Below are 56137 nucleotides of genomic sequence, written 5' to 3'. Positions count from 1 at the left end.
ACCTCAGCCTCGATCTGAACATTCCCACACTGGCGGCCCAGGCGGGTATGAGCGAACGCAGTTTTGTACGCCACTATCGCGCTGAAACCGGGCAAACCCCGGCGCGTGCGGTCGAGTTGATACGCGTTGACGCCGCGCGCCGGCAGTTGGCCGACAGCACAGCCTCGATCAAACGCATCGCCGTGCAGTGTGGTTTCGGTTGCGAGGAGACCCTGCGACGCAGTTTTCTGCGGGCCCTGGACGTCACACCCCAGGCCTATCGCGAGCGCTTCTGCCAACCGGCCTGAATGAAAACGTACCGGTTTGAACCCAGGTGATGTGTTATTGCACCGCCTTCAGCGCCGGCGCTTTCAGAAGATGAAATGATTCGTTTCGCCCAGGCGGGCAGGGCAGGGTAACGTCTTCAGTGTCAGGGTCGCGGCTGCAAGCTGACGTCACGTCCGATCAAGTAATTCGCAAATCGCTGCAAGGGTCGCCTGCGGTGCTTCCTGAGGAATATTGTGACCGACGCCGGGCAAGACTTCGCGCCGATAAACGCCGGTGAAATGTTCCACATCTTCATCCTCTACCGGGGCCGGGCCCACGCCATCATCGGCGCCGCACAACGAAATGCTCGGTACCGAAATCGGCGGCTGCAGCGCCAGGGCCCGCTCGATGAGCTCCAGCGTCGGGTCGCCGGGGACGTACATGAAACGATGGCGGTAGGAGTGAATCACCACCTCGACAAAATCCGGGTTATCAAACGACGGCGCGGTCTGGCCATATAGAGCCGGACCTTCGGCCCAGGTCGGTGACCACAGCTGCCACAATAACTCACAGAGCTCACGACGATTGGCGGTCAGACCGTCTACGCCGCGCGGGGTGTGAAAGTAGAACTGGTACCACAGCCTATGCTCAGTCTGCGGTGTGCTCGGCGTGTGCGACTGGGCGATATCCTGAATGTTATAGCCATCCCCGGTCACCAACCCACGCACCCGCTCCGGCCACAGCGCCGCGACGATACAGGCGGCGCGCCCACCCCAGTCATAGCCCGCCAGGGTCGCGCGCTGGATAGACAGCGCATCCATGAAATCCAGCAGGTCCTTGGCCAACGCCGCCTGTTGGCCGGAACGCATCACCTGCTCATCGATAAACCGAGTCGGGCCATAGCCACGCAGGTAGGGCACTAACACCCGGCATCCGCGCTCGGCCAGGGCCGGCGCAATGTCATCGTAGCCGCGTGGGTCGTAGGGGAAACCATGCAACAGGATAACCGGCTCACCGTCGTCGGGGCCGTGGGCTTCATAGGCCACATCGAGCATGGAAGTGCGCACGTAAAGTAGCGGGGCGGATGTGTTCATGATGCGCTCGAACGAGGTGGCCGAAGGTGCTGGAACTCTAGCCGATACCGAATGACGATGCGGCATGTACTTGAGGGCAATAGTCTTGCTCGCCGGGATGGGTAGCCAGCAGGCCGGCGTTTTTCAGCACCGGCTGGGGTTCCCTGGCGGCGTCCCGGTCAGGGTTGCCAGACGGTCTTCTCCCCGCTGAGTTTGCGGTCCAGAAAGGTCGCTGCGCTGATCAGCGCCAAGTGGCTCAGCGCCTGGGGCGTATTGCCCAGATGCCGGGCCTGGCTGTCGAACTCCTCGGCGTACAAACCCAGGGGGTTGGCGTAGCGCAGCAGTTGTTCGAATTCCAGGTGGGCTTTTTCGACTTGACCGGCCCGCGCCAGGCACTCGACGTACCAGAACGAGCAGGCGGCGAACGCGCCTTCGGTGCCTTGCAAACCGTCGATCTGGCTGTCGTCGTTGCGGTAGCGATAAACCATGCCGTCGCGCACCAGGCTTTTCTGGATCGCCTCCAGTGTCGACAGCCAGCGGGGGTCAGTGGCCGCGACGAAGCGCACCAGCGGCATCAGCAACATCGAGCCATCGAGGGCGGTGCTGCCGATATGTTGCACGAAGTGCCCGCGCTCTTCATTCCAGAAGTTGCTCCAGATATCGGCATAAATCGCTTGCCGTGTCTGGTCCCAGCGTGCGAACGGGGCGGGCAGCGAGCGCTTGGAGGCCAGGCGGATTGCGCGGTCCAGCGCCACCCAGCACATCAGGCGTGAGTGCAGGAAGTGATGCTGCTCGCCGCGCATTTCCCAGATGCCGACGTCCTTCTGATTCCAGATTTCGCAAACCTGGTCGGCGACTTCCACCGTGTGTTTCCAGCCTTCGTGGGAGATGGCTTCACCGTATTTGTTAACCAGGTACACCGCGTCCATCAGCTCGCCGTAGATATCCAGCTGGATCTGGTCGAAGGCCTCATTGCCGACGCGCACAGGCTTGGCGCCGCCATGCCCGCTGAAGTGGTCCAGCTCGGTTTCCGGCAGTTCCTGGCGACCGTCAATGCCATAGAGGATGTTGATTTTGGTCGGCTGGCCGCAGCAGTCACTGACCCGGCCTTTGAGCCAGCGCATGTAGCTGTTGGCTTCCTCGATAAAGCCCAGGCGCATGAACGCGTAGACGGTGAACGAGGCGTCGCGGATCCACGTGTAGCGGTAGTCCCAGTTGCGTTCGCCGCCGGGTGTTTCCGGCAGGCCGAAAGTGGCGGCGGCGATGATGGCGCCGTGTTTGCGTGAGGTCAGCAGCTTGAGGGCCAGGGCCGAGCGATTGACCATTTCGCGCCAGCGCCCGCGGTAATTCGACTGCGCGATCCAGCCGCGCCAGAACTTCAAAGTGCGCTCCAGGTAGAGGTCGGTACAGTGGTTGGTCACGCGCGGATCGTCCTCGCCGCCCAATACAAATTCGGCGCCTTCTTCCTGGGTCAGGGTAAAGCTGGCGACTGCCGAATGATCGTCGAGGCTTAACGGGTGGCTGCCGACCAGGCGCAGGCCAGGCTGGCCGTCGGCAGTGAACAGCACGCCGCCCTTGTCGGCCGCGGCGTGCGTTGCCGAGCGGGCATAGTCATGACGCACGGTGCAGCGCAGATGGATCGTGGCCTTGCCGCTGACAACACGCACCCGGCGGATCAACAGTGGCAGGTCGTCGATTTCTTCGGTGACCGCCAGCAGGTCGGTGATTTCCACCACCGCTTCATCACTCAGCCACCGGGTTTGCAGCACGTTGGTGTCGGGCAGGTAGATTTGCTCGCGGCGGGCGTTGGGCAGGTCGGGAGTGAGCTGGAAAGCCCCGGCCTCAGGTGTGTCCAGCAGCGAGCAAAAGATCGACGGGCTGTCGAATTCCGGCCAGCAGAAAAAGTCGATACTGCCGGTGTCATTGACCAGCGCTGCACTGCGCATATCACCGATGATGCCGTGGGCATCAATCGCGCTTTGGGGTTCGTTCTTGAAATCAACCATTGCCACGAAACTCCGGATAAAGGCTCATGCCGCCATCGATGAACAGGGTGCTGCCGACCACGTAATCGGAGGCGTCACTCGCCAGCCAGACCACCGCATTGGCCACGTCCTCCACGTCGCCGACCCGGCCATAAGGAATCAGCTTCAATAACTCCTTTTGCGCCGCGCCTTCCGTGGCCGCACGGTTGATCGCCGTACGAATCGCACCCGGTGCAATGCCATTGATCCGTATGCGCTGCTCGCTGACTTCCTGGGCAAGGGTACGCATCAGCATCTCGACCCCGCCTTTAGAGGCCGCGTAATTCACGTGCCCGGCCCACGGGATGATTTGATGCACCGAACTCATGTGAATGATCTTGCCGGCCGCTCGCGACACGCCTTCGCGCACGCCTTGGCGATTGAAGATACGCACGGCGGCGCGGGCGCACAGGAACTGGCCGGTGAGGTTCACGCCGATCACGGTGTTCCAGTCGTCGAGGGTCATGTCCACCAGATTGGCGTCTTTTTGCAAACCGGAGTTGGCGACCAGAATGTCCAGGTGGCCGAAGGCGTCGAGGGTCTGGGCGAACAGGCGTTCCACGTCGGCCTCTTTTGACACATCACCACCGATGGCCACCGCTCGGCCGCCGTCGGCGTTGATCTGAGCGGCGAGGGCTTCGGCGGGTGCCGCCTGGGAATTGTAATTGAGCACCACGGCCGCCCCGGCTTCAGCCAGGGCCTTGGCGGCGCCAGCACCAATGCCGGAACTGGCGCCGGTGACCAGGGCCACTTGTTGTTGCAATGAAATCTGCATCGCCCACCCACCGTTTTATGAGAGTCCTTTCTGCTGACTGACGCGACGGGGCACAAGTTCACCCGGCACCTGCACGCCGGGAATCAATTGCCCCACTTAATAGGAAGCATTACTATTCACGCCCCGCCTCCCCAGTGCTCTCGCGATGATTCCTCAGCCGCCCCGCAGAACAGGCTTTTTCGAGCATTACGAAGAGTTGATCGGAACCTGGACACGTCGCCTGAAAAACCGTCAGCAGGCCGAAGATCTGGCCCACGACACTTTCGTGCGGGTGCTCGAGTCGCGTTCGACCGAGGTTGAGCAACCGCGCGCTTATCTGCATCAAACAGCGCGCAATATCGCCGTAGACGCTTACCGCCGCGAAGACCGCCGTGAAGCGCTGGCGCTGGAAACCTTTGATCAGCGTTCGCCTCACAGCGGCGACCCGGAGCATTTCATGCACGCGATCCAGTTGGCGGACTCCATCGAGCGGGCCTTGGCCGAGTTGCCCGTCAACTGCCGCAGGATTTTCATCTGGCAGAAGATCGAGGGTCTCACCCAGCAGGAAATCGCCGTACGCCTGGGGCTTTCAAAAAACATGGTGGAAAAGTATATGATCCGCACCCTGCGGCATCTGCGTGACCGCCTGGATGCGATGGCCCCATGACCCGCCTTGAAACAGGATCTTCCATGATGGATAACCGTTCTCGCGACGAAGCCGCGCAATGGTTTGTACGCCTGCAAGACGCCGAGTTGAGCGTCGAAGAGCGCCAACGTTTCGACGCCTGGCGCAATGAGTGCCCGGAGCACCAATACGAATTTGACCTGCTGCAAGGCGTGTGGAGCGCCACCGACCTGTTGCCCAAGGCCCGTTTGCAGGCCCTGTGCGATGAGCCGGTCGAGCGCCCCGAGCGCCGGGCAATCTTGCGTTATGGTATCGCCGCCAGCGTGGTCGCCGCTGCCTTGGGGTTGGGACTATTCAGCGCGCTTGATCACACCAAACCCTACAGCGCCGAGTTCAGCACTCGCCTGGGCGAGCATCGCCAGGTGGCCTTGCCCGACGGTTCGATGATGGACCTCAACAGCCGAAGCGTCGTCGCGGTGTACTACGAAAAGGGCCGGCGCGGTGTCGAACTGAAACAGGGCGAAGCCATGTTCAGCGTCGAACATGACACCCGCCGTCCCTTTATTGTCGCTGCCGGGGCCGGGCGGGTGACGGTCACCGGCACGCGTTTTGATGTGCGCCGCGATGACGACCAGACCCGCGTGGTGGTCGAGGCCGGTACGGTCAAGGTACAGGGGCGCTCGTCGGATCAAATCGTCACGCTTACGGCGGGGCGGGGCACGCATGTTGATCCTCGAGGGCAAGTTGCAGCGGCGTATGCGGTGAATGCCGATGAGCTGACGGCCTGGCGCACCGGCAAGTTGGTGTTCAACAACGCCACCCTCGGCGAAGTGGTGCGGGAGGTATCGCGCTACCGCGAGCAACCGTTGCGGGTCAATACCGCTGCGGTCAGCAACCTGCGCCTGACCAGCGTGTTCAAGTCCAGCGACACCGACGCCTTGCTCAAAGCCTTGCCGCACATCCTGCCCGTCGCGGTGCGCGCCTTGCCGGATGGCAGTCAGGAAATTATTTCACGCTGAGATTCAGGTTTTTTTCGAGTTCTACGTCTTCTTCTGCAACTGCAACTGGTTTGCATTAACAGTCGCGCACTCTTGCGATCACAGGACTAGGTTCGACGTGAAAAAACTCGCCGTGTACAACAATAAAGTGAGCAACACTAAAATCGCCTGCTGGGCTCCACTCGCCCTGGCACTGGCTGTCAGCGCCGCGTTGCCTGCAGCCTACGCTGCCGATGGCATCCATATTCGGGCCCAGCCGTTGGGCGCAGCCTTGAGCCAGCTGGGCCAGCAAACGTCCCTGCAAGTGTTTTTCAGCCCCGAGATGGTTGCGGGCAAACAAGCCCCTGCGGTAGATGGCAATGTCTCGCCCGAACAAGCACTGGGCCAATTGCTGCACGGCAGCGGCCTGGATTATCAGATGGACGCGGGCTCCGTGACCCTGCGCCCGCAGAGCAACGGCACCGGGGAAGCCGGCTCGCCGCTGGAGTTGGGCGTCACCGACATCAAGGTGGTCGGCGACTGGTTGGGCGACGCCAATGCCGAAGTGGTGCAGAACCACCCCGGCGCGCGGACGGTCATCCGCCGCGAAGCAATGGTGGAGCAGGGCGCGATGAACGTCGGTGACGTATTGCGCCGCGTGCCTGGCGTACAGGTGCAGGAAGCCAACGGCACCGGCGGCAGCGACATTTCCCTGAACGTAGGCGTTCGCGGCCTGACCTCGCGCCTGTCGCCACGCTCCACCGTACTGATCGATGGCGTGCCGGCGGCATTCGCCCCGTATGGCCAGCCACAACTGTCGATGGCACCGATTTCCGCCGGCAACCTGGACAGCATCGACGTGGTGCGCGGGGCCGGCTCCGTGCGTTATGGGCCACAGAACGTCGGCGGTGTGATCAACTTCGTGACCCGCGCCATCCCGGAAAAATTCTCCGGCGACGTCGGCACCACCCTGGAAACTTCGGCCCACGGCGGTTGGAAACACATTGAAAACGCCTTCGTCGGCGGCACCGCGGACAACGGTATCGGCGCAGCGCTGCTGTATTCCGGGGTCAAGGGTGATGGCTATCGCAGCAGTAACAACAGCAACGACATCGACGATGTGATCTTCAAGACCCACTGGGCACCGACCGATCAAGACGATTTCTCGCTGAACTTCCACTACTACGACGCCAGCGCCGATATGCCCGGTGGCCTGACCCAGCAGCAGTTCCGCGCCAACCCGTACCAGTCGGTGCGTGACTGGGACAGCTTCAGCGGCCGGCGCAAGGACGTGTCCTTCAAGTACATCCGTCAGATCGACGACCGTACCCAGGCCGAAGTGCTGACTTACTATTCCGACAGTTTCCGCGGCAGCAACATCGCCAACCGCGACCTGAAGACCATCAGCTCCTACCCGCGCACCTACTACACCTTCGGCATCGAGCCACGGGTGTCCCACGTGTTCGACGTGGGGCCGAGCACCCAGGAAGTCAGTCTGGGTTATCGCTACCTCAAGGAAGGCATGCACGAGCAGGCCAGCAGCCTCAACCTGGTCAACAACGTACCGACGCCGGGCGGCCAGAACGACGGGCACGTCTACCAGGACCGCACCGGCGGCACCGAGGCCAACGCCTTCTATATCGATAACAAAATCGATATCGGCAAGTGGACCATTACCCCGGGCATTCGCTTCGAATACATCAAGACCACTTGGCACGACCGCCCGGTAGTCGCCTTGAACGGTGTGCGCACCCAGGAGAAAAATCGCGAGGTCAGCAACAACGAGCCGCTGCCGGCCCTGAGCGTGATGTACCACGTCTCCGACGCCTGGAAACTGTTCGCCAACTACGAAACGTCCTTCGGTAGCCTGCAATACTTCCAACTCGGGCAGGGCGGTAACGGTGACCAGACCGCCAACGGCCTGAACCCGGAAAAAGCCAAGACCTACGAAATCGGTACGCGCTACAACGACAGCGTCTGGGGCGGCGAAGTGACGCTGTTCTACATCGACTTCTCGGATGAGCTGCAATACGTCAGCAATGACGTGGGCTGGACCAATCTGGGTGCCACCAAACACCAGGGTATCGAAACCTCGGCCCACTATGACCTGTCGCACCTGGACCCACGCCTCGACGGCCTGACCGCCAGCGCCGGTTTCACCTACACCAAGGCCACCTCCGAAGGCGATGTACCGTTCAAGGGCCGCGACCTGCCGCTGTACTCTCGTGAAGTGGCGACACTGGGCCTGCGTTACGACATCAACCACTGGACCCATAACCTGGACGTCTATGCCCAGTCCGGTCAACGCGCGCCAGGCACCGGCACCACTTACATTACCCAAGGCACCGCCGATGGCCAATACGGGGATATCGCGGGTTATGTGTCGGTTAACGTGCGCAGCGGGTATGACTTCGGTGCGCAACTGTCGAACCTTAAACTGGGTGTGGGTGTGAAAAACGTCTTCGACCAGCAGCACTACACACGCTCCAGTGACAACAATTCCGGCTTGTACCTTGGCGAGCCGCGTACGTTCTTCGTACAGGCAAGCGTCGGGTTCTGACCGGCCGTTGAAATGAAACATCGCAGCTCACGGGCTGCGATTTTTTTGCCTGTTTACCCAGCGGCTACCCACTTGCGTACGGCCTGCGCAGGAACTGTTTTCGCGCGTTTGCCACACAGCCTATAACCAGAGGATTTGATCGTACTGGTCGCTTTTCAGACGCTGAGCCAGGGCCCAGACATGACTTCAACTTTGTTTCAATCCGGCCAATCCGCTGGCCGTGGCGCCTTCCACTGCCGGCATATCCTTGCTCGCTCAACATCGGTAAACGTGGACGGGGCATCAGCAGCGCTGCGCAAGGTGCACGCCACCGAAGCGCTGCGAGTGAAAGCCTTTGTGGGCCAGCGCAAATTCCAGGCCCCAGTCGCCGATGATTTTATCCGTGGCCTGCTTGCGCCGGGGCATGCAAGCCAGCCGGATGCCAAGGGGTTGAGGCAAGCCCATTGCATGTGGGCCGCGCTGACCAATGGCCTCGCCGCCTGGTGGCGTGGGCAAAGGCCAGCTTTAACCGGCGTCTCAGGGTCTTTTTACATGCTGTTATGGGTATTCGCCCGTTGACCGGAACTATTGCACGCCACTAACCACATATCCGCTGCTTGCTGCCCAGGCATCAATTCGATGATTGGGGGCACCTTGATGGTGACTTTCAGGCAAGTACAGATCTGCAACAGGTGGGAGATGACGTATGAAGATTGATGGTGCAATACCGTGCGGGCAGCCAACGACGATGGGCGGGCCAGAGGCCCGTTGGGTTTCGCCGCCACCCGTTTTTCATCCACCTTGCGGGGCGCAATACGCAACGCCGGATTTGCCGGTACGACGGCCTGCGTTGTTGCGCGCAGGCCTGTCTTCGCTGCGCCACCAGACGCTGCAGAATGCACCCACTGCTCGCGCGAACACCACACCTCCCGGTCCGACCTCGACGGATAGCCAATTGGCGGGCGAGTTGGAGAGACACTTTGGCGACCTGCATGCGTTCTTGAAAGAAGGTCGCTTGACGCAGTCGTCGCTGCGCCAGATCGCAGCGCAAGCGTTGACGGGAGAGTAATGTGCGGGACCGTATGATTCTGGTGATCAGGGAAATTCTCAATCGCCCGTCGCTGAACGACGCGATCATCGATTGCACGGGGTATATCACCCGCGACAGCTTGAACGCCGCCGCCGCCGCATTACGGGGCAACAGCTCCTCCAGCGCCTTCAGCCAGGACCCTTTTCATGGCCAGGGCAACACCGAGGTCGTGCAGGCTTTACAAGGCTATTTCAAACCATTGAGGGACACGTCCAAAGACCGCACGGTGTTTTTTGAAACCGTTGAATATTTGGACATTGCACTGCTTGAAACCGTGATGAATGACCCCGACGACACCGATTCACGGGGCATGCCCATTCTGGAGGCCGCCACTGGGTTACCCAGGAAGAAGTACAGCGAACACTGCGTGTACACGGCAAAAAACATCATTGAGCGCCCGGGTTTACTGCGCTCATTGGAGCGCGCCAATAACACGCGTATGTTTGGTCGCCCCAGGCACGAGGGATGGCTTTGCAACAAAAGCCTGGAGCGCTGGCTGGAGCAGTACGCGACACACAAAGCCAGGTAACCCCCTGGCCTTGTGCGGTGAGCGGTTTACACCTTGAGAATTTTGCCGCTGATAGCCACGCCGGCCAGCAGCATTGCAATCAGCACAAAGGCGGTGCTCAAGCTGCTGCCGTGAGCGATAAAGCCGATGACTGCAGGGCCGGCGAGAATGCCGGCATACCCCAGGGTGGTGATGGCCGGCACCGCGATATGTTCCGGCATGACCTTCTGTTTACCGACGGCGGTGTACAGCACCGGCACGATATTCGAACAACCAGCACCTACCAACGCATATCCCAGCAATGCAGTTTCCCAGGCCGGGAATAACGTAGCGAGCAACATGCCGGCAGTGGCCAGCGTGCCGCCAATCACGATCACCCGGGTGGCGCCCAGACGTCGAACGATGGCATCACCAGTCAGGCGCCCCGCAGTCATGGTCAAGGCGAACGCCGCATAACCCAGGCCGGCATAAGCCTCATCAAGGCCGCGCTCGGCGCTGAGGAACACTGCGCTCCAATCCAGCACCGCACCTTCGGCCAGAAATACGATGAAACACAGGCAGCCGATAAACAGCACCACACCGTGCGGCACAGCAAACGCCGGGCCCGAGCTTTCACTGCCGTAGGGCAACAGGTGTGGTCCGGCTTTGAGCAGTGCCGCCGCCATGATGACGATCACCACCAGTGTTGCCTGCAGCGGCGACAGGCCCAGCCCCAGCAACCCGGCCACTCCCGCCGCGCCGACAATGCCGCCCAGGCTGAACAAACCGTGGAAGCCCGACATCATGGTTTTGCCACTGGCGCGCTCAACGATTACCGCTTGCAGGTTGACCGTCGAATCCACGCTGCCCAGGCCTGCGCCAAACAGGAACAGCGCGGCCATCAGCAATGGAATCGAACTGACTGTGGCGAGCATTGGCAGCGCGAGGCAGATCATGAGGGTGCCGGCCGTCAGTACGCGTCGGCAGCCATAGCGTGAGGCCAGGGCGCCCGCGACGGGCATGGCGATAATCGACCCAACCCCCAGGCACAACAGCAACAGGCCCAGTGTGCCCTCATTGAGATTTGCGCGCGCTTTGGCATACGGCACCAGCGGCGCCCAGGCCGCGATGCCGAAACCGGCGATGAAAAAGGCGATACGGGTCGACATTTGCTCCAGCCGCCCGGGAACCACGGGCGCTGGGGTGGGGATGGCAGTCATGAAAAATCCTTGGTTTTGCGTTCAACGAACGATGTCCGGCGCGACATCCTTGCACATCAGGCCCTGTCGAGCGAGCCGGGTTCCCTTGGCGATGGGGATTGGCGCGCAGGCGGGGAATTTATTTTTATAGCCTTGGAACGCACTCAAGGGCCGCGACCACACAAAGGCTATCGAGCCTTCAGGCGGTGGTCTGGAAGGTGCGTAATCTGCGCGAGAATGGACGAACCCCAGCTATCTTGCGTTGGATTACCACCTTCCAGCTCACTTCCCACGGGACGACCGTTCTGTAATACGCTGCCGCCAAATGTGAATGCAATTGGACGGATGAGCCGATGAAGATTTTCAGTCAGGTAGCGATATGACCCTGTTCTACGACGCACGGGGCAATATCTATGGCGTGGTCAGTCCGGGCTATTTGCGCAACCGAGGCATTGACGTGCCCGAGCGCGCCGACCTGGCCGCGAACACACGCAAGGATTGGGCTTCGTCGGCTATCGCGTCCGAATGTGGATGGGGCGCGTTGCCGCGTGCAGCGGATGCCAAGGCACACCGCTGCGATGGTTTATTGGTCGGGCCCTTCCAGTCGGCGCCGCCGTTTGACGTACTGATCGTCAATACGGACGGCTCACTTGCCGAGCGCAGTGGTAATGGACTGACGATTTTTTCTCAGTCGCTCACTGATCAAGGCTTGATGACTCAAGGCTGTGAGTTGCGGGTGCATCACGACAACGCGGATACCGCGTCACCCCTTGCGACCTATGTGGAACCTGCGGTCTACGAACAGCTTGCAGGATTCTGGCTGGCCCTGGGACAGCCGGAGTTTGGGCCAGCAGCGGTGGGTGCTTGCGGTATCGATTCGGTTGCCATGGGCGCGCGTGAATTCAGTCACGTCGACGCGCTGGCGGCGATCAACCGGCACTGGGCACAAAGCCAGTTTGTCCGTGTCGGTAATCCCCATTGCGTCACGCTCGTCGAGCAAACCTCGGCGTTACCTGACAATCAGTCGATGCTCCACCCCTCACTGTTTGAGCCGCTGCAGGCGATTGCTTTTGCGCCACCAGCCGGGCGCGGCCAACCGTGTTTGGCCGGGGTTAATCTGCAATGGGCCGCTCGGTCTACAGGCAATCAGCTTATCGCGCGCGTGTTTGAGCGGGGTGAGGGGCCTACCGCGTCCTCCGGGACCAGCGCCAGCGCGGTGGCATGCGCAGCGTGGCGGGCGGGTTGGGTCGAGGCAGGGGACGTGGCGGTGGTCATGCCGGGTGGCACGGCGCCGGTACGGTTGCAGAGTCAGGGTGAAACGCTGCTGAGCGTCAGTTTGTTCGGGGCTGCACGCCCGCAAACCTGAATTTGGAAGTGCAGCTGATATCTTTAATAAGTGTCAGCTGTTTCCTTGTCTGTTAGGTAATTTTGTAGAGTTAGTGTGGGAGTGTTCTCGTTGTTGGAGGAGGGTAACTAATCTTTTGTCTTATTCTGTAAAAGACACTTCCGGCTACACCGTACGAAACTTCTTTTTTATCTTTTAAGGGCCGCTTTTCGCCTGGAATCGCTAAGCTTCAACGCATTCAGGCGCTTTTTCCCGGCAGTTAAATCAGCATCCGAAGGGAGAAAGCCTTTCAATCAAATCATTGATGATGGGTAACTTGCGGATGGTTGATGCGTTTGCTTTTTCATGTTTCAAATTGATACTTCCAGAAGTAAATAACGACTTTCAGGTGCTGGCGTTCAAAGGCCGCGAAGTCGTTGATCAACCCTTTTTCATTAAACTGCAATTAGTCAGTGAAAATCCCTCCCTTGATCTGGAGGCACTGCTCCACCAGCCCGCCTACCTGGACTTCGGCGAAGCCGATGCCGGGCTGCACGGGCAGGTCTACGCGGTCGGCCGGTATGACCCGGGCGTTCGACTCACCCGGTACCATCTCACTCTGGCCCCCCGCCTGGCGTGTCTTGCCCATCGGCGCGACCAGCGGATTTTCCAACAACGCAGCGTGCCGCAGATCATTGCGGCGGTCCTTGAGCACCATGGCATCTTTGCCGACGCCTATGCCTTCGAACTCGGCCCTGTGGTCTACCCGCCACGCACGTTCTGCGTGCAGTACGCGGAAACCGATCTGCACTTTATCCAGCGGTTGTGTGAGGAGGAGGGCATTCATTACCATTTTCGCCACAGCCCGAACAATCATCTGCTGGTGTTCGGTGATGACCAGACTGTGTTTCGGCGCTTGGCTGCGCAGCGCTTTTGCTCGACGGGCGAGCTGGCAGGCGAAGCGAGAGCGATCCGGCGTTTCGACCTGTGCCTGGAAACCCGCACTCGGCAAATGATGCTTCGCGATCACGACTTCCAGCATCCGTCGCTGCGCCTGCAAGACACGGCCGGCCCTGCATCGGCGCAACCCCTCGAAGACTATCGTTATCCCGCCGGTTTCACTGCTCATGCGCGGGGCCGGCAATTGGCGCGTCGTGGCTTGGAGCGACATCAAAGCGACCGTCATCGCGCACTGGGCAAGAGCGATCAACCGGCGTTAAGCAGCGGCCATTTTCTTGAGCTGTGTGAACACCCCGATCCTGCCTGCAACGACTTGTGGTTGCTCACCTCGGTGCGCCATGAGGGCTATCAACCGCAGGTGCTGGAGGAAGCGGTGTTTGCGGCTGACACATTCCAGGGGTATCGCAACCGATTCACCGCAACACCCTGGCGCGCAGCGCACAGGCCGCCCCTCAAACACCCGAAGCCGACCATCCAAGGCAGCCAAACCGCCACTGTGACGGGGCCGGCAGGCGAGGAGGTGCATTGCGACGCCTATGGCCGGGTGAAAGTGCGTTTTCATTGGGACCGCCTGGACAACACCGACGACAAAAGCAGTTGCTGGGTGCGGGTGGCATCCGGTTGGGCGGGAGATGGCTTTGGCGCAATGCTGATTCCGCGCGTGGGCATGGAGGTATTGGTGACTTTCCTGGAGGGCGATCCCGATCAGCCGTTGATCAACGGTTGCTTGCCCAATGCATTGCACATGCCTGCTTATCCTTTGCCGCAACACAAGACGCGCAGTGTGTTGCGCAGCCGCAGTTCCCAGGGCGGCGCGGGTGCCAATGAGTTGCACCTTGAAGACCGCCACGGCGAGGAACTCATCTACCTGCGCGCCCAACGCGATCTGGAGCAGCGGGTGGGCCATGACAGCCGCTTGGAAGTGGCCGGAGAGCGCCGTGAAATTATTCGGGGGTTAAGCACGGTTCAACTGGAAAACGGGGAGTATCGATCCATTACGGGTGATCGCAAGGTCGAGCTCAAAGCGAGCGATCATTTACACGTGCAGGGTGACAGCCAGACACATATTGGTCAGTCCATGGTCATCGAGGCTGGGCAGCAAATCTACCTCAAGGCAGGCGCCAGCCTGGTCATCGACGCGGGTGCGCATCTGAGTTTCAAGGCCGGGGGCGAGCACCTGCTGATCCAGGCGGGTGGCATTTTCAGCAGCAGGCCAATTACCGTCGGTGGCTTGCCTCCCGTGACCAGGCCAGCGAACCCTTTGTGGGCAGCGGGTGTACCGAATATCTCGGCGACGCAGGGCGCCATTCTGGACATGGCCCGACAGTTGGGCGCGGACTTCTGCCCGGTGTGTGAGCAATGTCGCGAAGGCCGTTGCACTGTCACGCAGAGGGCCGCGTGATGCCGAGTGAGCCAGGCCAGTGGATGGCCCAACAGCACCAGGCGGGGCGCCGACTGTGCTTGATCCTTGACGGTAACCACGACGCACGCCAATCGCTCTTGGCGGGCCGCAATCTGTCGCAGTATTGCAGCCTGTACGGTGAAACAGCCGTGGCCGAGCTGGCAGCGGCAGGCCCCGTTATTCTGCTGCTGGAGCAGGTGGGTGAGCCCGTGCTGGTCGACCTGTTGCAGTATCCAGAGGCGAACTGGGGCTGGCTGGGCAGCCTGTCCGACGATGACCTGTCTGGCGTGGTCCGACACTGGCGCGACCGCCTGCTAGTAGGGGCGGTTGGAAGCCAGACCCTGTATCGCTTTCAAGATAACCGTACCTTGGCCCGCGCTCTGGTCCATCTGCCGAACGAGCATTGGCCGGCGTTCCTCGGCCCACTGATCAGTGTGTGCTATTGGCACGACGGCCATTGGTGCCAGAGCGAAAACCCGGCGCCCGGCGAGCATTCGGTCCCTGTACCTGCACCTTGGTTGAACACGCCCAACCCCCAGGCCGAAGTCATCCTGCACGCCAATATCCTGCGCTACCTGCTGACCGAGCACAGCGAAAGCCTCGCCGCGCTGGTTGAATTCCAAGACCCCCGGGTCTGGCTGGACCAAGTGCTGCAACAAGCCCGTGCCTGGCAATGGCGGGAGCCGCAGCAGCTCGAATTTTTGGTCGTGCACAGGTTGGAAGAGGCGACGCAAAGCAGCGTGATTCGCTGGCAGCCGATGGTGGGCGAGGCGCCAGGTGATCATTTTGAACGGGTGGTGGAGCAGTGGCGAAGGTTGGGAGATACGCATGAGTAGGTTGATACACAGCGTTTGGGTTGCGCTTGGAATGGGATGGCTGTCGGGGTGTGCGATGGGGCCGGTTGATCGCTTTACGCTGGAGGTGGATTTACCGGCGGATTTTGAACTTAAAACTGCTGCTAATTACCGCCCGGCTACAGGTGAGACCTGCACGTTGCCAGTACGTAGAGGCAAGCGACCAGAGCGGAAGGTCTTTTTTACTGAGTTCAGCCCGGTGGCCAACCGGGTGAATTATGAGCTGCCGTTAAGCGAAACCATTGAAGGTTGCCCTTCGGTGCTGCACAGCGTTCAGTTCGAGTTTTATGGGAAGTGGGGGAAGCGGGACACGGACGTCGGCAGGGATTTTGGGAGTATCGCTATTCGAGATCGCCTGCCAGATGATTTTCCGACCATGCCCGAATCTGGGGTTCAGGTGTTGCAAGGGCAATGTCGATGGCATTTTCGGACGGTGGGCCCATTGCATGCGATCAGGAAAATTTTGCAATGCCATTCGTTGGATGCAATGGGGCTGCCAGAAAAAACAAAGCCGGGCGGTGGCGCTCAACGTGATCAGATCGAGGGTAAGAAACTCCGATTGGTGCTGACTGTTACCAAGCAAGAGTTACCTGCGTTTAGAGACAGATGGATAGCGGTTCCGAGAGGGTGGAAGCGTTGCAGAGGAACGAGTTTCGAAGACCTGACGGGGGCTTGTGGCGGCTTTACTACAGACTTTAAACCCATACAAATGCCGGATGGGCGCATATGTGATGTCTACCCAACGTGCAATGAATAAGGAGCGAGTTCATGAAACTGGACGCATGGAAGCAACCATTTTTCAGTGGGAAGATGCCCGCTTGCGCATTGAAAGGGCACTGGGTGAGTTTTTCTTTGGTAGATGAAACTGGCAGTGGAAAGGCCTATGGCGGGCTTCCATACACCCTTCACGACAGTACAGGATGCCAGTACGACGGCAGATTGAATGGTGAGGGATTTGCAAGACTACAAGGTTTTTACTGCGGTCCGGTCGTACTCAAATTTGATGGTCTGTATTCCGGGGCGCAAGCACCGTATTACCAACTGCGGACTCGCGTTGCGTACGAGCTACCTATCACCGAACTTCAAATTCGCGCCGAGCAGACCAGGTTTTCTACTAAAGATGGCCGGCGTACCGAAGGTAATCCGGCACAGTCGCAAGCAGACAGGTTTTACCAGGTTGAGGTGCGGGATTTGGTTCGCCATGTCGCCCATCTTCCACCGGTGACGCCTCGAACTCATCGCCCCCAACGCCATGCATTGAAAATGATGGCGGACCTGGGATTTGGACCACCTCAACCTGCCTTGTCAGGGGTGGTGTTATTCCCGAATCAGCACTCTGTACTGGAAGTCAGACCGCTGCGAGCACTGCGTCCGATGCTGTCTATTGAGGACAGCTTCTGCGCGTTGAACCTGTATCAATTGGCTCTGATGTCTACTTTGAGTTACTGCGATTTTGGTCAGCAACCGCCCAAGAAACCTATTGACCATGTGTCCTTCCCGCTGGACCCAACGGTTGGAAATCTGTTTGCTGAAAAACTGTCGCTATTTGAGGACGCCTGGCGAGTTGATCCCGAGCAAGTCCAGCGTTTTTATCCGCTTTATCAAGAGGTTCCTTACTCCCTGCGTTTTGAAATCCTTCCCTTCGATCCGGAGCTATACCCACAGAATCGTCCGGCATTGGAGCATGAGCAGGAGCATCCTGCGCGCTTACATTTTTTCGATGATGAAAAGTTCGGTACTGACACTCAAGCTTTCATCACTCACCATGATGAAATAGTCCTGATCGCTGTGCGAGGTACCGCCAGCGGTGCCGACGCACTACGAGACGCAAATGCCCACCAAGTGCCATTTTCCGAAGGTGTTGGCAAAGCCCATGAAGGCTTTTACCAAGCCTATCGAGCGATGCGAGATTTCGTTTTGCACTACCTCGACCTGTTCCACAGCGGCCAGCGTATTGTGATTTGCGGCCACAGCCTGGGAGGCGCCATCGCTTTGCTGCTGGCAGAAGGGCTGCGCCGAGTTCCCGGGTCGCAGTACAACATCCTCCTCTACACCTATGGCGCGCCCCGCGCCGCCGATTCGGAATTCGCTGACGGTGCCTCATCCCTGATCCACCATCGCATCGTCAACCACAACGACCCGGTCCCCAGTGTCCCCGCCACGTGGATGAACACCACCGCCAAACTGTGGGTCCCGGGCGCCGTCACGCTCTTCAGTGCTCCCGCAGCAGGCGGCCTGCTGTTTGCGGCAGGCCTGGTACGCGTGGGGGGCAATCCTTACCAGCATCACGGCGAACAACAGCACTTCATGCCGATCAAACTGCCGGACGGTACGCACTCCTCGGTGTTATGGACGCCCGGCTGTGAATCCATCCTGGAGGCCGGCTGTAACCGTGCGGTGCAACTGCATGGCGATATGCCGGGCCGCGACAACCTGTTGAAACAACTGTTCCAGGCGAACCAGCATTTCATGACCGCCAGCTACATCCCGGCAGCCTGGGCCACCTTGCGTCGCTGGCAACAAACCCTGGATAGCCAGGGGCCTTTGGTCACGCCAAGAGAGTTTGAGTTACTCGACCTTGCGCTCGAAACCATGACTCGACAGTTGCGCAACAAGAACCGCGAACTTGAGCGTCGCCGCCCTGCGAACCAGCGCGGCTGTGGACATGAACACAACCAGGCACTCAACGCAGAAATTGACCGCCTGCACACCAGCCGTCGCCGTCTGGAATCCTTGCGTTGGCGCCGCCTGGAAGCGCGTGACGTGTATGGAAGTCACGCTCAATCCAGCCAGTTGCAGCCCAGCCTGAAACGTTGGTTCAGCCACCGGGAAAACCGTGAATTAGCGCAAATCGCCAGTATTCCTGCGCCCATTCAAAGCAGCCCGTTGAACCCGCAACCGTTGGATATCGACTCGATCGTCTAGTGGTCGGTTTTACAAGAACTCGACCTGCGCCGGTTGCCGCTTCATCAGCACCTTGCCATTACGGATCGAGTAGAGCGGCAGGCCCTGGCTGCGGATCACCTCATAGTCGCTGTCTGCCGAGAGGATCAACAGATTGGCCGGGCGCCCGGGCTCCAGGCCGTACCGGTCACCCAAGGCCATGGCCTTGGCGCTGTTGTCGGTCACCAGGTCCAGGGCGCTTTGCAGGTTGCGGTAACCGAGCATGTGGCAGATGTGCAAACCGGCTTCCAGCACACGCAGGATGTTGCCATTACCCAGCGGGTACCACGGGTCGACGATGGAGTCCTGACCGAAGCAGACGTTCATGCCGGCCTCGAGCAGTTCGTTGACGCGGGTGACGCCGCGGCGTTTCGGAAAACTGTCGAAGCGACCTTGCAGGTGGATGCTTTCGGTGGGGCAGGAGACGAAGCTGATTTTTGAGTGCCCCAACAGGCGAAACAGCTTGGCGCAATAAGCGTTGTCGTAGGAACCCATGGCCGTGGTGTGGCTGGCGGTGACGCGTGTGCCCATGTCGCGGCTGCGGGCTTCTTCGGCAAGAACCTCGAGAAAACGCGAGTGCGGGTCATCGGTTTCGTCGCAATGCACGTCCACCAGGCAGCCGGTACGTTCGGCCAGGTCCATGAGAAACTTCACCGAACTCACGCCTTGGTCGCGGGTGTATTCAAAGTGGGGGATACCACCGACCACATCGGCGCCCAGGCGGATGGCTTCCTGCATCAGTTCGCGGCCATTGCGGTAGGATTCGATGCCCTCCTGCGGGAAGGCGACGATTTGAAGGTCGATCAGGTGCGTGCTTTCTTCGCGGACTTCCAGCATGGCTTTCAGTGCGGTGAGGTCGGGGTCGGTGACGTCGACATGGGTGCGAACATGCTGGATGCCGTGAGCGGCCAGGGCCTGGATCGTTTGCTTGGCGCGGGTCTTGGTGTCTTCCTGGGTGATGGTGGCTTTGCGCTCGCCCCAGCATTCAATGCCCTCGAACAATGTGCCACTCATATTCCAGCGCGGTTCGCCGGCGGTGAGGGTGGCATCAAGGTGGATATGCGGCTCGACGAAGGGCGGTATCACCAGGTTGCCGGCGGCGTCCAGGTCGTCTGCCCTTAAGGTTGGCGCCACGGTTTGTGGCGTGATGCTGGCGATCCGGCCGTGTTCCAGGTGCAGATCATGCAGGCCTTCACGGTTGCGCAGGCGGGCGTTGATGATATGCATGGGCAAGTTCCTCTTGGCTAATGACAATCAGGCAGACAACGCCAGATTATCCGGGCTGTTGTGATGTACGGCCTGGCGCGTCGGCCATAAGGTTACCATTCCCAAGACGCCTGCCAGACTCATCCCCGTGCATCAGCCAGCGGTGCCCGTACGCGCAGCACTGCGCTCAGCCCAATGTAGGTCAAGGACGCGGCAACAATCCCCACCAACGGTGCCACCCACGGCGAGTGGAACGCCAGCATGGTGCCCACGGCATACGCTACCAGCCCAGGCCAATTGAAGGCCGGCAGGCGGGTCTCGGCCAGGCGCGGATATTGGCCGCGATAACGGTAGAAGAAGTCCGCCATGATCACCCCGCCAATCGGCGGGATCACGGTGCCCAGCAGAATCAAGTAGGGCACCAGCAGGTCGTACATGCCGAGCAACGCCAGCAGGGTGCCGATTACCGCGCCGGCCAGGGTCACGGTCTTGCGCCTGCGGGTGCGCAGCAAATTGCAGCCTGCGACGGCGAAATTGTAGATGGTGTTGTCCTGGGTGCTCCAGATGTTGAGCAGCAACATGGCCATCGCCGCCATCGCGAAACCTTGGAGCAGCAAGACTTCGACCACGTCCGGCTGCTGATAGACGATGGCGCCATAGGCCCCGATCAACACCATCAAACCATTGCCGATAAAGAAGCCGATCAGGCTCGCCAGCACCGCGACTTTGGCCGAACGAGAAAACCTCGTCCAGTTGGTGGCCTGTGTCGCGCCGCTGACAAAGGTGCCGAACACCAGCGTAATCGCGGTGGACAAATCCAGCTCGCCTGTCGGCACCACCGCCAACAGGCCGTCCAGGCCGCCGACTTTGAGGGTGGCGACCCCTATCGACAGAAACAGTAAAATGCCCATGGCCGGCACCGCGATGTAGGACAGAATCTCCAGCCCGCGATAGCCCACATAGGCCGTGGCGCAGAACACCAGGCCAAACAGCACCATCAATGCCAGCACCGTGCCTTGGCCCAATTCGAAATACTTGCCCAGCACCACTGCGGCGGTGGCAGTGCCCCAGGCGTACCAGCCAATCTGAGTGAAGCCAAGGATCAAGTCACTGAGCTTGCTGCCCACCTCGCCAAAGCAGAAACGCCCCATCAGCACCGAGTTCAAGCCGCTTTTGAAGGCGATGTAACCCAGGCTTGCCGCGTAAATACCCAGCAACAGGTTACCCAGGGCCACGACACCGAGCATCTCGGTGAAACTGAATGCTACGCCCAGCTTGCCGCCGGCAAACATGGTCGCGGTAAAAAACGTAAACCCCAACAGCACCATGGCGGTAGACGCCAGGCCCTTGCGCGCATGCATCGGCACTTCGCTGAGGGGGTAATCGTTGCCCGGTTCTTGCTGCGTCATGGCCTTGCTCCCTGGATGACTGACGCAGGGCTATTGCACTGCGCGTGCCAAACCGGCAGCGCAGTGTATGTGGAGCCAAACAGGCGCGTATCGTCTCATTGCATGGTCGTTGTGCCCGGTCGGGCACGAAAGCAGTGCAGCGGTGATACACATTGGATCAGTCGAACAGCGTCTGGGTGACCTCGCCGCGATGAAACGCAAAGGCTGCTTCGAGATCGCTTTCGATGGTGCGCCCACGGGACAGCGGCGGCAGGTCGTCCAAGGTAAAAAAGCCCACTTCAGTGGTCTCGAAACCGGGCATCGGCGCCAGTTGGTCCACCCGTTCGCAGAGGAAATACAGCTTGTAGAAGTCCCGCACGTCCGGGCGATAGAGGCCCTTGGCCTTGTGAGTGACGCTATACAGCGCGCGTGCCGTCACGCTTAGCCCGGCTTCCTCGCGGATTTCCTTGACGATGTTTTCCGCCGCCGATAAACCGATATCGGCATAACCACCAGGCAGCGCCCAGCAACCATCAGTCAATTCGCGCACCAGCAGAATCCGGTCGCCATCGATCACCGCACCGCGCACTTCAACCATCGGCGTTGAATAACGCTTGGCAAAATCCGACACCAGCCCGGTGATGCGTTCCAACGGCACATCCGCCAGTTGCGCCAGCATGCTGTGAGCAATCTGCGCAATTTCTTCAAGGCGCTCACGTTCGAAATCGTCGGTGCAAAAGTGCAGCCCTGTGGACGCCAGTGCCTGTAGGCGCTTGGCCTGTGCCAGCCAGATGTTTTCCATGAGGTTCTCCTAAAGGCGCTTTGTCATGTACACACGGTGCAGGCCGTGTTCCTCGATGCGATGGGTTTCCACATAGCCGCGGCGGGTGTACAACGTGATGTTTTCAGTCATCGCTACATGGGTGTAGAGGCGGATGGTTGCGTAACCCGCAGCGAGTGCCTTGTGCTCGGCAAAGTCCATCAACTGACGTCCCAATCCCAGGCCCTGGGCATCTGGGGCGACGGCCAGGTTTTCCAACAGCAGGTGGTTATCGGCGTTGAGCAAGATGATAAAACCCTGGACCCGCCCGGCGTTGTCCAGCACATGCACGTGCCCTGCCTCGACCTGCTGGCGGTAGTCCTCAAGCATCGGCCCGGGCTTGCGGCCGATCCGTTCGATGTAAGGCGAATAGGCGGCCTGGACGATGGCCTCGATGGTCGCAACATCAGCAACAGTGGCGGGGCGCAGCATTGCAGTGTGCTCCTGTCAAAATGGATCAGCCCTTCGGCGCCTCGAAGAACGCCTCGATACGGCATTCGAACACCTTGGAGATCTTGAACGCCAGAGGCAAGCTCGGATCATGGCGACCGGTTTCGATCGCATTGACGATTTGGCGCGATACACCCAGACGCCTCCCATGAGTGGCCACACCCATGGGATTCGGGTACATGCCGCATCAAGCGTGCTTCCCAGGCATAAAAAAACCACCCGCAGGTGGTTCTTCAGCACTTCATCGCTTATTCACCGCGATAGATACAACCACTGGTGCAGGTCTCATGGATACGAATTGCACTGAGTTCCGGCAGCAGGGGTTTGAGCTCATTCCAGATCCACTTGGCCAGCACTTCGCTGGTCGGGTTTTCCAGGCCGGGGATGTCATTGAGGTAGTTGTGGTCGAGGCGTTCATAGAGCGGCTTGAAAATCGCCTTGATCTCCGAGAAGTCGCGAATCCAGCCGGTATGGGGATCCAGGTCGCCGCTCAGGTGGATCGCCACTTTGAACGAATGCCCGTGCAGGCGCCCGCATTTATGGCCTTCCGGTACGTGGGGCAGGCGGTGGGCGGACTCGAAGGTAAACTCTTTGAAGATTTCCACGGTGTGACCTGTAGGGCTTGTGTTGCGTGGGTTTGAAGTGATTGTCAGTTTTAGATGCACTGATCAATGTACTGATAGGTCGTCGCTGGGCGCGATTGAGGCCATCCATTCGGCGCTTGCCGACTGGCGCCAGGCGACCGAGTTGGGGCCTATTCTAACCTGTTTTGGCAACGCGCTCTTCCTGGTCGCCGATAAACCCGCATAATACCAACCGTTTCAAGGCTCGCCACTGAGCGTTTTTTTTGCCTCGGGGGCAACCATGGCCTTTACCAACAGAAACTCTGTCGAGCCGAATGGCGCGAGCGATCGTTCAGACCGTACCTGGCGTGCAAGGCTGAGTAAGACCCTGAAGCGCTGGGCAGGCATGAAAGCGGCGCAAGACGGCGCCCCGGTGCAGGAAACGTCGGCCCTTGAGTACGCGCCTGAAACCGTTGGTCTTGCACTGGCACCGGTGGATCGCCCCGACCGCACAGAGCCGCAACCGACCGCTGCCGATTTCGAGATATTCTCCAACCTGGGCAACTTGGACCGGCTCAACGCTGCTATTTCCGAGGGCACCGTACGCATAGCTTTTGCGGGCGATTCGATTGTCGAAGGCGATCGCGACGGCCTTTATGAGCACTCGGTTGTGGCAACGGTCATGCGGGCTTTGCGCGAGCAGAACCCTGCAATCAACTTTGTAGTGGGCAACTTCAGCCTGTCAGGCCGAGGTATCGGAGCACTGGCAACCGAGACGTACGTGGGGCAGCCCTACCCGGAAAACCTCAGTACCGGGTTTTATCGCCCTGACGGCGCTCCCGTGACTGACCAGTGGCCGGGAGGATCCGTCGTCGGTAAGTCGTGGATGGCGCACCTCAAGGATTTCGCTCCCGACTTTGTCATGGTCATGCACGGTGCTAACGATTTGTCCGGCTCGAGTGTCGGGAACACGACCGCACTTAAGTATGTGGTCGGGCTGATTAGCCATTTCCCCAAGGCTCCGTCTATTGGGGTATCCACCACCGCCCTGCCGGCCGTTTCAGCGGGATACCAGGAAGAGGCTCAAATCGCCGCTGATGGCGTACGCGGCGTGGCCCGGGAACTGAACCTGACGCTGGTCGATATCAACCGGGCATTCAACCTGCTGCGTTCCGGCTTTGACGTCGACAACCTCCACTACACGCGTGATGACAACTTCGCCGGATATCCAACCGGCTGGCATGTCGAGGATGGCTCCACGCTGTCACTGGCAAATGCGGACGCGAGCTCAATGAGCGGCACCGGGTCGGCACTGCATCACGCGCAGTCGCTGGACATCATGATCAAGGCTACGTTTAGCTGCCCCAACTGGGTGTTTACGACCTGCGCCCTGCGTTATCGGTCGAAGGGCTCGGCTGCACACCAATACAGCGCGCACGTCTCGTCGGGCTTTCTGGCTCTTTGTTGGGGCGCAACCACCATTGGCTACAAGGCCATTGGTGAAATCGCGTCCGGCTCAAAGGTTGTGTTGCAGGTTGATGTTCGCGGCGCGCTGCACAGGGTATATGTCAACGATGTGCTGCAACTGAGTGTCCATGACTACAACTATCTGCGCCGTGGCAGTCACGGGGTGGCGATCATCGGCGGCACTGGAACCCTGACTGAATTTATCGTAGACAAAGGTAACTACTGCGCGAATGGCGTACCGCAACTGAGTGATCTCGACCTCTACGGCGGTGATGCCTGCGCCACCCACAATCACACGCCGGAAGGGAACGGTATCAACCATCCAACCAAGCTGGCCAACAGCGTCTGCTGGGCGGGATCTTTCTCGGCGCTGACGGAGCACATCCGAGTGCAAAAAGAGTCAAGGCAGTGAGCGCAGAGATTATTCGCTGGTGAAGGACGTTGAGTTCAGCGTATTAAGAAACCCGATAACAGCGTGGCTGTTACGGTGAAGAAACCTGCGCTGTTTAGTTCAACATCACTTCAGTAAAGGTTTCGGCGTTCGGTATGCACCTTTGCGACAAATTAAGTGGAATTCAGTAGAATTAAAATTCTCTATTGAATTGGCGTGTCACGACGTGTCTGCTTACCCTGTGCACTACAGAACGAAACCACTGATTTTCTTGATTGCTTTTTTCATTAGCGTCCCACTCAACCTCTTTGGTTCCGGTCAATACGTATTTGGGGCGGATCTTGCTGGCGCGGTCGCACCCACCCAAAACGACGCGACGCTAGCCGCTCCCGCTATTTCCGTTAGCGCTCCGAGCCTCCCGAGCAACCAGAATGCGCCGGATGATTTCTCAACGCTGTCCAACGTGGGCAATCTGGAGCGGCTTGACGCTGCTATTAAAGAGGGCGCAGTTAAAATCGCCGTTGTCGGCGACTCTATTTCCCAGGGTGATGTTGACGGGCTTTACGAAAACTCCGTCGTGGCTACCTTGATGCGATTGGCCCGCGAGCAGAATCCCGACATTGCTTTCACCTTTGGTAATTTCAGCCTGGCTGGACGCGGGATGGGGATGTACTCAAACCGTAATTACATAGGGGAGGCGGGCGCTGTCGAAAATCCGATGACGGGTTTCTACAGGGAGCCGGGAAGGGAGGTCACGCGTCAATGGCCCGGCGGCTCCGTTGAGGGAAAGAGCTGGGCTGACCACGTTAAGGACTTTGCTCCTGACCTCGTGATTTATATGTTTGGTGCCAATGATCTTACGGGAAGCAGTAGTGTAAACGCCGACTATTATTTCAAGTCACTTGATTATCAGAATACCTGGTCAAAAGTCCCTTCTACTGCTATTGCGCCTGCCGCGTTACCGTCCGTTGCTTTTGGGCATCAAGAGCAGGTTCAAGTCGCGGCTGACGCAGCGCGGGATGTTGCGAAAGTTCGAAATCTGACCGTCCTGGATATTAACCGATTGTTCAATCTTCACCGCGCAGGCGTCGATGTGGATAAGCTTAGTTTTATTCGCGACGATAACCTTGCGAGCTACCCCACCGGCTGGAGTCCGGAAACAGGCACTACATTCGCGGTATCCGGTTCGCCTGAGCAATACACCCTGAAGGGGCGTGGCGCTGCGATGTTCGACAGGGCGTGCCAGGATGTCAGTTTGTCGGCTACTTTCACGATGCCCAGTTGGTCTGGACAAGTAGGCGGTATTCGCTATCGGTCTATGGGCTCAGGCCTGAGTCAGTACACGGCGCAAGTGACAGCCAACCAGGTTCTGCTTTACTGGGGCGGCACCGTGATTGGTCGGTCAGCGGTTTACGCACCCATACCGGATGGAACTTCGGTCAGCGTGAAAGTGACGGTTCGCGGGGCGAAGCACGAGGTGTATTTGAATGGCGTTAACGTTATTTCCGTGTATGACTTCAACAACCTGCGCTTCGGTAAAGTCGGCTTGGTGGTGTCAGGCGCAGAGGGCACCATTTCCAATTGGATAGCGAATTTGGGAGTTCCCGAGGCTCACGGTGCCCCCGATTTAAGTGATATTGAAATATATGGATTAGGGGATTTCGGTACCAACCCCGGCAGCGTGGGTGGAAACACCATCAACCACCCTACCAAACTCGCTAATGCGGTTATTTGGGGCGGTGCGTTGAATCCTCTGCTGCAGCATATCCGGTCGCAGCCAAGGGGCGGCGTGCCAGCCTCGACTCAAGCCAGTCACTGACGCTCGACGCTTGGCAATATGGGTCGGCGCGCATTCAGTGCGCCGACCCATCCGCTTTGGGGCGTGATACGCGTCTGCCTGACGTCTGAATAGCGCGTGAAGCTCGAACGCTGGCAATCTTACATTTTGCGGCGAAATTTTAAGGGTGGGGCGATTCAACAACAGGCTGAACGCGCGGCGAGGATACCGCTCACGGTCAGGAGATCGCTGTTGCGTTAAAGGGCCTGCAAGTGCTCGCCCAATTTGCCGTTGTCCGCCCACTCAAGAAACTCATCCCCCAACCGTTGGCTCTCGCTCATCGCGGTTTGCCAGTATTTGTTGCGGCTCGGGTCATCGCCCATGAAGCGCTTGAAATCACTGCGGTCCGGCAATTTGCCGTAGGGCAGGCGGGCCAGGTAGTCCTTGGACGGCGCCAGCAGCAATACATCCTGCAAACCCTGTTGATTGCTGCGTCGCCATGGCAGGCCCTTGTCGAACCAGCCGGGGATGACCCGGTCGGTAAAGTGCGGGTACAGCACGATGTCATCGCCGTGGTAGGGCAGGTCGAGGTGGTAGTCCAGCAGGCCGCCGTCACGGTAAGTGCCGGCGCCTGCGCCGGGCAGGTCGCGCACGCCTTGCATCACCATGGGGATTGAGCCGGAGGCGAGCAGTGCCTGGCGCAGGTTGCCCAGTTCCAGGTTAAGGAAGCGCGACGGGAAATCCTTAAGCGGATGCACCGGCGGCGCCTGGCGTGGGTCGTGGATGATCAGCCGCTCGAAATGCCGCGACAGCCGTGCGCGGCCCCGCAGGTTGTCGGCAATCACCGACGACAGGCCCAGGCCCAACCGCCCACGGTGGTCATCGGCGAGCAGGCCGTGGCTTTTGACCACCATGATGTTCAGGCGGTAGTCGGGGTTGTCCAGCACCCGAGCATCGCGGCCGGCCAGCAGATCATCGAGCATGCGCTGGCAGCTGTGGCTGACCTCGGCCATGGTCACACCTTTGGCAAAACGCTGTTCGTTGTACAGGCGGCCGAGGTCGAGCAGGCCTTGCACCGGGTCGGGCAGGCACGCGCTGGCAAACCGCCAGGAGCCGATGGACGCGCCGATGAGTGCGCGTTCGCGCGGCGCGCGTGGCAGCCAATCGCCGAACAGCGCCAGGTCCAGGCCCTGAATACCAAGGGCTTTGGGGCCCCCGGCCGCGCCGGGGAGGATACCGACGTCTGCCGGCGCGAGGCCTTGTTCGCGAATGCGCGTATAGGCGCGTTTGCCGGCCTTGAGAGTCAGGGCGGGAAACTTGATGTGGATGGCTGTCATACCGGTCTCTTTTGACGCGAATGAGCCAGTATAGAAAATCTGGCACGATGAGGGAAAAGCGCTTGGCTCAAATTGCCATGGTGGCAATTCAGTTTCAGTTAAGTTGCCAGGGTTAACGTGGGTCGCGTAGGACATTCATCCAGAAACGCAGGCTTACGTGAAAACCCTCACGGGTCGGTTCGCCGCCCGTATCATTGTCCCCATCGCCTATTTGGCCCAAGCCCCTAACCGGGCCGCCCTCAGGAACATCAGGACACGCAATGAAGGTAAATCTATGCGCAGGCAGGCAGGTGGTGCTGGTATTGATACTGACCAGCTCAAGCCTGTCGGCCCATGACCTTGGTCAGGACGAAGCCTTGCGCCTGCGCCAGAAGGGCGTGATCGCCCCGCTGGAGCACTTGCTGGGCCCGGCGTTCGAGCGCTACCCGGGCGCCAAACTGCTGGATGCCGAGCTTGAAGAGCACAAGGAGCGGCCGGTGCGCTATATCTATGAAATCGAGCTGTTGACCGTCGAAGGCGTGGTGCGTGAAATCGAGCTCGACGCCAGCACTGGTGAGTTGCTCAAAGATAAGGAAGACGACTGATGCGCCTGCTTCTGGTGGAAGACAATGTGCCGCTGGCCGATGAACTGGTGGCGGGCCTGCAGCGCCAGGGTTACGCCGTCGACTGGCTGGCGGATGGGCGCGACGCAGCCTATCAAGGCCGCAGCGAACCCTATGACTTGATCATCCTCGACCTCGGCTTGCCGGGGCTGCCCGGACTGGAAGTGCTGGCGCAGTGGCGCGCAGCCGCCCTGGCCACCCCAGTGCTGGTGCTGACCGCACGCGATTCATGGGCCGAGCGTATCGAAGGGCTCAAGGCCGGCGCCGACGACTACCTGAGCAAACCCTTTCACCCCGAAGAACTGCACTTGCGCATCCAGGCCCTGTTGCGCCGCTCCCATGGCCAAGCCAACCAGCCTACGTTGCAAGCGGCCGGCTTGCACTTGGATGAAGGGCGCCAGTGTGTGCTGCGTGAGGGTGACGAAATCCAACTGACGGCCGCCGAATTCCGCCTGCTGCGCTACTTCATGCTGCACCCGGAACAGATTCTGTCGAAAAGCCACTTGGCCGAGCACTTGTATGACGGTGAGACCGAGCGTGACTCCAATGTATTGGAGGTGCACGTCAACCACCTGCGCCGCAAACTGGGGCGCAGCGTGATTGAAACCCGGCGCGGCCAGGGTTACCGGTTTGGCGCCGCCCCGGCATGAGGTCGATTCAGCGGCGCCTGAGCCTGGGGCTGATCAGCGTGATGGTGGTGGTGGGCGTGGTGCTCGCGCAGACCAGTTTGTGGCTGTTCGAGGCCGGTTTGCAGCGTTATCTGGACGCTGGGTTGCGCAACGACAGCGAGAATTTGCTGGTGGCGCTGGTGCGCGGGCCGAACGGTGTGCAACTGGATGAGCAACGCCTGTCACCGGCTTATCAGCGACCGTTTTCCGGGCACTATTTCCGCATTGATTTTGCCGACGCGCACTGGCGTTCACGCTCGCTCTGGGACCAGGAACTGCCACGCCTGCCCGAGGCCGGGCTCAAGGGTAACCTGCAATTGGGGCCGGAAGGCCAGCAACTGCTGGTGTTGCGTTCGGACTACAAGCGCTTCGGCCAGTCGATTTCCATCAGCGTGGCCCAGGACTACACGCCTGTGCGGGAAAGCTTCCGCCTGATGCGCCAGATTGGTCTGGTGCTTGGGCTGGCGGCGCTGTTACTGGTGTTGATCCTGCAACGGGTTACCGTGCGTCGTGCCTTGCGGCCGCTGGAAACCGCCCGCGAGCAGATCGCCCAACTGCAACAGGGCCAGCGTTCGCAACTTGATACCCAAGTGCCGCTGGAGCTCGAGCCGCTGGTGGCGCAGATCAACCACCTGTTGGCCCACACCGAAGACAGCCTCAAGCGTTCGCGCAATGCCTTGGGCAACCTCGGCCATGCACTGAAAACCCCGTTGGCGGTGTTGTTGAGTGCGGCGTCGAGCGAGGTGCTCAAAGACCACCCGCACCTGAGCAAGTTGCTGCGCGACCAGCTTGAGCAGGTGCAACAACGCCTCAACCGCGAACTCAACCGTGCCCGTCTTGCCGGTGAAACGCTGCCGGGGACCTTGTTTGATTGCGAAAAGGAACTGCCCGGCCTGCTGGCCACGTTGAACATGATTCACGGCGAACACCTGGATTTGAGCTACCGCGTTGTGCCCGGCCTGCAACTGCCCTGGGACCGCGAAGATCTGCTGGAGTTGTTGGGCAACCTGCTGGACAACGCCTGTAAATGGGCGGACGCCGAAATACGCTTGAGTGTCAGCGAAACCGCGCACAGCTATCTGCTGGCGGTCGAAGACGACGGCCCGGGCATTCCACAGGCCCAGCGCGACCAGGTGTTCAGCCGTGGCACCCGCCTGGATGAACAGGTCGACGGCCATGGCCTGGGCCTTGGGATCGTGCGGGATATCGTCGAGGTGTGGGGCGGGGTGTTGCAATTGCAGGAGAGTGAGCAGGGTGGGCTAAAAGTGCTCGTCGAGTTGCCCAAACGCCAAAGCTGACACAATGCAGGTCAACCTGTGGGAGGGGGCGTTCTCCCACAGGGGCCCTTCATCGGGCCCAGGGTTTGTGCCATTCGCTTATACGCGGAACTGATCCATCAGCCCCTGCTGCTGATTCGCCAGGCTGTTCAACGCCTGGCTCACCCGTGCCGATTCATTCGCTTGTTCCGACAACGACTCGGTCACATCTCGAATCGTCGCGACATTGCTGTTGATCTCTTCGGCCACCGCGCTTTGCTCTTCGGCGGCGCTGGCGATTTGCAGGTTCATGTCGCTGATCACCGTGACGGCATCGCCGATCTGGCGCAGGGCGGTGACCGCCTGGCCGACCTGCTCGACACTGCCCTGGGCCTGGCGATAGCTGTTGCCCATGGAACTGACCACCTCGGTGGTGCCGCTTTGCAGATGCTCGATCACCAGGCGGGTTTCTTCCACCGACTCCTGGGTGCGTCGCGCCAGGTTGCGGACCTCGTCGGCGACCACGGCAAAACCACGGCCGGCCTCACCGGCGCGCGCGGCTTCAATGGCGGCGTTGAGCGCCAGCAGGTTGGTCTGCTCGGCAATCCCGCGAATCACTTCCAGCACCGAACCGATTTTCTCGCTATTGGCTGCCAGGCCTTCGACCTGGGCCATGGCCGTACTCATATCCGCCGCCAGGTTGCCGATGTTGGTGGTGGTGCGGTCGATCACAGTCAACCCTTCACGGGTGGCCTGGTCGGCGTCGCGCGCAGCCTGTGCCGCTTGGGCGGCGCTGCGGGCCACGTCCTGGGCGGTGGCACTCATTTCATGGGAGGCGGTCGCCACCTGATCGACCTGGCGGTATTGCTGCTCCATGCCGGCGCTGGTTTCGCTGGCAATCGCGGCGGACTGGTCGGCGGTGCCACGGGCGTCCTGCACCGAGCGTTTCACCTGAGCAATAATCGGTTGCAGCTTGTCGAGGAAGCGGTTGAACCAGCCGGCCAGTTGCCCCAGCTCATCCTTCTTGTCATAGGCCAGGCGGCGGGTCAGGTCGCCTTCGCCGCTGGCGATGTCTTCCAGCATGCGTGCCACGCCGAGGATCGGTCGGGTCACGCTGCGAGCCATCAGCCACACCAGGATTAAGCCAATCACTGCAGCCAGCAGGCCCAGGCTCAGTTCCAGCAAGGTGCCACGGGCGTTATCGGCGTCCAGCTGCGTCTTGAGTGTTTCGGCCGGGCCCACCAGGACTTTTTCCGGCACATCCAGCAACACGCCCCACGGTTTGCCGCCGGGAATCGGTGTGAAGGGCGCCAGCACCTTGAGTTGGTGGTCGGCGCGCAGGCTGCGGGTCTGCGTGCTGCTGGCCAGGGCGTTGATCAATTGCGCACCGCTGGCAGGGTCGACCTTGTCCAGGCGCTGGCTGAGTTTGCTGGCGTCCGGGCTGTAGCCGGCGAGCAAACCGGTGGAGCTGAGGATGCTGACTTGGGTCTGGCCGTCATACAGCTTCTGGCTGGCCTGTTGGCTAACGGCCTGCAGGCTGTTGAGGTTGATGTCCGCCGACAGCGAGGCGATGACTTTGCCATTGACCATCAGTGGGAAGACGATGCTGGTCATCAGCACGTTTTGCCCGTCGATCATATAAAAGTAGGGTTCGATGACGCAGGGTTTCAGGGTGGTGCGCGGGCAGGTGAACCAGGCGTTGGCTTTCTCGCCGCTGGGGCCTGTGCTGGTGTCGGACATGTCGCTTTCGGGCAGTGCCATGGAGGTCAGTTTGCCGGGTGTCGGCTGCGACCAGTAGAGAGCGAATCGGCCCTTGTCGTTGCTGCCCAGTTCCGCCTGGTTGGCGAACAACTCATCCTTGCCGTCCAGCGCATTGGCCTCGAACACCAGCGACAAACCGAGCAAATCCGGGTTGGCCTGCAGCGCGGCCTTGACCTGGCGGGTCAGGTCTTCGCGCGTGTCGAAGGCGTCGAGAAAGCGTTTTTCAGCCTGTTCGCGCAAAAACAGCACCTGGCGTGAAAAACCATGGCCGTACTGGAAGGCATCCATGAATTGCTGGCGAATCCCCAGCGCCTGTCCTTCACCTTGCGCTTCGATGCGGGCCTGGGCGGACTCGTCGAGCATCTGCATGCTGGAGGCTTTGACCTGTTGCTAGCTCTCCTCCATGCGATACAGCGACAGACCCACCAGCAGGGTAACGATTCCCAGCAGGCACAGGCCGGCGAGCAGGGTGATTTTCCATTGTATGGAGAGCTGTCTGAGGGACATCGAGGAGCATCCTTAACCTGAAAACACAGAGAGTCAGGCTATCGGCCGCTTTTTCGGTTTCTTTATTGTTTAAACGTTCAATTGAAAGCTGAAAAACGACGCCGTTTTTTGACATGCGCGCCCGGCTGCTGCAAAGTGCGCGCCCTCTAATAAGACCTCTTAAAGCCTGCACGCTGGCGCCACCCAATGGCCGCCCGGGCGCGGGCATGCCTGTTTTTATGTTTCTGTCTTGAGGTAACCATGATTAACGCAGTCATCGCCGCGGTCGGCACCATGCTGGTGCTCAGCTTGTCCCGCGTGCATGTGGTCATCGCCATCATTGTCGGCGCCCTGGTGGGTGGCTTGACCGGTGGCCTGGGCATTGAGGCCACGCTCAAGGCATTCAACGGTGGGTTGGGCGGCGGCGCGACCGTGGCGCTGTCCTACGCTTTGCTCGGCGCTTTCGCCGTGGCGATTGCCAAGTCCGGCTTGGCTCATGCCCTGGCGGACAAGGCGCTGCTGTTGGTCGATCGTCAGGAAGCTACCGGCGGCGGCCACGTCAAATGGCTGTTGATCGGCCTGTTGTGGGTGGTAGCGATTGCTTCGCAGAACATCCTGCCGATCCACATCGCGTTTATCCCGCTGCTGGTGCCGCCACTGTTATACGTGCTGACCAAGCTGCAACTGGACCGCCGCCTGATCGCTTGCGTGATGACCTTCGGCCTGATCACGCCTTATATGTTCCTGCCGGTGGGCTTCGGCAACATCTTCCTCAACCAGATCCTGCTGGCCAACGTGGCCAAGAGCGGCGTGGATATCAGCCAGGTCAACGTCACCCACGCCATGGGCCTGCCTGCGTTAGGCATGGTGGTCGGCCTGCTGGTGGCGGTGTTTGTCAGCTATCGCAAAAAGCGTGTGTACGACCTGGAAAAAATCGAGCGGGTCGAGCAAGTGGCGGTGCAGTACAACCCGCTGACCTTGCTGGTGGCCGGGCTGGCGATTGCTTCGGCGTTCATCATTCAACTGTGGCTGGACTCGATGATTATCGGCGCCCTGGCCGGCTTCCTGATCTTCTCGGTGTCGGGCATTGTGCGCTGGCGTGAAACCGACGACCTGTTTACCGAAGGCATGAAAATGATGGCGATGATCGGCTTCATCATGATCGCCTCCTCGGGGTTTGCCGAAGTGCTCAAGGCCACCGGTGACGTGCGTTCGCTGGTGGAAGCATCGGCGGCATTCATCGGCCATAGCCGTGGGGTGGGCGCGTTGCTGATGCTGCTGGTGGGGTTGCTGGTGACCATGGGCATCGGTTCGTCGTTTTCCACGGTGCCGATTCTTGCCGCGATTTTCGTACCGCTCTGCGTGCAACTGGGCTTCAGCCCGCTGGCCATCGTGTGCATTGTCGGCACGGCCGGTGCGCTGGGTGACGCCGGTTCGCCTGCATCGGACTCGACTCTCGGCCCGACCTCCGGCCTGAACATCGACGGCCAGCACCACCATATCTGGGACACGGTGGTGCCGACGTTCCTGCACTACAACATCCCTTTATTGGCATTTGGCTGGCTGGCTGCCATGACCCTCTGATAACCCACAAATGGAGGCGCTGGCCACGCATACCTGGGGCCTACAGATATTTCTCGGTTGGCCGTTAACCTCTCAAGTCGCCACGAATAAGAGAGAAAAGCCATGCGTCTGAGCTTGAAGGCCAAAGTCCTGTCCCTCGCTGTAGTGCCGGTGTTGTTGTTTGCCGTGGTCATCAGCCTGACCACCGTGTGGATTCTGCAGGGCCAGGCGCGCAATGAGGTAGATGAAACCCGCCAGCGCCTGCTCAACGACGCCAAGACCACGCTGAAAAGTTATGTGGAAGTGGCCATGACCACCATCAAGCCGCTCTACGATGCCGCCGCACCGGGCGACACCGCCGCGCGGGCTGAGGTGGTCAAATTGCTGTCCAACACCACCTACGGCAAGGACGGCTACTTCTTCGGCTACGACTCCGAGACCATTCGCCTGTTCAAGGGCAACAGCCCGGACGGCGTCGGCAAGAGCTTCAAGGATAACCGCGACCCCAACGGGGTCTACGTAAACCGCGACCTGGTCAAGGTCGGCAAAGACGGCACCCACTACCTGCAATACAGCTCGACCCAGCCGGGGCAGACCGAATTGGTGCCCAAGCTGGGTTACACCGAGTACCTGCCGAAGTGGGACATGGTGATTGGTACGTCGGTCAACCTCGACGGCATCGAAGGCCAGGTGGCGGTGGTCGAGGCCAAGGTCGAGAAACGCATGGAAGGCGTACTGCTGAGCATTCTCGGCGTGGCCGTGGTGGTGCTGTTGGTGATTGCCGCCGTGGGTATGGTGACGGCCAATACCATCCTGCGCCCGCTGAACCTGATGAAAGCCAACCTCGACGATATCGCGGCGGGCGAGGGCGACTTGACCCGCCGCCTGGCCATTACCAGCCAGGACGAACTGGGCGATCTGGCCGGCGCATTCAACCGTTTTGTCGACAAGATCCACGGCCTGGTGCGCCAGATCACCGAGATGACTGCGCAACTCACCGGCCTGGTGAGCCAGGTGTCGGACCAGGCTCAGCGTTCCGAGCAGGCCATGGAGCGCCAACGTCACGAAACCGATCAGGTCGCTACCGCGATCAACCAGATGTCCTCCGCTGCGCAAGAAGTCGCGCGCAGTGCGCAGGGTGCTTCCGTGGCGGCGCAGCAAACCGATGTGGAAGGCCAGGCCGCCAAGCGTGTGGTGGACGGCAGCATCGCGCAGATCCATGCGCTGGTGAACGATATTCGCAGCAGCGGCGTGTCCCTCGACAGCCTGCAACAGGACGTGTCGTCGATTGTCAGCGTGCTTGGCGTGATCCGCTCGATTGCCGAGCAGACCAACCTGCTGGCGCTCAACGCCGCCATCGAAGCCGCACGGGCCGGCGAGGCCGGGCGTGGTTTTGCCGTGGTCGCCGACGAGGTCCGTGCCCTGGCCAGTCGCACCCAGACCAGCACCCAGGAAATCCAGGGCATGATCGACCGCCTGCAAAAAGGCACCGAAGCCGCCGTGGAGTCGATGCGCCGCTCCAGCGATGCGGGCGACGGTACCTCAGCCCGGGCCAACGAAGCCGGGGCGTCGCTGGACACCATGGCCCAATTGATCGGCACGATTAATTCCATGAACGCGCAGATTGCCAGCGCGGCGGAAGAACAGACCGCCGTGGCCGAAGAGATCAACCGCAGCGTGCATCAAATCGCCGTGGCGGTGGACAGCGTGGCCGATGAAACCCAACTGGGCGCCCAGACCTCTCGTAGCCTGGCAGACCTCGGCCAGCGGTTGGGGCAGCTTGTCGGTCAGTTCCGGATCTAACCAGACCTGGCTTGGAGGCAGGGTTGCTTGGCATTAAAACCAAGCCGGCGCCCTGTCAGATATCCCGCATCAGCAAGCCAAATTGCAGGTCCATCTGCGCCGGCAGCGGTACATAAACGGTGTGCCCATCCCCCGGCGCCACCTCGATGGCTTCGCCCTTGGCGTTGTGCAGCGTGGCCAGGTCAAAGTGAAAGTTACCGGCGGGGGTCATCAGTTCCAGGTGATGACCCACGGCAAAGCGGTTCTTCACCTTGACCTCGGCCAGCTCGCCCCGGCGCTCGCCGGTCAATTCCCCGACAAACTGCTGACGTTCCGATACCGAGCTGCCGTTCTGGTAGTTCTGGTATTCGTCATGCACATGACGGCGCAAAAAGCCTTCGGTGTAGCCGCGTTGCGCCAGGGACTCCAGATCGGTCATCAGGTTACGGTCAAAGGCTCGGCCGGCCACCGCATCATCAATGGCTTTGCGATACACCTGGGTGGTGCGCGCACAGTAGAAGTGGGATTTGGTACGGCCTTCGATCTTCAGCGAATGCACGCCCATGTGGGCCAGGCGTTCCACATGCTGCACCGCGCGCAGGTCCTTGGCGTTCATGATGTAGGTGCCGTGCTCATCCTCGAACGCGGGCATCTGTTCATCCGGGCGGTGGGTTTCTTGTAGCAGAAACACCTGATCGGTCGGCGTACCGATACCCAGCGTAGGCTGAAACGCCTGGACGATATCGCCGGTGGCGTTTTCCATCGCCGGCACCGCCTGGTATTTCCAACGGCAGGCATTGGTGCAGGTGCCTTGATTGGCGTCGCGTTTGTTCATATACCCGGAAAGCAGGCAGCGCCCGGAATAGGCCATGCACAAGGCGCCGTGCACAAACACTTCCAGCTCCATGGCCGGCACGTGCTGGCGGATTTCGCCGATCTCTTCCAGTGACAGCTCCCGCGACAGAATCACCCGGCAGATGCCTTGCTGCTGCCAGAACTCCACACTGGCCCAATTCACCGTATTGGCTTGCACCGACAAGTGAACGGGCATCAAGGGGAAGTGGCGTCGCACCAGCATGATCAGCCCCGGGTCGGACATGATCAGCGCATCCGGGCCCATGGCGATGACGGGGGCCAGGTCTTTGAGGAAGGTCTTCAGCTTGGCGTTGTGCGGCGCAATGTTCACCACCACGTAGAAGCGTTTGCCCAGCGCGTGGGCTTCGTGGATGCCGAGTGCCAGGTTGGCGTGGTCGAACTCATTGTTGCGCACTCGCAGGCTGTAGCGCGGCTGGCCGGCGTAGACCGCATCGGCGCCGTAGGCGAAGGCATAGCGCATGTTTTTCAGGGTGCCGGCGGGGGCGAGCAGCTCGGGGGCGATCACAGGGGGCATGGGCTCAAGTCGCAAAAGGTCGCGAGGGTAAAGGAGCCAGCAGCGGGCTTTATTGACCCAGATCGTCCTTTTGCTGACTTTGTATCGCCAGCGGGTTCGCGACACGCGCGCGACACCTCAAGGGCTTCCAGGCCGTGTGTAAAGACCTCGGCGCAGCGCTACGAAAAGGATGGCCTGGTGGTCATCGGCGTACACACCACGCAATACGCGCTCTGTTGAGTGAGGCGCGGTCGGATACTTCAAGCCATCGAGCGATGCGGTCTATGCTCGTTCTATAAACAAGGGCACTCCCAGGTTTCGCAGCGGACTAAGCAACAGGGCTTACGAAGGCCCTTTGCTTTCTGACATGGACCGGACATGAACCAAACGAACCTGCAATTCAAAACCCTGCTGTTGTTGCTGGCCCTGGTCACCATCGCCTTTATCTGGATATTGCTGCCGTTCTACGGCGCGGTGTTCTGGGCGGTGATCCTCGGCATTATCTTTGCCCCTATGCAGCGGCGCCTGCAGCTGCGGTTTGGCTGGAACCGCAACCTGACATCCCTGGCCACCCTGACGGTGTGCCTGATCATTGCGATTCTGCCGGTGATCATTACCAGCGTGCTGCTGGTGCAAGAGGGCGCGACGCTCTATAAAAATATCGAGAGCGGAAAACTGGATGTGGCGGGGTATATCGAGCAGTTCAAAAACGTGCTGCCGCCTTATTTCCAGCACCTGCTTGACCGCTTTGGCATGGGCAACCTGGAAGGCCTGCGAGAAAAAATCGTCAAGAGTGCAATGCAGGGCAGCCAGTTCTTTGCGACCCAGGCATTCAGCTTCGGCCAGGGTACGTTTGATTTCCTGGTGAGCTTTTTCATCATGCTGTATCTGCTGTTTTTCCTGCTGCGCGACGGCCCGGAACTGGTGCGCAAGGTACGCACGGCGGTGCCGCTGGCCGAGCCGCAAAAGCGTCGGTTGCAGCTCAAGTTCAACCGGGTGGTGCGCGCGACGGTCAAGGGCAACGTACTGGTGGCCGTGACCCAAGGTGCGCTGGGTGGTTTGATTTTCTGGTTTCTGGACATTCCCAGTGCGTTGCTCTGGGCGGTGCTGATGGCGTTTCTTTCGCTGTTGCCGGCGGTCGGCGCAGGAATTGTATGGGCGCCGGTGGCTGCCTACTTCCTGTTGAGCGGTTCGATCTGGCAGGGCGTAGTGCTGGGACTGTTCGGCGTTTTCGTGATTGGGTTGGTGGACAATGTGCTGCGCCCGATCCTGATGGGTAAGGACACCAAGATGCCGGATTACCTGATCCTGATCTCGACCTTGGGCGGCCTGTCTGTGTTTGGCCTGAACGGGTTTGTGATCGGTCCGCTGGTAGCGGCGCTGTTTATGTCCAGTTGGGCGCTGTTCGTGGAAAGTAAACCACGGGTCAAGCTGCCGTTGCCCTAGACGTTACAGAGCGTGAGGCTCATGCGTGGAGTCTGAAGTTCGACGCTTGCTGCAGCTGTTTTTCGGCGGCGGACAACGAGGTGAGCGGGCCGCTGATGGGCTCGCCATCGCGCACCAGATACCAACAGGCCAGCAACCCGTGCTCACGAAGAGGGGCGGGGACTGCGCTGCCGATGACGGACATGATCTGAACAGTGGGCATAGGTACCTCCAATTGCTATGGAGGTCACCATACTGGCTGTTTGCCCGTAGGAAAAATCACCTGGCTCGATAGTCGACATTAACGCCAGGCGTCAATCCACCACTTGATCGAGCATGGAAACCACTTCCTGTTCACTGAGCAGGCCTTTACGCACCAGGTTTTCCGCCAGCAGCGACAGGAATTTTGCGCTGCGGTGGCCCTCAAGGTGCTTGAGTTCGGTCAGTGCGCTGTAGACCTTGCTGGACGTACACAGGCCAGCGGTTCGATGCGGGTTTTGCGTGGGCATGGTCAGTCGTCCTTGTTGTTATTGGGTGGACAGTGTCGATAGTGGGAGTGTTTCGTGACACAAACATGACAGCGCGAGGCGCGTTCGAGCAAGGGGGCATTGGCCATAATCATGTGCGATTACGCGTCGACCATTGTCCTCAGAGCGACCTTGGCAGGATGAATCCGGACTTTTCAGGCAAAAAAAGGCCCCGCGTGTAGGCGAGGCCTGTACCTGTCATCTCAATTGCGTGTTACCAGCCGCGACCATAATAGCCGTGGGGAGGGCCGTAATAGCCGCGCGGTGGGCCGTAATAGACCGGCGCCGGGCGGTAGTAAACCTGTTGTTGCACATACACCGGTGGTGGCGGTGCGTAGTAGACCGGCGGCGGCGCGGCGTAAACCGGTTGCGGCTGGACATACACCGGTTGCTGCACGTAGACCGGCTGGGATTGGCTGGCAACCACGGAGCCCACTACGGCTGCGCCGACCAAAGCACCCAATACGGCCGGGCCACCCCAACCACCACCGTGGGCGGAGGCTTGGCCTGCCATAGCGAGTGCGCCGATAAGCAAGGCGATTTTGGGGATTTTACGAATCATGGTCATTCCTCGGTTAGCCCCTGCGCTTGTGGTCTGCAATCAATAGACTCAAGGATTGTCGCGGGGATACTTTTAAGACAACGTATTTCTGAAAAACAGCACGGCCGATAGGTAAAGGTTGTGTAAGGTCTGTACCGAATTGCTTACTCAAAGGAGTTACCCATGCAGATGCACCCCAACAAGGACACCCAGCTGTGTATGTCATTGTCGGCGCGCCCTGGGAATTTTGGCTTGCGTTTCCATAACCATCTGTACGAACAGTTGGGTTTGAATTTTTATTATAAAGCGTTCAGCAGCCAGGATTTGCCCGGCGCGATCGGTGGTATTCGGGCGCTGGGCATCCGTGGTTGCGGTGTGTCCATGCCGTTCAAGGAAGCCAGTATCGCCTTGGTCGACGAGCTGGATGAGTCGGTCAAGGCCATCGCTTCCCTCAACACCATCGTCAACACCAACGGCCATCTCAAGGCCTATAACACTGACTACATTGCTATCGAACAGCTGCTGAAAAAGCACGCAGTGCCAAAAGACGCTTCCTTTGCCCTGCGTGGCAGCGGTGGCATGGCCAAGGCCGTGGCCAGCGCCTTGCGCGACGGTGGTTATGCCAACGGCGTGATTGTGGCGCGCAATGAGGCGGCAGGCCGGGCGTTGGCACAAGGTCTGGGGTATGAGTGGCAAGCGCAATTGGGTGAGTTGCGCCCGCAGATGTTGGTCAACGTGACGCCGATTGGCATGACCGGCGGGGCGGAGGCCGACCAGTTAGCCTTTGAGGCTGGCGCAGTGGATGCCGCGGACACCGTCTTTGATGTGGTGGCGATCCCCGCCGAAACGCCGCTGATTGTGCGCGGGCGTGCCCAGGGCAAGCGGGTGATTACCGGACTGGAAGTGATCGCGATCCAGGCGTTGGAGCAGTTTGTGCTGTACACCGGCGTGCGGCCGACGCAGGCGCAGTTTGAAAAAGCCGTGGCGTTTGCCCGAGCCTAGAGAACATTGAAGAACCCATGTAGGAGCTGGCTTGCCTGCGATAGCATCACCCCGGTGTACCTGATGTACCGAGGTGTCTGCATCGCAGGCAAGCCAGCTCCCACCTGTTGACCGTGTTAAGCCTGTTCCAGCTGCGAAAGGCGCTCTTCCAGCGCTGCAATCCGGGCTTCAAGTTCTTCGATACGATCCGAAGAGACGGCACCGGCCGACCGCTCCACCGGATTACCCCGCGCCGACAGAATCACTTCAATATCCGCCGGATCGCCCAGCGCATGGGTATAACGATCTTCCCGTTGCCCCGCCTGACGCGGCACCAACAGCGCCAGCCCGCGCGCGATCAAACGCTCCAGCTGGTGTACAACCTGCTCGGCATCTTCAAAATCATGCATGCGTCCGCTGCGGGTCAGCAGTTCATTGACCGTCTGCGGCCCGCGCAGAAACAGCAGCCCGATCAGTATCACCTGGGCTGGCACCAGCTCCAGTGCCTTGTCCACGCGATGCTCCCAGCGGTCGGCCCGGCTGCCCATGACCAGGCGCGTAAAGCCTTGGCCTTCCAGCGCGCGCAGGCTTTGCCCGACTTGGCCTTGGCTGAGGTTCGTCACCGGCTCGCGGCTGGTTTTCTGGTTGCAGGCCAGCACCAATGCATTAAGGGTCAGGGGGTAGGTTTCCGGGTTGGTCGCCTGTTTTTCGATCAGGCAGCCCAGGATGCGAATTTCCGTGCTGTTCAGGCGCGGTTCTGGGGTGTCGGTGGCGTGCTCGGCGGTCATCGCGCTTTCCCTATGCAGTGAGTCCCCTAGCCTAATCCTGAAAAAATAAAAGACAAGCTGCACACGCGGCTGGCATGTCTATAATCGCCGCTGGTTACAAACCCTGCCATCACCGCGAGACTGTCATGACTATTTCCCTGTACGCCGCCTCCATCCCGGTCTTCAAGCAAATGCTCAACGCCCTGAGCGATGTGCTGAACAAAGCCGAAGCCCATGCCACCGCCAAGAACATCGAGCCCAATGCACTGCTGCAAGCGCGCCTGTTCCCGGATATGTTCCAGCTGGTGCGCCAGGTGCAGATCGCCGTCGACTTCGCCAAGGGCGTTTCCGCACGCCTGGCCGAGATTGAAGTGCCGAAGTACGAAGACAGCGAAGTGACCTTTGCCGACCTGCAAGCGCTGATCGCCAAGGTGCTGGCGTTTGTCGACACCATCAAGCCCGAGCAAATCGATGGCAAAGAAGGCATCGAGATCATCACCCGCCCAGGCACCCCGAAAGAGAAGCGCTTCAGCGGCCAGTCCTACCTGCTGACCTACGGCCTGCCGCAGTTCTTCTTCCACGTCACCACCGCTTACGCCTTGCTGCGTCACAACGGCGTAGAAGTGGGCAAGCGCGATTACATGGGCGCGTTCTAAGCACCCTGGTACAAAAAAGCCCGGGGCGGTTCTGCAACGAACCGCCCCGGGCTTTTTTTCGCCTGAGGGTTAAGCCGGCTGTTCTTCCTGGCCCAGGCAAGCGGCGGCGGTAAACAGCACATCGGTGGACGAATTGAGCGCGGTTTCCGCCGAATCCTGCAACACACCAATGATGAAGCCTACGGCGACTACCTGCATGGCGATCTCGCTGGGAATACCGAACAGGCTGCACGCCAGGGGAATCAACAGCAACGAGCCACCGGCCACGCCCGACGCCCCGCAGGCACACACTGCCGCCACCACGCTGAGCAACACGGCGGTCGGCAGGTCGACGGCAATCCCCAGGGTATGCACAGCCGCCAGGGTCAGCACGGTGATGGTGATCGCGGCACCGGCCATATTGATGGTGGCGCCCAGTGGGATCGATACCGAATAGGTGTCTTCATGCAGGCCCAGGCGTTTGCTCAACGCCAGGTTTACCGGGATATTTGCCGCCGAACTGCGGGTGAAGAAAGCGGTGATGCCGCTCTCACGCAGGCACATCAGCACCAGCGGGTAGGGGTTGCGGCGCAGCTTCCAGAACACGATGGCCGGGTTGACCACCAATGCCACGAACAGCATGCAGCCGATCAACACCACCAGCAGGTGAGCGTAGCCGAGCAGGGCACCAAAACCGGAAGTGGCCAGGGTCGAGGCCACCAGGCCGAAGATCCCCAGCGGCGCGAAGCGAATCACCACGCGCACGATCAGCGTCACGCCGTTGGACAGGTCGTCGAGCACGGTGCGGGTGGTTTCGCCAGCATGGCGAATCGCGATGCCCATGCCGATGGCCCACGCCAGAATGCCGATAAAGTTGGCATTCATCAGTGCGCTCACCGGGTTATCCACCACGCTCAACAGCAGGCTTTGCAACACCTCGCCGATGCCGCCGGGAGCGCTTACCGCGACGTCATGGGTGGCAAGCACCAGGGACGACGGGAACAGCGTACTGGCAACCACCGCCACGACGGCAGCCGCAAAGGTACCGAGCAGGTAAAGGAACAGGATCGGCTTTATATGGGTTTCCTGGCCGTGTTTATGGTTGGCGATCGAGGCCATGACCAGCACGAACACCAGGATCGGTGCGACGGCCTTCAGGGCGGTGACGAACACCTTGCCGATAAAGCCGGTGGCGCGGGCAGCCTCGGGCATCCACAGGGCCAACAGGATCCCGGCAATCAAGCCGAAGACAATTTGGGTGACCAGGCTAACGCGCAGAAGTCGTTGCAACAGGGAAGGGGCAGCAGTCATAAACAGTTGTCTCTAGTTTTTTTAATAGAACGCAGCATTGCAGGCGGAAAGTGCTGTAGGCAGTAGGTGCGGAGTCTAACATGCTGTAGGAAGCGTCCCGTTCGGTGCGGCATTGCGTCACCCACACCCGCAGGCTTTGGCAAAATCCAGACATACTCTGTTAATATTCTCCTCTCTCATCTTTCCTCTCCGTCAGCGAGCCCTTCGGGCTGTCGTTGATGTCGTCGTTTCTGGAGTTTTCATGTTGTTTCCCATCCTGCTGCTGTCGGCCGCCGGCTTTACTGTGTTGACCACAGAATTCGTCATCGTGGGCCTGCTGCCGTCGATTGCCCGGGACCTGAATGTCAGCGTGTCCCAGGCGGGATTGTTGGTGACCTTGTTCGCCTTTACCGTGGCGGCGTTCGGTCCGTTTCTGACGGCGTACTGCGCGCGCTTCCCACGCAAGCGCTTGTTTATCAGCATCCTGATCATGTTCGGCATGGCCAATACCGTGGCGGCGCTGGCGCCGAATATTTGGGTGATGGCGTTCGCGCGGTTGATACCGGCGCTGGGGTTACCGGTGTTCTGGGCCTTGGCCAGCGAAACCGCGGTGGACATTGTTGGCCCCGAATACGCCGGGCGAGCCATCGAAAAAATCGGCTTCGGCATCGTCTGTGCCACGGTGTTCGGCATTCCGGTCGGTACGTTGATTTCCGACATGTTCGGCTGGCGTACCGCGTTTGCCATTCTGGCGGTCGTGGCGTTGGCCAAGGCGTTGCTGCTGTTCATCTACTTGCCGGTGACCCAGCCGAAGAACGACCAGGTGACGCTGCGCTCGCAATTCAAGATCCTGCGCAACCCGTTGATGCAGGGTCATATCCTGCTGTCAGTGCTGGTGTTCAGCGGCATGTTCACCGCTTATACCTACCTGGCAGACATCCTTGAGCGCCTGGCCGGGTTCGACGGCACACTGGTGGGCTGGTGCCTGATGGGGTTTGGCGCGGTAGGCCTGATCGGCAATTCACTCGGCGGGCGCGCAGTGGATCGCCACCCATTGATCGCATCCATGGTGTTCTGTGGGTTCATGATCGCGGGCATGGTGGCGTTGGTCCCGGCGATTCACTCCACTGTCGGCCTCGCGGCGGCGATGGCCGTGTGGGGCGTGACCCAGGCGGCGATGTTCCTGGTCAGCCACGTGCGGTTGATGAAGGCCGCGCCCCATGCGCCAGCGTTTGCGGCGTCGTTGAATATCGCCGGGGCCAACCTGGGCATTGGCCTGGGGGCAATGGTCGGTGGGCATGTGATCGACACCCTCGGCCTTGGCAGCCTGGGCTTTGCGGCGTCCGGGTTTATCCTGGTGTCGATCTTGCTGGCGTTGTGGCTGATGACCGCCAGGCAACCGGTCGCATCCAACGCCTGAGTCGTCAGGGCAGGGCGGTAAACAACTCGCGTCGGGCACCTTCGGTAATCGCCACGATGCCGGGGTGCTTGACCTTGCGCTCCACCGAGATCGCATAGAACGACTCGGTTACCGAATCAGTCTGGCCGATCAGCGCCACCCCGTACTGGCGCACCACCTCGTCGGCAATCACGCTGGGAGCGATAAAGATTCCGCTGCCCGATTGGCCAAACGCCTGCATTAATGCACTGTCATCGAACTCACCGATGATCTTCGGTTGAATCTGCTGCTCGGCGAACCAGCGTTGCAAGCGGCTGCGCACCACTGTCTCGGCCCCCGGAATCAATAATGGCGCCCCCTGCAGGCATTGTGGGAAATCGCCACCGTACTGGTCGGCCAACGCCTGGGTGGCGAAAAAGCTGATGCCACATTCCCCCAGTTTCTGGCTGTAGCCTTTGATGTCCAGGTGAGTGGGCATGGGGCTGTCGGAGATCACCAGATCGAGACGCTGGATCGCCAGGTCTGCCAGTAAACGTTCGAGTTTGTCCTCGCGGCAGGTGATACGGATTTGTTCGCTCAGCTCCATCGTAGGTGCAATCAGCCGGTAAACGATGGATTTGGGCACCACATCCGCCACGCCGACCCTGAACAGGATCTGCTGTTCATTGGGCTGCGCGCGCAACATCGCCTCCAGTTCGTTGCCGGTCTGGAACATTTGCTCAGCGTAGGGCAACGCCTGGCGCCCGGCTTCGGTGAGTTCAAGCTGGCGGCCGACACGCTGAAACAGTGCAATACCGAAGGTCTGCTCCAGCAGGCTGATCTGCCCGCTGATGGTCTGGGGCGTAAGGTTCAATTGCTCACAGGCGCGCACGATGCTGCCGGTCTTGGCCACCACCCAGAAATAATGCAGCTGTCGGTAATTGAGCATCATCGTCTACACTTCGTAAAAATCGAAGTATACGCGAGAAAAATACGAATTTTCCTGAACTGTTCAGCTGCATAGAATGCCTCGCTATCGAGGGGCCACTATTTGGACCCACTGGTTCTAACGAGGAATACAGCATGCAACTCAATTCCCTGGGCGCGGCGTCCTTACTTGCGCTTTCATTGGTGATGATCAGCGGGTGTGATCAGGTCGAAAAAAGCGCCCAGCAAGTGCTGGGCAAGGCCACCGAGTCGGCCAAACAAGCCATCGATGACACCCACAAAGCCGCCGAGCAGGCATTGAGTGAGGCGACGCAAGGCCTGATCAGTCCGCAAAAAAAGGCTGATCAGCAAGAAAAAGAGCCTGAAACGAGCAACAAAGAAGCCTAATTCCCCAGCACAACGTCAGGACTGACCTATGGACTACCTTTTACAACTGGCCGCCAGCCCCACCGCCTGGGTGGCACTGGCCACCTTGATCGTCATGGAAATCGTGCTGGGCATCGATAACCTGATCTTTATCTCGATCCTCACCAACAAATTGCCTGAAAAGCACCGAGCCAAGGCGCGGCGTATCGGTATCAGCATGGCGCTGGTGTTGCGCCTGGGCCTGTTGAGCACTATCGCGTTTATCGTGCAGTTGACGGCCCCGGTATTTGAGATCTTCGGCCAGGCGTTTTCGTGGAAAGACATGATCCTGATCGCCGGTGGCCTGTTCCTGGTGTGGAAGGCGACTACTGAGATCCATCACAGCATGGACCCTGAGCCGGAAGAAAAGGCGACCACCGGCAATGTGGTGACCATCGGCTTTGCCGCGGCGATTGGTCAGATCCTGCTGCTCGACCTGGTGTTCTCCATCGACAGCATCATCACCGCCGTGGGCATGACCGAGCATTTGCCGATCATGATCATTGCCGTGGTGACCTCGGTTATCGTGATGCTGGTGGCGGCTGAACCGCTGGCCAAGTTCATCAACGACAACCCGACGGTCGTGATGCTGGCCCTGGGCTTCCTGATCATGATCGGCATGACGTTGATCGCTGAAGGCTTCGGCGCTCACGTGCCAAAAGGCTACGTGTACGCGGCCATGGCGTTCTCGGCGGTGATCGAGTGCCTGAACATCGCGCGGCGCAATCGCCATAAGCGTTTGCTCGCTGCCAGGCAGTAACGGCTAAACCCAAAAGCCGGCTGAACTCCCAAGAGTCCAGCCGGCTTTTTGCTGTCTGATAGAATCCGCCCACTTGTTACCTTGAGGTCCACCATGAACGAGCCGATTCGCCTCACCCAGTACAGCCACGGCGCGGGTTGCGGCTGCAAGATTTCGCCCCAGGTGCTGGAAGTGATCCTCGCCGGCAGCGGCGCGCAGAACCTCGACCCCAATCTGTGGGTCGGCAATGCCTCACGCGACGATGCGGCGGTTTACGCCATCGACGACGAACGCGGTGTGGTTTCCACCACTGACTTTTTCATGCCGATCGTCGATGACCCCTTTGACTTCGGCCGCATTGCCGCCACCAACGCGATCAGCGACATCTACGCCATGGGGGGCGACCCGTTGATGGCCATTGCCATTCTGGGCTGGCCGGTGAATGTGCTGGCGCCGGAGGTTGCCCGCGAAGTGATCCGTGGCGGCCGTTCGGTGTGCGATGCCGCCGGTATCCCGCTGGCGGGTGGCCACTCCATTGATGCCCCGGAGCCGATTTTCGGCCTGGCCGTGACCGGCATCGTGCAAAAGCGCCATATGAAACGCAACGACACCGCTACCGCCGGCTGCAAACTGTACCTGACCAAACCGCTGGGCATCGGCATCCTCACCACTGCCGAGAAAAAGGGCAAATTGCGCGAGGCGGATGTCGGCGTGGCCCGTGACTGGATGTGCACGCTCAACAAACCCGGCAGCCGCTTCGGTAAGTTGGCCGGCGTCACGGCCATGACGGATGTCACCGGTTTCGGCCTGTTGGGCCACCTGGTGGAAATGGCTGACGGCAGTGGTCTCACGGCCCGCATCGAGTACGAAAAAGTCCCACGCCTTGCAGGGATCGAGGATTACCTGGATCAGGGCTGCATGCCCGGTGGCACCTTGCGCAACTTCGACAGCTACTCGAGCAAACTCGGGCGCTTGCAGGAGCTGCACAAACGCGTGCTGTGCGACCCGCAGACCAGTGGCGGCCTGCTGATCGCCGTTACCGCCGAAGGTGACGCTGAGTTCCACGCGGTGGCCGCCGAGCTGGGCCTGAGCCTGGAGCCGATCGGTGAACTCGTTGAGCGACAGACACACGCGGTAGAGGTGTTTTGATGGCAACCGACATCACCAACTACCGCGACATCTTCCTCAACGACCGGCCGATGATGGATACCCGCGCGCCGATCGAATTCATCAAGGGCGCGTTTCCCGGGGTGATCAACCTGCCGTTGATGACTGACGACGAGCGCCAGCGGGTCGGCACCTGTTACAAACAGCAGGGCCAGCAAGCCGCGATTGTGCTGGGGCATGAGCTGGTCTCAGGGGCAATCAAGGCCGAGCGTATCGAACAGTGGGCGCAGTTCGCCAAGGCCAATCCTGACGGTTACTTGTACTGCTTTCGCGGCGGGCTGCGCTCGCAGATCGTGCAGCAATGGTTGAAGACTGAAGCCGGTATCGAGTATCCCCGCGTCGGCGGTGGCTACAAGGCCATGCGTACCTTTTTGTTGGATACCGTGGAGCAAGCGACCGCCGAGTGTGATTTCGTATTGCTGGGCGGCATGACCGGCACGGGTAAAACCGAGGTGCTTGGCCAGTTGCATAACGCCCTGGACCTTGAGGGGCACGCCAACCATCGCGGTTCCAGCTTCGGCAAGCGCGCCACGACACAACCGTCCAACATCGACTTCGAAAACCGCCTGGCGGTGGACCTGCTGAAAAAACGCGCGGCGGGTATCGAGCAATTTGTCGTTGAGGATGAGAGCCGCATGATCGGCAGCTGTGCGCTGCCATTGCCATTGTACAAAGGCATGCAGGCGTTCCCTATGGTGTGGCTGGAAGACAGCGTTGAAGGCCGGGTCGAAAGGATCTTGCGTGATTACGTGGTCGACCTGTGCGCCGAGTTTATCCAGGTGTTTGGAGAAAATGGCCCGGCGCTGTTTGCCGAGCGCCTGACCCAGAGCCTGGCCAATATCCACAAACGCCTGGGCGGCGAGCGCTTCCAGCGCTTGCAGGCTGTTTTGCAGGACGCTTTGGCTGAACAGGCCCGCAGCGGTGCGGTGGACTTGCACCGGGTGTGGATCGAAGGGTTGCTGCGTGAGTATTACGACCCGATGTACGCCTTCCAGCGTGAAAGCAAAGGCGCACGGATCGAGTTCGCGGGGGAGCAGGGCGCGGTGGTGGATTATTTGCGCGAGCGGAGTGCCAGGCGAGAATAATCGGTGGGTTTGAGGGCCTCTTCGCGAGCAAGCCCGCTCCCACATGTCGACCGCGATCCTACAGGATGAGCCCGGTTGGATGTGGGAGCGGGCTTGCTCGTGAAAGGGCCCTCAATGTCGCCAGAAATCTAAAGAAGGACCGCCCCGATCAACCCACACACCACGCCCATCAGCATGGTCAGCCCGGCCACCGTCACCAGCACGCGGGCATCGAAATCCTTGCGCAGCATCAACAGTGACGGCAGGCTCACGCTGGGCAGGGTCATCAGCAAGGCCACGGCCGGCCCGGTGCCCATGCCCAGGGTCATCATGGTTTGTACGATTGGGATCTCGGCGGCGGTAGGAATCACGAACAGCGTGCCGACGATCGCCAGCGGCACCAGCCACATCAGGCTGTTGGCCATGGCCCCGTCAATATGGGGGAACAGCCAGACCCGCGCAGCACCCAACACCAGCACGGCGACGATATAGATCGGGATCGTGCTCCAGAACAATTGCCACAGGGTGCGTAACCAACGGCTCAGGAACGGCTGCGACTCGACCTGGCTGACGTCGGCCACCGCATCCAGTGCGGCTTCAGGCACTTGGTCGGGCCGGGCAATCCGCTGCGCCACCAGGGACACGCCGACCACCAGCACAATACCTGCGACCAGCCGCAATGCGGTAAAGCCCCAGCCCAGCACAAAACCCATGAACACCAGGGTTGCCGGGTTCAATACCGGGTTGGCGATCCAGAAGGCCAGGGCCGCGCCCACCGACACCTGCTGACGGCGCATGCCGGCCGCCACCGGGGCCGCGCAGCAACTGCACATCATTCCCGGCAAGGCGAACAGCCCGCCACGCACGGTCGAACCCAGCCCGGCGCGGCCGAATAGACGCAGCAACCAGTCGCGGGGAATCAACACTTGCAGCAGCGAGCCCAGGATGACCGCCAGCACGGCGGCCTTCCAGATCGCCAGGAAATATACCTGGGCATAGGCCAGCGCCGCTGCCAGTGGCGAGCTTTGCTGGTCATTCAGAATCGAGGCGCCGATGCTGTGGTTATCCGCCGCCACGAACGCCTTGAGGTAGTAGGGCGACCACTTCACGTAGTAGAGGCCTATGCAGGCCACCAGCACGAACAGCGCTGGTTTCCACCAGAAGGACCAGCCCCGGTTGGGCTGGTGGGAGATGAGGTTGGGCATGGTGCAGATCCGCAGATGGTTCAATAGCGGGGCATCATACGCCTGTGGCGCCCAGGCTTCAGATATCTGCGCTGACTTGAGTTGCGTCCGGGCATGTCTGCTGGCCGTTATTCAGGCCTTGCTTGTAATTGCGGCTCAGCAGCGACGCTTTGCCGTTATGCCAGGTCAAGGTCAGGACATAGAGCGTGTCGTAGTCATCGCCCGACCAATCCTCAGTGATGGTGTGTTTTTCCCCCGAGGCTTCACTGGCCACCTTGTTGATCAGCTCCGGCAGATAGCCATGGGACCAGGCGGTGTAGATGATCGCGTTGTGGTACTTGTCTTCGACCAACTCGTCAGCGAGGGCGCTGGTGTCATTGGCTGAGAACTTGATATTCACCGGCAGGCCGAGCTTGATGGCGCTGGGGCTGATGGTCATCAGCGGCCGAATGTAGCTGTAGGAATTGTCGTGTTCACCTTCCTCGACGTTGCGTGTCGGGTTGGCGGCGAATACGTAATTGGCCTTGCCGAATTTTTCCGGCAATACGCTCGCCAGGTTCATCGCGCGATTCAGGCCCTGGCAGTTGAGCTGGCCGAGGCCGCCGACCGGTTTTTCACCGTGACGCAGGAAGACCAGGGTTTGTACGCCATCCACCGGTTCGGCGCGGCTGGTCCGCGACTCCAGCGTCAGGCCGATTGCGCCGCCGACCAGAAGCAGCGGCAACATGATGTATGAATAGCGTTTAAGGCGTTTAGCAAGGCACAGAGGCTTGATTGTCATTGTAGTGTCGAGTCTTCGTGCTTGGGGTTAAGTCGTACAGGCCCGGCGCCAGTGACGCATCCGGCGTCCTGCGGTTTTCCTTATCGTTGTAACGAGTGTCTCCGTTCACCCTGATGGCGCACTTAAGAGTGTGTATCGGCTCTTTGGTTCGTCAGCACGCGAGATTAGCGCGGCTATGTTGCGCAATCATGACCCATGCAGGACGCCGAGCCAGTGGTTATTATGAGGACTTTCCGCCTGGGGACTTTCCGATGAATGCACTCGCCGCTTTCCCGATCAACAGCAAATGGCCCGCCCAACACCCTGAACGCTTGCAGCTGTATTCGTTGCCCACGCCCAACGGCGTCAAAGTGTCGATCATGCTCGAAGAACTGGGCCTGCCTTATGAAGCGCACAAGGTCAGTTTCGAGACCCAGGACCAGATGTCACCTGAGTTTCTGTCCCTGAACCCCAACAACAAAATCCCCGCGATCATCGATCCCAATGGCCCGAGCGGTCAGCCGCTGGCGTTGTTCGAGTCCGGCGCGATTCTGATTTACCTGGCGGAAAAAACCAGCCAGTTGCTCTCCGAAGACCCGGCCACCCGCTACGAAACCCTTCAGTGGCTGATGTTTCAGATGGCGGGCATCGGCCCGATGTTCGGCCAAGTCGGGTTCTTCAATAAATTCGCCGGCAAGGAATACGAAGATAAACGCCCGCGCGATCGCTACGCCGCCGAGTCTCGGCGTTTGCTGGGCGTGCTGGAAAAACACCTGCTGGGCCGCACCTGGATCATGGGCGACGAATACAGCATCGCGGACATCGCCACGTTCCCGTGGATTCGTAACTTGATTGGCTTCTACGAGTCCGGCGACCTGGTGGGCATCGCCGATTTTCCTAACGTGCTGCGCGCGCTGGACGGCTTTGTTGCGCGCCCTGCGGTGATCCGCGGCCTGAACATACCGAGTTGAAGCATGCCGACTTTCGATTTCAAGCAGCTGGATGTATTCAGCAGCGTCTCACTCAAAGGTAACCCGTTGGCCGTGGTGCTGGGCGCTGACAGCCTTACCGACCAGCAAATGGCCGACTTCGCCAACTGGACCAATCTCAGCGAAACCACGTTTTTGCTGACTCCGCGTGATTCGCGGGCGGATTATCGGGTGAGAATCTTTACCACGCTCAACGAGCTGCCGTTCGCCGGGCACCCGACGCTGGGCAGCTGCCATGCCTGGCTGCAAGCGGGCGGCATGCCGAAAGGCGAGGAGATCATCCAGGAGTGCGAAATCGGCTTGGTGCGTGTCCGTCGTGAGGGCGATGAGTTGGCGTTTATTGCGCCGCCGTTATTGCGTTCCGGCGCGGTAGAGGCCCCTGTGCTGGAGCGCGTGCGCCTGGCGCTGGGTCTGGCGCCCGAGGCCATTGTGCGCAGCCAATGGGTGGACAATGGCGCGGGCTGGCTGGCGCTGATGCTGGCCGATCGTGACCAGGTGCTGGGCTTGCAGCCGGATTACGCGCAACTGCACGGGTTGGCCATTGGCGTCATCGCGCCGTGTGACCCGGCGCGCGACGATGTCGACACGCACTTCGAAGTCCGCGCTTTTATCGCCGGCGATGGTGCCCCGGAAGACCCGGCCACCGGTAGCCTGAATGCCGGTCTTGCCCAATGGTTGCACAGTGAAGGCCTTGCGCCGAGCCGTTACGTGGTCAGTCAAGGCACTGCCATGGGGCGCGCCGGGCGTATTCGCGTCGAGCATCGCGGCGATGAAATCTGGATCGGCGGCGCGGTAGCGGTATGCATCGAAGGGCGTGTACAGCTCTAGATCAATGAATTGTTACGGGCCGCGCAATACACTGTTGGCCCCTTGGCGTTTGTACTGCCGGGGCCTGGGGGCATAAGCTTTGGCCCCAAAGATTATTGCCTCTACTGTTTTAGCATCCAGTCAGGAAAACCATGACCAGCCAGTTCCCCCAAGCTCGCCCACGTCGCCTGCGCCGCTCCCCGGAGCTGCGTGGCTTGTTCCAGGAAACCGAATTCACCCTCAACGACCTGGTGTTGCCGATTTTCGTCGAAGAAGAAATCGACGACTTCGTACCGATCACCAGCATGCCGGGTGTGGTGCGAATCCCAGAGAAGAAACTGGCCGGTGAGATCGAGCGTTTTGCTCGTGCCGGGATCAAATCGGTGATGACCTTTGGTGTGTCCCACCACCTGGATGCCAACGGCAGCGACACCTGGAAAGAACGCGGCCTGGTTTCGCGCATGTCCTCGATCATCAAGGACGCCGTGCCGGAAATGATCGTGATGTCCGACACCTGCTTTTGCGAATACACCGACCATGGCCACTGCGGCGTGATGCACGGTGCTCATGTCGACAACGACGCGACGTTGGTCAACCTCGGCAAGCAAGCCGTGGCCGCAGCCCGTGCCGGCGCCGATGTGATCGCCCCTTCGGCAGCGATGGACGGCCAGGTCCAGGCGATTCGCCGCGCCCTGGACGACGCCGGCTTCACCCATATTCCGATCATGGCCTACTCCACCAAATTCGCCTCGGCCCTCTACGGCCCGTTCCGCGAAGCCGGTGGCAGCGCCCTCAAGGGCGACCGTAAAAGCTACCAGATGAACCCGATGAACCGCCGCGAAGCCGTGCGCGAATCGCTGCTGGACGAGCAAGAGGGCGCGGACGCGCTGATGGTCAAGCCTGCCGGTGCCTACCTCGACATCATCCGCGACATTCGCGAAGCCTCGCGCTTGCCGGTGGCGGCCTATCAGGTGAGTGGTGAGTACGCGATGATCAAATTTGGTGCCCAGGCGGGCGCGATTGATGAGGCGCGTGTGGTGCGGGAGACGTTGGGGTCGATCAAGCGTGCGGGGGCGGATTTGATCTTTACGTATTTTGCGATGGATTTGGCGTTGGCCGGGATCTGATTCCGGTCCGTGGTCCTGTGGCGGGGGGACTCGTCACAGGTGCTCCAAGCTACACCTGCACCGATTCAGACCAGCGTTGGCAGAAGTCGTGTTGTTCCTGTATATCGTTGGTGAGATTGTTTTCCTCTAACGCAAAGATATGCACAAGTTCAGTGTTTGCCTGCCCCATTGTCAATTCATAAGCGATAAGTCCATTTGACATATGTGAAGACATACCTGATGTGTGGACGTTAATTTTTGCGCCTTTGCATAAAAACGTTATATCTTTTAAGTCTGCCCTCAATAAGCCGAAGCAATCATACAGGTCCAGTGCTGTGTAGCTTTTTCGTGTTTCATCGTTTAGCAGTAGGTGAAGTGTCGGCTTGCCTCCTTCATATTCGATTACTGCATTTTCACGTATACCGTTGTTGATGATGAAGATATTCTTTTTGGAAATTGACTTAGCTGAATTTTTCATAGTCCTCCGCACCTAATGATTTTAGCCAGTTTTTGAAGAAATCCACCTGTTCTTGTGGGTTGTTTGTTAGGTTGTTTTCTTCATAATCAAATAGATGGACGATGTCGTCTCGTGATGCTTGTTTGCCTAGTGTCATTTCATATGCAACAAGCCCGGCGCTCATTTGAGATGCCATCCTTGAGGGCATGACGTTTATTTTTGCGCCCTTACAAAGGAATACTATATGCGGGAAATCCGCTCTAACTTTTGCTAAACAAGTATAGATGTCCTTTCCCCTGTAGGTCTTCTTGAAGTTGTTAGCTTCGGAAAATGTCATCGAAAGTTTTTTGAGATCATATCTTACGGTGACTTCCGAACTTTTGTTGTCGATAATTACCTTTATTGTTTGCGTATTCATACTATTTCCTATTCGGATTTGGGATTGAGTATCCTACATAGCTTCCGTCGCGCTTTACAGGTGTCATGCCCAAAATGTCCTCTGGGTGTATTTTGTGATGGACTGCGAATTCTTTCTCGTTAGAGAATGGCGTCATTTTACCGAGTTCTAAGTTTACGTCATGACCAGGTATGCTTTTTATAACGTATAAATAACCTTTTCTTGTGCCGTATCCGGTTGCAAAATCTATAGCGGTGAGCCTCGATGGAGAGGTGCTTATAAAGTTACTTGGTGGATCGTTGCTGTTTAGAGCGTGCAGATAAAGGTCATTGCTTTCTCCCTTACTCTTAAAGCCAGTTTTAAAGGCTTCTTGTGGATGTTTTCTATCCCCTCGAAATAAATACTCCTCTTCATCGCTCGTTTTCGGTGGTTCGGGTTCGCTTTTGTAAATTTTTGCTTTTGCCGAAGGCTCATCAGGCGTGTCTGCGGGTTTACACCCGTCTCCACCAGGGCATGTATTCAAGCCTAGCGGATCTATCCACCCCGTCGGGTTGGGCACGTACTGGTACGCGTTGATCCCGCCCGCTAGCTTCACCGGGTCAGGCGTCAGGTAACGACCACTATCCGGATTGTAGTAGCGATGGCGGTTGTAGTGCAGCCCGCTTTCCGCATCGAAATATTGGCCCTGAAAGCGCAGCGGGTTGTCGACTTTATCTATGTCGAGTCGGGCAATTTCACCATAGGCGCGGTAGTGCGCCGACCAGACGATTTTTCCGTCAGGCGCGGTCAGTTCCTGCGGTGTTCCGAGGTGGTCGAGTTGGTAGTGGAAGGGCTGGGTGTCTTTCGGGCCAAAGCCTTCCAGCAGTGCCAAAGGCCTAAAACTGTCCGGTTCGTAGATGTAGCTGCGATGGCGATCCGCGTGATGCTCGGCAATCAGCTTGTCGCCTTGCCAAAAAAACTCTGTGGTGATGTCGTCGACAGTTTTGCTGATCCGTCTACCAAACGGGTCATAGCGATAGCTGGCTGTTTGCCCGTTCGGCTGGGTAATGCCGATCAGCCGATGCTGGCAGTCGTATCGATATTCGGTGACAAGTTGGTGACCCTTGCCGCGCCTTTGGCGGATCAGGTTACCGAAGGCGTCATAGTCGTAATGATGATCGCCCTGGATCATCAGGCGGTTGCCGGTA

The 56137-nt window shown here is 59.7% G+C and carries 55 protein-coding genes and 2 pseudogenes (1 of these 57 cut by a window edge); 31 read left to right on the top strand and 26 right to left on the bottom strand.

Going from position 1 to position 56137, the window contains the following annotated elements; genetic code table 11:
• Window positions 1–287, top strand: the 3' portion of a protein-coding gene (locus ACI77D_RS25640) for a GlxA family transcriptional regulator (protein ID WP_064451729.1). The gene continues 682 nt to the left of window position 1, outside the view; 287 of the gene's 969 nt are visible here — the last part of the coding sequence; its start codon lies off the left edge, out of view; the stop codon is at window positions 285–287.
• A 147-nt stretch (window positions 288–434) separates the two neighbouring features.
• Here ACI77D_RS25640 and ACI77D_RS25635 read toward each other — a convergent pair whose 3' ends face one another.
• The 3 genes from ACI77D_RS25635 to ACI77D_RS25625 all read right to left on the bottom strand — a co-directional run bounded on the left by ACI77D_RS25635 (window position 435) and on the right by ACI77D_RS25625 (window position 4118).
• Window positions 435–1340, bottom strand: coding sequence for an alpha/beta fold hydrolase (locus tag ACI77D_RS25635; protein WP_407017721.1), 906 nt, complete (start codon window positions 1338–1340; stop codon window positions 435–437).
• Between the two features lie 158 nt (window positions 1341–1498).
• The gene (locus ACI77D_RS25630; protein WP_407017720.1) at window positions 1499–3325 is read right to left on the bottom strand and encodes a glycoside hydrolase family 15 protein; all 1827 of its coding nucleotides are present in this window, start codon (window positions 3323–3325) and stop codon (window positions 1499–1501) included.
• Window positions 3318–4118 carry a glucose 1-dehydrogenase gene (locus ACI77D_RS25625; protein WP_064451732.1) on the bottom strand — a complete coding sequence of 267 codons (801 nt, stop codon included), beginning with the start codon at window positions 4116–4118 and terminating at the stop codon, window positions 3318–3320. Before ACI77D_RS25625 ends, ACI77D_RS25630 begins: the two co-directional genes overlap by 8 nt.
• Before the next feature lie 145 nt (window positions 4119–4263).
• Between ACI77D_RS25625 and ACI77D_RS25620 the strand changes: the two genes are divergently transcribed.
• From ACI77D_RS25620 to ACI77D_RS25595, 6 genes are all read left to right on the top strand, one after another.
• Complete coding sequence (locus tag ACI77D_RS25620; protein ID WP_064451733.1) at window positions 4264–4764, top strand: sigma-70 family RNA polymerase sigma factor; 501 nt, start codon at window positions 4264–4266, stop codon at window positions 4762–4764.
• A gap of 23 nt (window positions 4765–4787) precedes the next feature.
• The gene (locus tag ACI77D_RS25615; protein WP_407017719.1) at window positions 4788–5741 is read left to right on the top strand and encodes a FecR family protein; all 954 of its coding nucleotides are present in this window, start codon (window positions 4788–4790) and stop codon (window positions 5739–5741) included.
• A 97-nt stretch (window positions 5742–5838) separates the two neighbouring features.
• Window positions 5839–8259, top strand: coding sequence for a TonB-dependent siderophore receptor (locus tag ACI77D_RS25610; RefSeq protein ID WP_407017718.1), 2421 nt, complete (start codon window positions 5839–5841; stop codon window positions 8257–8259).
• Between the two features lie 180 nt (window positions 8260–8439).
• A complete protein-coding gene (locus ACI77D_RS25605; protein WP_237140896.1) occupies window positions 8440–8817 on the top strand; it encodes a hypothetical protein in 378 nt (125 codons plus the stop codon).
• A 127-nt stretch (window positions 8818–8944) separates the two neighbouring features.
• Window positions 8945–9307: a hypothetical protein gene (locus ACI77D_RS25600; protein WP_407017717.1), complete on the top strand. Its 363-nt coding sequence runs from the start codon at window positions 8945–8947 to the stop codon at window positions 9305–9307.
• A gap of 1 nt (window position 9308) precedes the next feature.
• A complete protein-coding gene (locus tag ACI77D_RS25595; protein ID WP_064451735.1) occupies window positions 9309–9857 on the top strand; it encodes a hypothetical protein in 549 nt (182 codons plus the stop codon).
• 26 nt (window positions 9858–9883) lie between these two features.
• On the opposite strand, the gene ACI77D_RS25590 is transcribed toward ACI77D_RS25595, so the two are convergent.
• Window positions 9884–11035 carry an MFS transporter gene (locus ACI77D_RS25590; RefSeq protein WP_064451736.1) on the bottom strand — a complete coding sequence of 384 codons (1152 nt, stop codon included), beginning with the start codon at window positions 11033–11035 and terminating at the stop codon, window positions 9884–9886.
• 358 nt (window positions 11036–11393) lie between these two features.
• Between ACI77D_RS25590 and ACI77D_RS25585 the strand changes: the two genes are divergently transcribed.
• The 5 genes from ACI77D_RS25585 (at window position 11394) to ACI77D_RS25565 (ending at window position 18479) form a co-directional block, all read left to right on the top strand.
• The gene (locus ACI77D_RS25585) at window positions 11394–12380 is read left to right on the top strand and encodes a diaminopimelate epimerase (protein ID WP_064451737.1); all 987 of its coding nucleotides are present in this window, start codon (window positions 11394–11396) and stop codon (window positions 12378–12380) included.
• 301 nt (window positions 12381–12681) lie between these two features.
• Window positions 12682–14700 carry a type VI secretion system tip protein TssI/VgrG gene (gene tssI / locus ACI77D_RS25580; protein WP_407017716.1) on the top strand — a complete coding sequence of 673 codons (2019 nt, stop codon included), beginning with the start codon at window positions 12682–12684 and terminating at the stop codon, window positions 14698–14700.
• Window positions 14700–15536, top strand: a complete 837-nt coding sequence (locus ACI77D_RS25575) for a DUF4123 domain-containing protein (protein WP_407017715.1) — start codon at window positions 14700–14702, stop codon at window positions 15534–15536. Before tssI ends, ACI77D_RS25575 begins: the two co-directional genes overlap by 1 nt.
• Complete coding sequence (locus ACI77D_RS25570) at window positions 15529–16311, top strand: hypothetical protein (protein WP_128591693.1); 783 nt, start codon at window positions 15529–15531, stop codon at window positions 16309–16311. The genes ACI77D_RS25575 and ACI77D_RS25570 overlap by 8 nt, the downstream gene beginning before the upstream one ends.
• Window positions 16312–16322: 11 nt before the next feature.
• Window positions 16323–18479: a lipase family protein gene (locus tag ACI77D_RS25565; protein WP_407017714.1), complete on the top strand. Its 2157-nt coding sequence runs from the start codon at window positions 16323–16325 to the stop codon at window positions 18477–18479.
• A gap of 9 nt (window positions 18480–18488) precedes the next feature.
• On the opposite strand, the gene codA is transcribed toward ACI77D_RS25565, so the two are convergent.
• From codA to ACI77D_RS25530, 7 genes are all read right to left on the bottom strand, one after another.
• Entirely contained in the window at window positions 18489–19724 is a 1236-nt protein-coding gene (codA, locus tag ACI77D_RS25560; RefSeq protein WP_064451741.1) for a cytosine deaminase, read from the bottom strand.
• Window positions 19725–19843: 119 nt separating this feature from the next.
• Window positions 19844–21112, bottom strand: coding sequence for a cytosine permease (gene codB / locus ACI77D_RS25555; protein WP_407017713.1), 1269 nt, complete (start codon window positions 21110–21112; stop codon window positions 19844–19846).
• A gap of 157 nt (window positions 21113–21269) precedes the next feature.
• Window positions 21270–21893: an NUDIX hydrolase gene (locus ACI77D_RS25550; protein WP_064451743.1), complete on the bottom strand. Its 624-nt coding sequence runs from the start codon at window positions 21891–21893 to the stop codon at window positions 21270–21272.
• A gap of 9 nt (window positions 21894–21902) precedes the next feature.
• Window positions 21903–22343, bottom strand: coding sequence for a GNAT family N-acetyltransferase (locus ACI77D_RS25545; RefSeq protein ID WP_221294381.1), 441 nt, complete (start codon window positions 22341–22343; stop codon window positions 21903–21905).
• 25 nt (window positions 22344–22368) lie between these two features.
• Window positions 22369–22542: a helix-turn-helix transcriptional regulator gene (locus tag ACI77D_RS25540; RefSeq protein WP_221294382.1), complete on the bottom strand. Its 174-nt coding sequence runs from the start codon at window positions 22540–22542 to the stop codon at window positions 22369–22371.
• 67 nt (window positions 22543–22609) lie between these two features.
• A complete protein-coding gene (gene queD, locus ACI77D_RS25535) occupies window positions 22610–22966 on the bottom strand; it encodes a 6-carboxytetrahydropterin synthase QueD (protein ID WP_003190259.1) in 357 nt (118 codons plus the stop codon).
• Between the two features lie 63 nt (window positions 22967–23029).
• Complete coding sequence (locus ACI77D_RS25530; RefSeq protein WP_237140897.1) at window positions 23030–23137, bottom strand: AlpA family phage regulatory protein; 108 nt, start codon at window positions 23135–23137, stop codon at window positions 23030–23032.
• Window positions 23138–23225: 88 nt separating this feature from the next.
• Between ACI77D_RS25530 and ACI77D_RS25525 the strand changes: the two genes are divergently transcribed.
• Window positions 23226–24803 (top strand): SGNH/GDSL hydrolase family protein, encoded by a 1578-nt coding sequence (locus ACI77D_RS25525; RefSeq protein WP_407017712.1) that lies wholly within the window; start codon window positions 23226–23228, stop codon window positions 24801–24803.
• A 205-nt stretch (window positions 24804–25008) separates the two neighbouring features.
• A complete protein-coding gene (locus ACI77D_RS25520; protein WP_407017711.1) occupies window positions 25009–26601 on the top strand; it encodes an SGNH/GDSL hydrolase family protein in 1593 nt (530 codons plus the stop codon).
• Between the two features lie 215 nt (window positions 26602–26816).
• Here the strand turns inward: ACI77D_RS25520 and ACI77D_RS25515 are convergent, their stop codons facing one another.
• A complete protein-coding gene (locus ACI77D_RS25515; protein WP_064451748.1) occupies window positions 26817–27896 on the bottom strand; it encodes a patatin-like phospholipase family protein in 1080 nt (359 codons plus the stop codon).
• Between the two features lie 260 nt (window positions 27897–28156).
• On the opposite strand from ACI77D_RS25515, the gene ACI77D_RS25510 reads away from it, so the two are divergent.
• Genes ACI77D_RS25510 through ACI77D_RS25500 form a run of 3 tightly spaced genes read left to right on the top strand, consistent with a single transcriptional unit; the run spans window position 28157 to window position 30464 of the window.
• Window positions 28157–28480 carry a PepSY domain-containing protein gene (locus ACI77D_RS25510; RefSeq protein WP_064451749.1) on the top strand — a complete coding sequence of 108 codons (324 nt, stop codon included), beginning with the start codon at window positions 28157–28159 and terminating at the stop codon, window positions 28478–28480.
• The gene (locus ACI77D_RS25505; RefSeq protein WP_064451750.1) at window positions 28480–29148 is read left to right on the top strand and encodes a response regulator transcription factor; all 669 of its coding nucleotides are present in this window, start codon (window positions 28480–28482) and stop codon (window positions 29146–29148) included. The genes ACI77D_RS25510 and ACI77D_RS25505 overlap by 1 nt, the downstream gene beginning before the upstream one ends.
• A complete protein-coding gene (locus ACI77D_RS25500; protein ID WP_128591680.1) occupies window positions 29145–30464 on the top strand; it encodes a sensor histidine kinase in 1320 nt (439 codons plus the stop codon). Before ACI77D_RS25505 ends, ACI77D_RS25500 begins: the two co-directional genes overlap by 4 nt.
• Before the next feature lie 78 nt (window positions 30465–30542).
• Here the strand turns inward: ACI77D_RS25500 and ACI77D_RS25495 are convergent, their stop codons facing one another.
• Together ACI77D_RS25495 and ACI77D_RS25490 are read right to left on the bottom strand one after the other, a co-directional pair.
• Complete coding sequence (locus ACI77D_RS25495) at window positions 30543–31298, bottom strand: methyl-accepting chemotaxis protein (protein ID WP_407017733.1); 756 nt, start codon at window positions 31296–31298, stop codon at window positions 30543–30545.
• Between the two features lie 102 nt (window positions 31299–31400).
• Window positions 31401–31547, bottom strand: a pseudogene (locus tag ACI77D_RS25490) (HAMP domain-containing protein); the annotation flags it as partial.
• A 1386-nt stretch (window positions 31548–32933) separates the two neighbouring features.
• Between ACI77D_RS25490 and ACI77D_RS25485 the strand changes: the two are divergent.
• From ACI77D_RS25485 to ACI77D_RS25475, 3 genes and pseudogenes are all read left to right on the top strand, one after another.
• Window positions 32934–34253, top strand: coding sequence for a Na+/H+ antiporter family protein (locus ACI77D_RS25485; RefSeq protein ID WP_407017732.1), 1320 nt, complete (start codon window positions 32934–32936; stop codon window positions 34251–34253).
• 102 nt (window positions 34254–34355) lie between these two features.
• Window positions 34356–35177, top strand: a pseudogene (locus tag ACI77D_RS25480) (cache domain-containing protein); the annotation flags it as partial.
• Window positions 35178–35213: 36 nt separating this feature from the next.
• On the top strand, window positions 35214–36035 hold the full coding sequence (locus ACI77D_RS25475) for a methyl-accepting chemotaxis protein (RefSeq protein ID WP_407017731.1): 822 nt from the start codon (window positions 35214–35216) through the stop codon (window positions 36033–36035).
• A 55-nt stretch (window positions 36036–36090) separates the two neighbouring features.
• Here ACI77D_RS25475 and yegQ read toward each other — a convergent pair whose 3' ends face one another.
• Window positions 36091–37404 carry a tRNA 5-hydroxyuridine modification protein YegQ gene (gene yegQ, locus ACI77D_RS25470; RefSeq protein ID WP_262667504.1) on the bottom strand — a complete coding sequence of 438 codons (1314 nt, stop codon included), beginning with the start codon at window positions 37402–37404 and terminating at the stop codon, window positions 36091–36093.
• 357 nt (window positions 37405–37761) lie between these two features.
• Between yegQ and ACI77D_RS25465 the strand changes: the two genes are divergently transcribed.
• Window positions 37762–38829: an AI-2E family transporter gene (locus tag ACI77D_RS25465; RefSeq protein WP_407017710.1), complete on the top strand. Its 1068-nt coding sequence runs from the start codon at window positions 37762–37764 to the stop codon at window positions 38827–38829.
• 19 nt (window positions 38830–38848) lie between these two features.
• Here ACI77D_RS25465 and ACI77D_RS25460 read toward each other — a convergent pair whose 3' ends face one another.
• The 3 genes from ACI77D_RS25460 to ACI77D_RS25450 form a co-directional block, all read right to left on the bottom strand.
• Entirely contained in the window at window positions 38849–39031 is a 183-nt protein-coding gene (locus tag ACI77D_RS25460; RefSeq protein ID WP_053255422.1) for a hypothetical protein, read from the bottom strand.
• A 91-nt stretch (window positions 39032–39122) separates the two neighbouring features.
• Window positions 39123–39317, bottom strand: coding sequence for a hypothetical protein (locus tag ACI77D_RS25455; RefSeq protein WP_053255423.1), 195 nt, complete (start codon window positions 39315–39317; stop codon window positions 39123–39125).
• Between the two features lie 232 nt (window positions 39318–39549).
• Window positions 39550–39903, bottom strand: a complete 354-nt coding sequence (locus tag ACI77D_RS25450; RefSeq protein ID WP_053255424.1) for a hypothetical protein — start codon at window positions 39901–39903, stop codon at window positions 39550–39552.
• A 156-nt stretch (window positions 39904–40059) separates the two neighbouring features.
• On the opposite strand from ACI77D_RS25450, the gene ACI77D_RS25445 reads away from it, so the two are divergent.
• Window positions 40060–40878, top strand: coding sequence for a shikimate 5-dehydrogenase (locus tag ACI77D_RS25445; protein WP_259762756.1), 819 nt, complete (start codon window positions 40060–40062; stop codon window positions 40876–40878).
• A gap of 116 nt (window positions 40879–40994) precedes the next feature.
• Here ACI77D_RS25445 and ACI77D_RS25440 read toward each other — a convergent pair whose 3' ends face one another.
• Complete coding sequence (locus ACI77D_RS25440) at window positions 40995–41645, bottom strand: YceH family protein (RefSeq protein WP_064451758.1); 651 nt, start codon at window positions 41643–41645, stop codon at window positions 40995–40997.
• Window positions 41646–41770: 125 nt separating this feature from the next.
• Here ACI77D_RS25440 and ACI77D_RS25435 point away from each other — a divergent pair, with 125 nt between their 5' ends.
• A complete protein-coding gene (locus tag ACI77D_RS25435; RefSeq protein WP_053255427.1) occupies window positions 41771–42280 on the top strand; it encodes a DUF1993 family protein in 510 nt (169 codons plus the stop codon).
• A gap of 69 nt (window positions 42281–42349) precedes the next feature.
• Here ACI77D_RS25435 and sstT read toward each other — a convergent pair whose 3' ends face one another.
• Window positions 42350–43570 (bottom strand): serine/threonine transporter SstT, encoded by a 1221-nt coding sequence (sstT, locus tag ACI77D_RS25430; protein ID WP_064451759.1) that lies wholly within the window; start codon window positions 43568–43570, stop codon window positions 42350–42352.
• A 241-nt stretch (window positions 43571–43811) separates the two neighbouring features.
• Between sstT and ACI77D_RS25425 the strand changes: the two genes are divergently transcribed.
• Complete coding sequence (locus ACI77D_RS25425) at window positions 43812–44969, top strand: MFS transporter (protein ID WP_407017709.1); 1158 nt, start codon at window positions 43812–43814, stop codon at window positions 44967–44969.
• A 4-nt stretch (window positions 44970–44973) separates the two neighbouring features.
• Here ACI77D_RS25425 and nhaR read toward each other — a convergent pair whose 3' ends face one another.
• Window positions 44974–45876, bottom strand: a complete 903-nt coding sequence (gene nhaR / locus ACI77D_RS25420; protein WP_407017730.1) for a transcriptional activator NhaR — start codon at window positions 45874–45876, stop codon at window positions 44974–44976.
• Window positions 45877–46010: 134 nt separating this feature from the next.
• Here nhaR and ACI77D_RS25415 point away from each other — a divergent pair, with 134 nt between their 5' ends.
• The 4 genes from ACI77D_RS25415 to mnmH all read left to right on the top strand — a co-directional run bounded on the left by ACI77D_RS25415 (window position 46011) and on the right by mnmH (window position 49271).
• Complete coding sequence (locus tag ACI77D_RS25415; protein WP_407017708.1) at window positions 46011–46262, top strand: hypothetical protein; 252 nt, start codon at window positions 46011–46013, stop codon at window positions 46260–46262.
• A gap of 28 nt (window positions 46263–46290) precedes the next feature.
• Window positions 46291–47040, top strand: a complete 750-nt coding sequence (locus ACI77D_RS25410) for a TerC family protein (protein ID WP_128592216.1) — start codon at window positions 46291–46293, stop codon at window positions 47038–47040.
• 93 nt (window positions 47041–47133) lie between these two features.
• Window positions 47134–48168, top strand: a complete 1035-nt coding sequence (gene selD, locus ACI77D_RS25405) for a selenide, water dikinase SelD (protein ID WP_262667508.1) — start codon at window positions 47134–47136, stop codon at window positions 48166–48168.
• Entirely contained in the window at window positions 48168–49271 is a 1104-nt protein-coding gene (gene mnmH / locus ACI77D_RS25400) for a tRNA 2-selenouridine(34) synthase MnmH (RefSeq protein ID WP_064451764.1), read from the top strand. Before selD ends, mnmH begins: the two co-directional genes overlap by 1 nt.
• A 128-nt stretch (window positions 49272–49399) precedes the next feature.
• Here the strand turns inward: mnmH and ACI77D_RS25395 are convergent, their stop codons facing one another.
• On the bottom strand, window positions 49400–50455 hold the full coding sequence (locus tag ACI77D_RS25395; RefSeq protein ID WP_064451765.1) for a permease: 1056 nt from the start codon (window positions 50453–50455) through the stop codon (window positions 49400–49402).
• A gap of 58 nt (window positions 50456–50513) precedes the next feature.
• Window positions 50514–51215 (bottom strand): hypothetical protein, encoded by a 702-nt coding sequence (locus ACI77D_RS25390; protein ID WP_064451766.1) that lies wholly within the window; start codon window positions 51213–51215, stop codon window positions 50514–50516.
• Window positions 51216–51466: 251 nt separating this feature from the next.
• On the opposite strand from ACI77D_RS25390, the gene ACI77D_RS25385 reads away from it, so the two are divergent.
• The 3 genes from ACI77D_RS25385 to hemB all read left to right on the top strand — a co-directional run bounded on the left by ACI77D_RS25385 (window position 51467) and on the right by hemB (window position 54117).
• The gene (locus tag ACI77D_RS25385) at window positions 51467–52165 is read left to right on the top strand and encodes a glutathione S-transferase N-terminal domain-containing protein (protein WP_064451767.1); all 699 of its coding nucleotides are present in this window, start codon (window positions 51467–51469) and stop codon (window positions 52163–52165) included.
• Window positions 52166–52168: 3 nt separating this feature from the next.
• Window positions 52169–53011: a PhzF family phenazine biosynthesis protein gene (locus tag ACI77D_RS25380; protein ID WP_407017707.1), complete on the top strand. Its 843-nt coding sequence runs from the start codon at window positions 52169–52171 to the stop codon at window positions 53009–53011.
• A gap of 131 nt (window positions 53012–53142) precedes the next feature.
• Window positions 53143–54117 (top strand): porphobilinogen synthase, encoded by a 975-nt coding sequence (hemB, locus tag ACI77D_RS25375; protein ID WP_053255439.1) that lies wholly within the window; start codon window positions 53143–53145, stop codon window positions 54115–54117.
• Between the two features lie 49 nt (window positions 54118–54166).
• On the opposite strand, the gene ACI77D_RS25370 is transcribed toward hemB, so the two are convergent.
• From ACI77D_RS25370 to ACI77D_RS25360, 3 genes are all read right to left on the bottom strand, one after another.
• Window positions 54167–54574: a hypothetical protein gene (locus ACI77D_RS25370; RefSeq protein ID WP_407017706.1), complete on the bottom strand. Its 408-nt coding sequence runs from the start codon at window positions 54572–54574 to the stop codon at window positions 54167–54169.
• Complete coding sequence (locus ACI77D_RS25365; RefSeq protein ID WP_407017705.1) at window positions 54558–54971, bottom strand: hypothetical protein; 414 nt, start codon at window positions 54969–54971, stop codon at window positions 54558–54560. The genes ACI77D_RS25370 and ACI77D_RS25365 overlap by 17 nt, the downstream gene beginning before the upstream one ends.
• A gap of 1 nt (window position 54972) precedes the next feature.
• Window positions 54973–56137, bottom strand: a 1165-nt coding sequence (locus tag ACI77D_RS25360; RefSeq protein WP_407017704.1) for an RHS repeat domain-containing protein, incomplete at its 5' end; no start/stop codon positions are given.

It is taken from the genome of Pseudomonas sp. O39 (assembly GCF_045447295.1).
GTDB classification, from domain to species: domain Bacteria; phylum Pseudomonadota; class Gammaproteobacteria; order Pseudomonadales; family Pseudomonadaceae; genus Aquipseudomonas; species Aquipseudomonas antarctica_A.
Note: the sequence above shows the minus strand (reverse complement) of the source record. Positions and strands in the feature narration are given on the sequence as shown.

Excerpts from the sequence above, each read along its gene's own strand:
- ACI77D_RS25585 (WP_064451737.1), top strand. The coding sequence starts at position 11,394 with ATGACCCTGTTCTACGACGCACGGGGCAATATCTATGGCGTGGTCAGT.
- ACI77D_RS25505 (WP_064451750.1), top strand. The coding sequence starts at position 28,480 with ATGCGCCTGCTTCTGGTGGAAGACAATGTGCCGCTGGCCGATGAACTG.
- ACI77D_RS25455 (WP_053255423.1), bottom strand. The coding sequence starts at position 39,317 with ATGCCCACGCAAAACCCGCATCGAACCGCTGGCCTGTGTACGTCCAGC.
- ACI77D_RS25440 (WP_064451758.1), bottom strand. The coding sequence starts at position 41,645 with ATGACCGCCGAGCACGCCACCGACACCCCAGAACCGCGCCTGAACAGC.
- ACI77D_RS25365 (WP_407017705.1), bottom strand. The coding sequence starts at position 54,971 with ATGAATACGCAAACAATAAAGGTAATTATCGACAACAAAAGTTCGGAA.
- ACI77D_RS25510 (WP_064451749.1), top strand. The coding sequence starts at position 28,157 with ATGAAGGTAAATCTATGCGCAGGCAGGCAGGTGGTGCTGGTATTGATA.
- ACI77D_RS25545 (WP_221294381.1), bottom strand. The coding sequence starts at position 22,343 with ATGCTGCGCCCCGCCACTGTTGCTGATGTTGCGACCATCGAGGCCATC.
- ACI77D_RS25395 (WP_064451765.1), bottom strand. The coding sequence starts at position 50,455 with ATGCCCAACCTCATCTCCCACCAGCCCAACCGGGGCTGGTCCTTCTGG.
- ACI77D_RS25435 (WP_053255427.1), top strand. The coding sequence starts at position 41,771 with ATGACTATTTCCCTGTACGCCGCCTCCATCCCGGTCTTCAAGCAAATG.
- ACI77D_RS25615 (WP_407017719.1), top strand. The coding sequence starts at position 4,788 with ATGATGGATAACCGTTCTCGCGACGAAGCCGCGCAATGGTTTGTACGC.
- ACI77D_RS25370 (WP_407017706.1), bottom strand. The coding sequence starts at position 54,574 with ATGAAAAATTCAGCTAAGTCAATTTCCAAAAAGAATATCTTCATCATC.
- yegQ (WP_262667504.1), bottom strand. The coding sequence starts at position 37,404 with ATGCCCCCTGTGATCGCCCCCGAGCTGCTCGCCCCCGCCGGCACCCTG.
- ACI77D_RS25465 (WP_407017710.1), top strand. The coding sequence starts at position 37,762 with ATGAACCAAACGAACCTGCAATTCAAAACCCTGCTGTTGTTGCTGGCC.
- ACI77D_RS25390 (WP_064451766.1), bottom strand. The coding sequence starts at position 51,215 with ATGACAATCAAGCCTCTGTGCCTTGCTAAACGCCTTAAACGCTATTCA.
- ACI77D_RS25460 (WP_053255422.1), bottom strand. The coding sequence starts at position 39,031 with ATGCCCACTGTTCAGATCATGTCCGTCATCGGCAGCGCAGTCCCCGCC.
- ACI77D_RS25445 (WP_259762756.1), top strand. The coding sequence starts at position 40,060 with ATGCAGATGCACCCCAACAAGGACACCCAGCTGTGTATGTCATTGTCG.
- ACI77D_RS25475 (WP_407017731.1), top strand. The coding sequence starts at position 35,214 with ATGACTGCGCAACTCACCGGCCTGGTGAGCCAGGTGTCGGACCAGGCT.
- sstT (WP_064451759.1), bottom strand. The coding sequence starts at position 43,570 with ATGACTGCTGCCCCTTCCCTGTTGCAACGACTTCTGCGCGTTAGCCTG.
- ACI77D_RS25495 (WP_407017733.1), bottom strand. The coding sequence starts at position 31,298 with ATGGAGCAGCAATACCGCCAGGTCGATCAGGTGGCGACCGCCTCCCAT.
- codA (WP_064451741.1), bottom strand. The coding sequence starts at position 19,724 with ATGCATATCATCAACGCCCGCCTGCGCAACCGTGAAGGCCTGCATGAT.
- codB (WP_407017713.1), bottom strand. The coding sequence starts at position 21,112 with ATGACGCAGCAAGAACCGGGCAACGATTACCCCCTCAGCGAAGTGCCG.
- ACI77D_RS25565 (WP_407017714.1), top strand. The coding sequence starts at position 16,323 with ATGAAACTGGACGCATGGAAGCAACCATTTTTCAGTGGGAAGATGCCC.
- ACI77D_RS25605 (WP_237140896.1), top strand. The coding sequence starts at position 8,440 with ATGACTTCAACTTTGTTTCAATCCGGCCAATCCGCTGGCCGTGGCGCC.
- ACI77D_RS25570 (WP_128591693.1), top strand. The coding sequence starts at position 15,529 with ATGAGTAGGTTGATACACAGCGTTTGGGTTGCGCTTGGAATGGGATGG.
- ACI77D_RS25425 (WP_407017709.1), top strand. The coding sequence starts at position 43,812 with ATGTTGTTTCCCATCCTGCTGCTGTCGGCCGCCGGCTTTACTGTGTTG.
- ACI77D_RS25630 (WP_407017720.1), bottom strand. The coding sequence starts at position 3,325 with ATGGTTGATTTCAAGAACGAACCCCAAAGCGCGATTGATGCCCACGGC.
- ACI77D_RS25540 (WP_221294382.1), bottom strand. The coding sequence starts at position 22,542 with ATGTACCCGAATCCCATGGGTGTGGCCACTCATGGGAGGCGTCTGGGT.
- ACI77D_RS25410 (WP_128592216.1), top strand. The coding sequence starts at position 46,291 with ATGGACTACCTTTTACAACTGGCCGCCAGCCCCACCGCCTGGGTGGCA.
- ACI77D_RS25625 (WP_064451732.1), bottom strand. The coding sequence starts at position 4,118 with ATGCAGATTTCATTGCAACAACAAGTGGCCCTGGTCACCGGCGCCAGT.
- ACI77D_RS25380 (WP_407017707.1), top strand. The coding sequence starts at position 52,169 with ATGCCGACTTTCGATTTCAAGCAGCTGGATGTATTCAGCAGCGTCTCA.
- ACI77D_RS25515 (WP_064451748.1), bottom strand. The coding sequence starts at position 27,896 with ATGACAGCCATCCACATCAAGTTTCCCGCCCTGACTCTCAAGGCCGGC.
- ACI77D_RS25385 (WP_064451767.1), top strand. The coding sequence starts at position 51,467 with ATGAATGCACTCGCCGCTTTCCCGATCAACAGCAAATGGCCCGCCCAA.
- ACI77D_RS25635 (WP_407017721.1), bottom strand. The coding sequence starts at position 1,340 with ATGAACACATCCGCCCCGCTACTTTACGTGCGCACTTCCATGCTCGAT.
- ACI77D_RS25550 (WP_064451743.1), bottom strand. The coding sequence starts at position 21,893 with ATGGAAAACATCTGGCTGGCACAGGCCAAGCGCCTACAGGCACTGGCG.
- ACI77D_RS25525 (WP_407017712.1), top strand. The coding sequence starts at position 23,226 with ATGGCCTTTACCAACAGAAACTCTGTCGAGCCGAATGGCGCGAGCGAT.
- ACI77D_RS25415 (WP_407017708.1), top strand. The coding sequence starts at position 46,011 with ATGCAACTCAATTCCCTGGGCGCGGCGTCCTTACTTGCGCTTTCATTG.
- ACI77D_RS25500 (WP_128591680.1), top strand. The coding sequence starts at position 29,145 with ATGAGGTCGATTCAGCGGCGCCTGAGCCTGGGGCTGATCAGCGTGATG.
- ACI77D_RS25450 (WP_053255424.1), bottom strand. The coding sequence starts at position 39,903 with ATGACCATGATTCGTAAAATCCCCAAAATCGCCTTGCTTATCGGCGCA.
- ACI77D_RS25620 (WP_064451733.1), top strand. The coding sequence starts at position 4,264 with ATGATTCCTCAGCCGCCCCGCAGAACAGGCTTTTTCGAGCATTACGAA.
- selD (WP_262667508.1), top strand. The coding sequence starts at position 47,134 with ATGAACGAGCCGATTCGCCTCACCCAGTACAGCCACGGCGCGGGTTGC.
- tssI (WP_407017716.1), top strand. The coding sequence starts at position 12,682 with ATGGTTGATGCGTTTGCTTTTTCATGTTTCAAATTGATACTTCCAGAA.
- ACI77D_RS25600 (WP_407017717.1), top strand. The coding sequence starts at position 8,945 with ATGAAGATTGATGGTGCAATACCGTGCGGGCAGCCAACGACGATGGGC.
- nhaR (WP_407017730.1), bottom strand. The coding sequence starts at position 45,876 with ATGCTCAATTACCGACAGCTGCATTATTTCTGGGTGGTGGCCAAGACC.
- ACI77D_RS25590 (WP_064451736.1), bottom strand. The coding sequence starts at position 11,035 with ATGACTGCCATCCCCACCCCAGCGCCCGTGGTTCCCGGGCGGCTGGAG.
- ACI77D_RS25575 (WP_407017715.1), top strand. The coding sequence starts at position 14,700 with ATGCCGAGTGAGCCAGGCCAGTGGATGGCCCAACAGCACCAGGCGGGG.
- mnmH (WP_064451764.1), top strand. The coding sequence starts at position 48,168 with ATGGCAACCGACATCACCAACTACCGCGACATCTTCCTCAACGACCGG.
- hemB (WP_053255439.1), top strand. The coding sequence starts at position 53,143 with ATGACCAGCCAGTTCCCCCAAGCTCGCCCACGTCGCCTGCGCCGCTCC.